Source organism: Mesocryomonas lacus (assembly GCF_055730105.2).
Genome location: NZ_JBUZWF020000003.1, coordinates 788,633 through 846,303, shown reverse-complemented (window position 1 = coordinate 846,303; position 57,671 = coordinate 788,633). Strand labels below are relative to the sequence as shown.

The following is a 57,671-nucleotide window of genomic DNA, read 5'->3' as shown; positions in this document are numbered from 1 at the left end:
CAACATCGAGGCCGCTTCGGCAGAATAGCAGCACCGGTCAGGCGCGTTCCAAGGGCACGGCGCCTGGCCGCGGATCAGCGCCGAGACGACAGCCTGCGGCAGCTTGTCGTCCTAGGACTGGCGCTCGGGAATGGTCAGCACCAGGCCGTCGAGTTCGTCGCGGATGCGGATCTGGCAGGAGAGCCGCGAGTTCGGCCGCATGTCGACGGCGAAATCCAGCATGTCCTCTTCCATCGATTCGGGCTCGCCGACGACCGCCGTCCATTCCGCGTCGACGTAGACGTGGCACGTCGCGCAGGCGCAGGCGCCGCCGCATTCGGCATCGATGCCCGGCACCGAATTGCGGATCGCCGCCTCCATCGCCGAGCTGCCGTTGGGCGCCTCGACCTCGTAGCGCTCGCCGCCATGGGTGACGAAAGTGATGTGCGTCATGGAGCCCTGCCGCTTGCGTTTCGTGAGATGGGTTAGCGGCTCGGTCGCGCGGAAGTCAACCGCAGGCTGGAACAGTTCCAGTTAGCGCCAGACCGATCCGGCCGGTGCGCCGCTCAGGCGGGGTTGAGGCCGGTGATGAAGGCGGACGTCCGGCGCATCTCGTCGCCCAGCGCCGCGCGGGCGGTGCCGTCGGCGGGCGCTTGCTCGAACACCTCCGCCGCATCGGCCAAAGCGAAGGCGCCGATGTTGCGCGCCGCGCCCTTCAAGGCGTGGGCGATGTGCCGCCGCTCCTCGTCGGTCGCAAGGTCGATCCGGCAGGCGAAGACCTCGATCTGGCGGCCCATCAGTCCCAGCACCTCCTGCTCCAGCGCGGTGTCACCCAGCGTCTGACGCGACAGGTGGACGAGATCGATCGGCCGTCCACGCGATGGGCACGCGGTCCTTTTGGGAGGCCCGGCGGTGAAGGATGGGTTGGGTTGGCGCATGGCCTCGTCTCCGTCGTCGGGCGTCCTGCGAAGCCCGCGTTTCGGGCTTGCTGCACACCGTCCGTGCGCGGCGCTGGATTCACAGGCGAATGCCGCCCCAGCATTCAATGCTGCCCGTAGATGGTGTAGAGTGGATTAACGTTGCCGGCTCACTTCCACAGGGCGGGCGGACGAAACATGGAACCGTCGACAAAAAACGATGGTTGGCTAAGGGCATAGCCGGGGCTGGACGGTCCGAGACGTCGGACGCCGCCGGCCGAGCCCCTGCCCACCAGCGTCTGCAGGCGAAAAATCTCGGATTTTAGCGTTGTCGTTAACCTTATGTTTAAACTTGTAAGGATCGTCGGGTTTTACGGTTTCTTTCGAAAACGCCCGTAACTACCATGCAAGATGACCAAAGCCGCGCGTGCTCCCTCGGGAGCGCACGCGGATCGTCCCCGAGACTTCAGCCGGATGCACCGGCTTCGGCTCGAGTATCGGGATGCGGCCCTCAGGCGGGTCGGCGTAACGAGTATGAGGCGCGACCGCACATGGCGAACATCAAGACTTCCGACACGCTGCCCGAAGGGGCGCTGGACGAACTCGAAGCCGCGCTGACGGCCGACTTCATGCCCGCGGACGCGACGGCGGAGGCCGAGACCATCGACATCGGTGGCGAGGCCGAGGGCCATGTCGAGGCGGCAACGCTGAGCGCCGACACGATCGACATCGACTTCGCGTTCACCGAATTCGACCGGCAAATCGAGGAGGCGACCGGCGCCTTCCAGTCCGTCGACGTCCCCTTGATGGAAGCGACCACCGGCGCCGCGGTTGGCGCTGCCGCCTTCGCGGCTGCCAACACCGCGACCGCCGCCGCTGCCGCGGGCGGCACCGCCGGGCGCGACGCCGCCGGGACCATCCGCCAGCGGCCACTGGCGCCGTCCTCTTCCGTCTCGGCCTCATCCCCGTCCACACCGGCGTCGCCTGTCGTCGACAGCGCTTCCGCTCCCTCTTCCGCCGGCGCCGGTACCGCTGGTCCGGCTCGACCGACCCCGGCGAGGGACGTCCCTGCAAGCTCGGTCCCGATGACTGCCGCCAATGCTCCCGCCAGCAACCGCAAGGTTCCGGCGAACGACGAGCTGCGCCGTTCCTCGGTGATCGCGCAGGCGATGCTGTCGCGCCGTCCATCGCGCACACCGCTGGTGATCGCCGCCATCGTCTCGGCGCTCTGGTTTGGCCTGGCCGTCTTCCTCGGCTACGGCGTTTATGGCGCCAATCTCTTCACCCTCCCCGGCAGCGCTGCGGAGCTGACCCGCTCGACCGGGCTGCTGGTCGTCACCGCCCTCGCGCTCGCACCGATCCTGCTGATCTTCGCCTTCGCCGTCATGGTCCGCCGCTCGTCCGAGCTGCGGCTGATGAGCCGCTCGATGGCCGAGGTGGCCCTGCGCCTCGCCGAGCCGGAGAGCGTCGCCACCGAGCGCGTCATGAGCGTCGGCCAGGCGGTTCGCCGTGAAGTCTCGGCGCTCGGCGAAGGCGTCGAGCGGGCGCTCGCCCGCACGTCGGAACTCGAGACCTTGGTGCATTCCGAGGTGACCGCGCTGGAACGGTCCTATGCCGACAACGAGGTGCGCATCCGCTCGCTCGTCAACGACCTCGCCGCCGAGCGCGAGGCGATGCTGAGCCATGCCGAGAAGCTGCGCTCGTCCGTCGTCGGTTCGCACCAGCGCCTGGTGGAGGACGTCGACACCGCCTCGCACGAGATCCTCCGCCGCATCGAGGATGCCTCGACCAAGTTCGAGAGCCTCCTCGAAAGCCGCGGCGACGAGCTGTCGCAGATCTACACAGCGCGCAGTGCCGACCTCGCCTCGCTGTTCGAAGACAAGAGCCGCATCGCCAGCGAGCGGCTCGATGCGTCGAGCGAGGGCTTCGTCGCCCGCATCAACCAGAGCGCCGAGGCCGCGACCGAGCGGCTGCAGGTCACCGGCGAGACCGTCACGGGCCTCCTCGAAGCCCGCTCCACGGAGCTTCAGGACCGCACCGAGGCGATGACGCGCACCATCGGCGAGATGAGCGAGACGCTCAGCCAGCGCCTGCAGGTGTCGGGCGATGCCGTCGCAGGCCTCCTGTCGACCCGCACCGAACGGCTGGAGAGCGACGGTAAGACCTTCATGGACGCTCTCGGCGAGACGCTCGATCAGCGCTCGCGCACCCTTACCGACGAGAGCACCCGCTTCCTTGATCTCCTGACCCTTGGCCTGCAGGAGCGCACCGAGCGCGCGGCCGAGATGCTGTCGGAGAAGAACAGCGAGACCATCGGCAACATCGACGAGCGCCTCGACCGGCTGGAGGCAACCCTTACCGACCGCGGCGGCGCCCTGGTCTCGGCCATCGAGACCCGCACCTCGACCATCGTCGAGTCCAGCGACCGCATCGCCAATGCCCTGCAGCAGCGTTCGGTCGAGTTCGCCCGCACGCTCGCCGAGCGCAGCCGCGAGATCTCCGAGGCGGTCGCCACCGCCCAGGGCGAGTTGGCCACCTCCACCGGCGCCGCCGTGGCGCTCGCCGGCTCGACGCTCGAAGGCCGCGCCGCCGAAATCCGCACGCTCCTCGACGAGCGCATTGCCGGCTTCCGGTCGATCATGGACGAGAACGCCGGTAGCTTCAGCCGCACCGTCGACGAGCGCATCGGCTCGCTCGAGTCGGCGCTGAAGAACGGCAACGAAGACCTCGAAACCACCCTCGCTTTCGCCCACCAGAGCCTCATCGGCAATCTCGAGGAGCGCGCCGGTTCGATCGGCGCCTCGATCGAGGGCAATGTCGACCGGCTGCAGACCATCCTCGAGCAGGCTGAGACCTCGCTCGGCGCCGGCACCGACCAGCGCACGAAGAGCATCGCCGACATGCTCGACCAGCGTCGCCTGGCCATCGAAACGCTGCTCGCCGAAAAGGCCGACATCTTCGTGGGTGCGATCGACGATCGCTCGACCCGGTTGTTCGATGGCTTCGACACGCGGGCCGCCAGCTTCGGCACTGATCTTGCCGACCGCATCACGGCCACCGAGAAGCTGCTGCGCGAGACCGAGACTGGCCTCGTGGAGACGCTCGACGCCCGCCATGCTGCCCTCAGCACGGCGCTGGGCGACCGCACAGAGACTTTGCGCAGTCTGGCACAGGAGACGCATGAGACGCTGGTTGGGGCGCTCGACGAGCGTGTCGGCGGTATCCGCACGGCCTTCGAGACGGCCGTCAACGGCATCACCGACGATCTCGTCAGCCGCGTCGAGACGCTGCGCGCCGTGGTCGAAGACTCGCGCAACCAGATCGTCGTCGGCCTCGACGACCGCACCATGACCCTTTCCGGCGATCTCGAAGCCCGCACCCGCCAGCTCAACGAGGGCCTCGACGCCCGTGCCGCCGGCTTGCGCGACATCGTGGAAGCGGCCCGTTCGCAGCTGCTGGATGGCCTCGACGAGCGCATGCAGTCGATCCACTCGCTGGTCGACGGCTCCGAGGGAACGCTGCTGGCCGGCCTCGACCAGCGCACCGTGCGCCTCACCTCCGACCTCGAGACCCGCGCCTCGGACCTCCGCGGCATCGTCGAAGCCGCCCGTACCGAGCTGCTCGGCGGTCTCGACGCGCGGATGCAGTCGATCAACACCCTCGTCGAGGGCTCCGAAGGCACGCTGCTGGCCGGCTTCGACCAGCGCACCGAGCGGCTGTCCGCCGACCTCGAGACCCGCGCATCGGATCTGCGCGACATCGTCGAAGCTGCCCGTGCGCAGCTGCTCGACGGCCTCGAGGAGCGGATGCAGTCGATCAACGCCCTGGTCGACGGTTCCGAGGGAACATTGCTGGCCGGCTTCGACCAGCGCACCGAACGCCTCTCTTCCGACCTCGAAAGCCGCGTGTCGGACCTCCGCAGCGTCGTCGAAGCCGCCCGTGCCCAGCTGCTCGACGGCCTCGACGCCCGCATGCAGTCGATCAACGCTCTGGTCGACGGTTCCGAAGGAGCCTTCCTGGCCGGCATCGATCAGCGGAGCGAACGCCTCTCCTCCGACCTTGAAATCCGTGCTTCGGATCTCCGCGGCATCGTCGAAGCCGCACGTGCGCAGCTGCTCGACGGCCTCGACGCCCGGATGCAGTCGATCAACGCCCTGGTCGACGGTTCCGAAGGCACGCTCCTGGCCGGCCTCGACCAGCGCACCGGACGCCTGTCCTCCGATCTCGAGATGCGCACTTCCGAGCTTCGCGACATGGTCGAAGCGGCCCGCGCCCAGATGGTCGACGGGCTCGACGAACGCATGCAGTCGATCCGCTCCCTGGTCGACGCGTCCGAAGGCACTCTGCTGGCCGGCCTCGACCAGCGCACCGATCGCCTTTCCGTCGAACTCGAGGCGCGCGCGCTGCGTCTTGCCGCCGAGCTCGACCGCGGCAGCGAGAGCCTGACCCAGCGTCTCGACGACCGCATGGGCGTCATCCATAAAATGGTCGACGGCTCGGAAGGCTCGCTCCTCGCCGGCCTCGACCAGCGTGCGGCCCGTCTGTCCTCCGGGCTCGACGACCGCGCGACCCGCCTCGCCACCCTCCTTGAGCGTGGCAGCGAGAGCCTCACCACCCGCCTCGACGAGCGTATGGAGACCATCCACAAGATGGTCGACGGCTCCGAGGGTACGCTGCTCGCCGGTCTCGACCAGCGCACGGAGCGTCTCGTCACTGAACTTGGTCGCGGCAGTGAGCACCTCACCGTGCGTCTCGACGAGAGCGTGCAGCGCTTCACCGCTGCGTTCAGCGATGTCGATGGGCGGCTGGTCGCCGTCCTCGAAGAAAAGCGGGATGGCATTTCCGGGCTTCTCGACGAGGTCACCCGATCGGCGGCGGCAACGCTTGGCGACCGTGCGGACGACGTCCGTCGCTCGATCGAGCAGAGCGTCGAAGAGGTCAGCCGGTCGCTGGAAGCGCGCCGTGCCGATCTCGTCACCGCCCTCGACAACGGCCAGACCGGCCTGACGTCGGCGATCGACCAGCGCACCGACGCCATCTCGACGGCGCTCGAGCGCGGCCTCGGCAATGTCGAGCGCACGCTGAACGCCCGCGCGGCCCTTGTCGCGGACGCCCTGCGCAGCGCCATCACCACCGCTACCGCTACGATGACTGAAGAAGCCGAGCGCGCCCGCGCCGGCCTAGAGGGCGAGACCGTGTCGCTGGCCAGCGCCGTTGCCGGCCTCGGCGGCATCGTCGCCGCCTCCACGGAGGAAGCGCGCCTGAAGATCGCCGACGAAGCCGAGCGGCTGTCCGCCCGCTTTGCCGGCATCGCCGACGACCTGAAAGAGAAGGCAGAGGCCGCGCACGGCGATCTGTCGGCCGAGGGTGGCCGCATCGCCCGCACCGTCGAAAGCGCGTCGGAAACACTGCGCACGCTCGCCGCCGAGGCCCGCGACCGGTTCACCGGCGAGGCCGAGGCCCTGGCACTCTCCGTTGCCGCCGTCTCGAAGGAGATGCGCAACGAGGCGACATCGGTGCGCGAGACGCTGATCGGCGAAGGCGCCGTCTTCGCCACGCAACTTGGCGGCGCATCGCTGGCCATGCGGGCCGAGGCCGAGGCCTCCCGCGAGCGGCTGGCCCTTCTTGCCACCGAGTTCGTCGGCGGCCTGTCGGAAGTCGCCGACAGGCTCCGGGCCGACGCGATCGAGAGCCGCGCCGAGTTCAGCGACCAGGCCGGTGCCCTCGTCGGCGAATTCGCGACGGCGGCAGACCTGCTGCGCGCCGCGGGCGACGAATCGCGCGACCGCTTCCGCCAAGATGCGGCCGTCATCGCCGAGGAAATCATCTCCGCCACCGCCTCGATCGGCGACCGCAGCGAACTCGCCCGGCGGATCATCGCCGAGCAGGCCGCCACGCTGTCGACCGAACTCGACCTCGCATCCGACCGGCTGCGCGATGCCGGCGACGAAAGCCGCGCACTGTTCCGCCGCGACGCTGAAGTCATCGCCGAGGAAATCACCACTGCCACGTCGTCTTTCGGCGCCCGCAGCGACGCGGCCCGGCAGATCATCGCCGAGCAGGCAGCGACCCTCGCGGCCGAGATGGACCGTGTGTCCGATCGTCTGCGCGATGCCGGCGACGAGACCCGAGACCTGTTCCGCCGCGATGCCGCGGTGATCGCCGAGGAGATTGCAGCAGCAGCGGTCGCCATCCGCGAGCGCGGCGAGGAAGCCCGCCACAACATCGGCGACGTCGTCCAGGCCATGGCCGGCCAGGTCACTGGCGCCGTCGACCTGCTGCGCGACGCCAGCGGCGACTCGCGTGACCGGTTCCGTGCCGACGCCGAGGCGATCGCCGCCGAGATCGTCGCCGCGGCCGAGGTCATCCGCCAGCGCAGCGACGAGGCTCGCCTCGTCATCGCAGACAACACCGAGGCCTTCGCCAGCCGCATCGGCGGCGTGTCGGAGCGGATCAGCAGCGAGGCGGATCGTGCGAGCGAGGCCCTCGACGCCCGCAGCGCCAGGTTCGCCAACGAACTCGCCGATCTCTCGCGGGAACTGTCGGAAACCATCGGTGGTTCGTCGACGGCCCTGCGCGGCGAGCTCGACCAGGTGGCGTCGACCATCCGCGGCGAGCTCGACGGTGCCTCGGCATCGATGAAGCGCGAGCTCACCGACATCTCGGGCCGCCTGCGCGATGACGTTGCCGGTGCCTCGGCCATCCTGCTGCGGGATGCCGACATGGCGCGCGACGCGATCATCGCCCAAAGCGCCGAGATCGCCGCGCAGTTCGCCGGCGTCGGCAACCAGATCCGGGTCGAGACCGACCAGGCCCGCGGCCAGCTCATCGAGAGTGCCGCGAGCTTCAGCGAGGAACTGATCGGCAAGATCGCCAGCTCCGAGCGGTCGCTCGCCTCGCGGGCCCGCCTGTTGACGGGCGACCTCGACGAGAAGACCAAGGCGCTGAACGAGCTGCTTGCCGAGCGCAGCGCCGAGATCGCCCGCCTGATCGAGGAAGAGGCCCGCCCGCTGGTCGAGCGCTTCACCGAGAGCGGCACGGCGGTCGCCGAGATGATCGACGTCTCCGCCCGCAACGCGTCGGACCGCCTGCGGTCCGAGAACGCGGCGCTCATCGCAGCCCTCGGCCGCCGCGCCGGGGAAACGGTCGAGACGCTCAGCAAGTCGTCCGGCGAGATCCTTGCCGGCTTCGATGCCCGCACCAATGATGCGGTCGGCCTCGTGACCGACATGCGCGAGGCGCTGTCGCAGGACATCGACGCGCTGATCGACCGCCTGTCGCAGACCAACGGCGCGCTGCGCAGCCTCGTCGAGGAGGCCAGCGGCAATCTCGGCGCGATCGACTCGACACTGCAGGAGACCAGCAGCCGCTTCACCAACGGCGCCGACCGCGCCGTGGAGCAGCTCTCGGCTTCCTCGAAGCTGCTCGACGGCAACCTCGCCCGCCTCGACCAGCTGTCGTCCTCGACCTACGGCAAGGTCGCCTCGATCGCCGAGCGCTTCGACGACCACGGCCACCTGCTGCAGGAGGCGGCTCAGCTGCTCGACTCCGCGCAGTCCAACCTGCAGACGACGCTGGAAGAGCGTCGCGACGGCCTGGAGACCCTCTCCGCCGGCCTCGTCTCGCGCTCGGAGGAGATCGGCGATCTCATGCGGTCGTTCGAGGAGGTCGTCGACGGCCTGTTCGAGCGCACCGAGCAGCGCTCGCGCATGCTCTCCGCCCGCCTGTCGTCGGAAGTCGGCGCCTCGCTCGGCGAGACCGATAAGCAGCTCGAGGCCGTCGAGACCCGCTCGCGGAACGCGGCCTCGGAAATCCGTACGGCGGTTCTGTCGGTGGTCGAGGATGCGACCAAGCGCTTCAGCGGCGCGACCGACGAGATGCGCAAGACCGCGACCGTGATCCGTGAGGAGCTCGGCCAGACCCGCGAGGAGATCAAGCGCGGCGTCTTCGAGCTGCCCGAGCAGGCCCGCGAGAGCACCGAGGCGATGCGCAGGGCGGTGTCCGACCAGATCCGCGCCTTGCGCGATCTCAGCGACATCGTCTCGCAGTCGGGCCGTGCCTTCGACGTCGGCAGCCGGCGTCCGGCAGCCCAGCCGCAGCCGCGCGCCGAACTGCGCCAGTCCGGCCCGTCGGCCGGCGGCCAGACGGCAGCGGTCGCCCAGCGTCCGGCCGAGCCGGAGCGTCGGATCGAGCAGGCAACGCCCGAGCAGCAGGTTGCCGAGGACCGCATGCTAGAGACGCGGATGACGGGGACGCATGGCGCCGAGTTCACCCGCGAACAGCGCGGCACGGCCGAGGTCGAGCGTCCTGCCGCCATGCTGACGCCGAGCGCCGCCCCGCTGCGCCAGGCAGAGGCGAGCGAAGGCAAGAGCGGCGGCTGGGTCTCCGACCTCTTGCGCCGCGCCTCCCGCGAGGAGGACGAGGAAGCCCACGCCGCACCGGAGACGGCGCCTGAACCCGCCAAGGCCGAGGGTCGGTCCGCCGCGCATGTGGTTGAATCGCTGAACTCGCTGTCGGTCGACATCGCCCGGGCGATCGACCACAACGCCTCGGTCGAGCTGTGGGACCGCTACCGCAAGGGCGAACGCAACGTGTTCACCCGCCGGCTCTACACCATGAAGGGCCAGCAGACCTTCGACGAGATCCGCCGCAAGTATCAACGCGACACGGATTTCCGCTCGGCTGTCGACCGCTACATCGCCGACTTCGAGAACCTCCTGACGGACGTCTCCCGCAAGGACACCGACAACACGCTGACGCGGACTTATCTCAGCTCCGACACTGGCAAGGTCTACACCATGCTGGCCCACGCCTCCGGCCGCTTCGACGGCTGACAGGACGGCAACAGCAGCACCTGACCTAGACAAAGGGGCGGTCTCGAAAGAGACCGCCCCTTTTCTCATGGAGGCCAGGGATAGCGCAGGTGCCGCGGGGCTACGGGCCCATCGCAGACGGGCAGCCATCAACTCCTCGGAGGGCGCGATACCCCTCGGAAGCGTCATGTCGGGGAAGGCTCAGAGTTTGTGCTGGGTCATTCGAGGCAACGCCGTCCGATCATTTTGGCCCTCTACTCCGAACCGGTGCGTCGAAGCAGAGCGGTTGGCTCTCTGCCAGAGGCCGTGGACGGTTAGTTTCGAAAGCCAAGGCCGCCGGACGCCCATGCGCTGGCCGCTTCTCACGACGGAGAGCGAACCAAAACTTATTCAATTCTCTTATGGACTTAGCCGGCCAAAGCGACTCTTCAGCGGAACATGAACCAGGCCGACTGGCACGTCTCGCGACGGCTGCTGCCAGGCCCGTGGTCACCATGCACTCCCGCTCCGCAACGGCAGGCCACGCACGAACGCAAAAGGGCCGGACTCCTTTCGAGGAGTCCGGCCCTTTGATGCTTCCGACAGCCGCGGGGTGATGGACTGAAGCCCACCTTCCCTTGAAAAGGCCGACGCTCAGACCAGCGACAGCGTCCAGGCGACGACGTCGGTGGTGGCTTTGGCGAAAGCGGCGTTGAGCGCCGCGACATAGGCGGCCTTGCCGGCGGTGGTGCTGGTGTCGACACCGCCAACGGCGGCGGTCGCGGTGAAGACGCGCGTTGCACGGACAGTTCCGTTGCGGTCGTTCAGCGCCTTGACGGAGAACTCGACGACCGCGGTATTGCCCTTGTCGACGTCGACCTCGAACTTCCGGATGGCGACGACGACCTGATAGTCGATGGCGAGGCCCTGCCCCGGCACGCCGACGGCCGCGAGCCGGCCGGTGTTCTCGAAGGCCTGGACGAAGCGCGCCTGCACCAGCGCCGGCAGGCGATCGCTCCACTGACTCTGGCCGAGATATTCGACCGTATAGGGCGTCGGCTTGATGACGATCTGGTTGCCGTCGAGCGTTTTGGTGGCCGTCGGCTCGGGGATCAGGATCTGCACCTTGGTCCGGGCACTCGTCCGGGCTTCCGTCCTCGGCGCGGAGAGCTCGTAGGTGTCCGGCGGCGTGGTGCCGCTGAGCGAGGCGCAGCCGGCTAGGGCGAGCGCCAGGGAAGCGACCAGGGTCGTCCGGATCGATGCATGCATGGTCTTTTCCTCAACGCCCGGCGGAAGCATCCGCCCACTCTGTCGCGGCCAGAGCACGATCTTCAAACGCGCCGGCCGGTGTCAATGCCTTAGCTCGGCCGCGGTGGTCTTCCCCGCGCGGCCGCTGGTTGCCTTTACCGCCGCTTGCGGCCGTCGAACTGCTTCACCTCGTCGCCGCCGAAGATGATGCGGCTCGGATTGGCCTGGAAGTCGGTGACCGCGCCCTCGATGCGGTTGACCGACCGGGTCACGTCCCGCACCAGCGTCCGCACCTCGTTGAGGCCGTTGCCGGAGAAGTTCTGGATGTTGTCGGCGATCGGCCCGATGCGCGCATTGATGCTGGCGGCCGTCTGGCGGATGGCGGCGAGAGTCTGGCTCGCTTCCTTGGCAAGGCCCTCGGTGCTGTCGGCATTGAGCAGCCGGTCGAGCGAGGCGAGCACGGTGTCGAGGCGTGTCGAGGCGGTGTTGACCTTGCTCGAGATCGCCACGGCGTTGTCGATCACCCGCTTGATGTCGTTGCGGCGGGCGCCGACGTCGTTGGCGACCCCGGCGATCGAGTCGGCAGCCCGGGCGACGTTGCGGGTGGCCGACGAGACGTCGGTCATGGTCCGATTGACGACGTCCGGATCGACGCCGGCGAGGATGGCGTCGACGCGGCCGCGGGTGCCGTTGAAGCCGGTCAGCGTCGTGTCGACGGTCCGCAGTGCCGTATCGAGGCCGTCGATCACGGACTGGATCTGCGGTGTCTTGGCCCGGACGCCTGCGACGAGGGCAGCGGCGTTGTCGACCACCTCGGAAATGCGGCGGCGATCGATGCCCGAGACCAGAGCACTGGCGTCGTCGAGCGTGCGGTTCAGCTTGATTGTCGCCGCACTGGCGTTTTCGCCGATCGGGCCGAGGTTGGCGAGGAAGCCGTTGATCGCCGGCCCGTTTGCCGCGACGCTGTCGGTGACGGTTTTCAGGTTGCGGGTGACACCCGACACGTTGGTGATGACTTCGCCGATCGCCTCACGCTGCGCGCCGATGAGGGTCGAGACCTCGGAGACGTTGCGGGCGGCGGCCGAGATGTTGTCGATGGTGGAGGTGACTTCCGTCGGATTGACGGCCGCCAGGATCCGGTCGGCAGATCCGAGCGCCGAGTCCAGCTTGGTTGCGACGCTCGTGGCAGTATCGGAGATCGGGCCGAGATTGGACAGGAAGCGGTCGATCCCCGGCGTGTTCTTCTGGATGGTGTCGCCGACGCGGCCGACACTGGTGGCGGCTGTCTTCACGGAGTCGACGACGCCGGCGATGTTGTCCGCCTGCGCGCGCAAGGTCGTCGACATAGCCGCGACGTTGTCGACGGTGGTGCGCACCGATTCCGGATTGACGGCTTCGATGACGTTCTGCGCCGAGCGGATGGCGTCGGGAAGCGCTTCGGCGACGGTGTTCGCCGTTCCCGCGAGGCGGCTGACGCTCTGCAGGAAGTCGTCGATCTGGTTGGAATTCTTCGCGAGGCTGTCGGTGAAGACCTTCACGTTCTCGGATGTCGCGGTGATGTTGCCCGCGGTCGTGCGCACGGCCGGGCCGACGTCCTTCACCATGCCCTCGAACTGCGAGAGGATGTTGTCGGCGCGCTGGGCGATGTCCTTGGCGGTGGCGAGGATGTCGGTCACATCGGACGGATCGGCCTTGATAACCGGCACGGCGCCTTGCTCGCGGGCATAGGCGATGATGTTGCGCTCGGTGTTGTCGCCGCCCTTCAGCTCGATGAAGGCCTGGCCGGTCAGGCCGGCAAAGCCGATGGTCGCGCGGGTCGAGGTGGTGATCGGCGTGGTCCCGTCGACCCGCGTGGTGGCGATGACGACGCGCGGATTGTTCGGATCGATCCGGAGATTGCGGACGTCACCGACCTTCAGGCCGTTGAACAGCACCTGGCTGCCGACGCTGAGGCCAGTGACCGAACCCTCGATCCGTACCAGCAGTGGCGTCTGGGTATCGTCGCCCGAGACATTGGCAGACCACCAGACGAAGCCGAAGCCGAGCACCAGCACGACCACCGAGAAGATGCCGACCAAAACATAATTGGCTCTGGTTTCCATCACTTCGTTCCCTTGCTGGCGCCGGCGGACTTGTCCTGGTGCACGATGGTGCGAGCACGCTTGCCGTGGAAATAGGATTTGACCCAAGGGTCATCGAAGGCGAGCATGGTCTCGAGCGGCCCCTCGACCATCACCTTCTTGTTGCCGAGAACGGCGATGCGGTCGCAGGCCTGGTACAGGCTGTCGAGATCGTGGGTCACCATGTACACGGTGAGACCCAGCGTATCGCGCAGCGTCATGATCAATTCATCGAAATCCGCCGCGCCGATCGGGTCGAGGCCGGAGGTCGGCTCGTCGAGGAAGACGATGTCGGGATCGAGCGCCAGCGCGCGCGCCAGACCGGCGCGCTTGATCATGCCGCCGGACAGCTCGGACGGAAATTTCTCCGCCGCATCCGGAGCAAGACCGACAAGATCGATCTTCAACCGCGCCAGCTCGTCCATCAGCGCCGGCGACAGGTCGAGATATTCGCGCATCGGCACCTGGATGTTCTCCAGCACCGAGAGCGAGGAGAACAGTGCGCCTTGCTGGAAGAGAACGCCCCAGCGCTGCTCGACCGCCAGCCGCTCGTCGTCATTAGCCTTGTCGTAGTCGATGCCGAAAACCTCGATCGTGCCCGACTGTTTCTGGTTCAGGCCGAGGATCGTGCGCAGCAGAACCGACTTGCCCTGACCGGAACCGCCGACGAAGCCGAGGATCTCGCCGCGACGCACGTCGAGCGACAGCCCATCCAGCACGGTCTTGGTGCCAAAGGTCACGGTGACGTCGCGGGCGCGGATGATGATGTCGTCGTCGTCTCCCCCTTTTTCGGGGGCCGGTGCGGGAGAAGGCGCACCGTTGCCGGTCGCCGTCACCGCGGCATCGTCTTGTGCGGCGGGCGGGCCGCGGCCAGACGGGTCAGAATCCGATGGATGCATAAAAGATCGCAAAGAAAGCATCCACGAGGATGACGAGGAAAATGGATTTGACGACGGAGGTGGTGACGTGGAGGCCGAGGCTCTCGGCGCTGCCGCCGACCTTCATGCCCTCGGCCGAGGCGACAACGCCGATGATGATCGCCATGAACGGCGCCTTGATCAGGCCGGCGAGGATGGTGCCGATGTCGATCGCCTCGCGCAGCCGCTGGACGAAGGCGGCCGGCGGAATGCCGGAATAGATCCAGGTGACGACGATAGCGCCGGCAAGGCCCATCAGGTCGGCGATGAAGGCCAGCAGCGGCAATACCAGCGTCAGCGCCACCAGGCGAGGGAAGACGAGGACGCCGATCGGGTTGAGGCCGATCACCTGAAGGGCGTCGACTTCCTCGCGCATCTTCATCGAACCGATTTCGGCGGTGATGGCGCTGCCGGAGCGGCCGGCGATCATGATGGCGGTCAGCAGCACGCCGATCTCGCGCAGCTGCAGAATTCCGACGAGATCGACGACGAAGATCTCGGCGCCGAAGTTCCGCAGCTGGAAGGCGCCCTGCTGGGCGATGACCGCACCGATCAGGAAGCTCATCAGCGCGATAATGGGCACCGCGCGAACGCCCATCCTGTCCATCTGGGTGATGATCGCCGGCAAGCGTAGCTGCGTCTTGCCGGTGACGCGGCGGCCGGCGCCGTAAATCGAGGAGCCGATGATGTTAAGGCCGACGACGACCTCGTCATAGAGCCCGTAGACGCTCCTCCCGATCCCGTCGAGCGCGGCTATCACGCGGTTGCGCTTGGCAACCTCAGGCTCCGGGCGCACCCGGTCGATCGCGGCACGTACCGCCTCGAACAGTGCCCCGTCCTTCTCCCGCACGCCCGACATCTCGACCGAGCGACCGCCGTCGGAAAGCTGGCGCGACATTTTTTCAACCAGCAGCGCGCCGGCGGTATCGACCCGCCCGACGCTGCCGAGGTCGATCGTTACGGACTTGCCGAGGTCGGACTTGCCCGTATCTGAAACCGTCTTCTCGATGCTGCCGATGGTCCGTGCCAGCCAGTCGCCGGAAAGAGTCAGCACGAGGCCGCCTTCACCCTTGTCAGCGACCAGGGCAGGCGCCGTTGTGCGGCGCCCATCCTTGTCGGCGCGTGTCTCGGCGGCTGGGTTGTCCGTCATGCCTGTGGTCGAAACCTTCTATCGCCCGATACTCGGACACCTTATGCCAAGAAGCGTCCGTGGCCTGACATGCCCGGCGGCGCCCGCCCGACGTTGCGGCGCTCCCTAGCGCGCGGCGTCGTTAACCGTCCATACACGGTTTGTCATCGCAATCCGCGATGCGCTCGAACAGGCCGAGGAATTTTCATGCCGCGTCGTCTTTCAGTCACAGTCGAGCGCTTTCAGCTCGCCACGGCCTTCACCATTTCCAGGGGGTCGAAAACCGAGGCGGTCGTCGTCGTCGCCACGCTTTCCGACGGCGATAAGCGCGGCCGCGGCGAATGCGTTCCCTATGCTCGCTACGGGGAGACGGTCGAGAGCGTGACGGCGGCGATCGAAGCCGTGCGTCCGCTGATCGAGAAAGGCCTGTCGCGCAAGGGCATGCAGGCTTCCATGCCGGCAGGCGCCGCCCGGAACGCTGTCGATTGCGCGCTCTGGGATCTCGAGGCGAAGCTGGACGGCACCTCCGTCGCGGCACTGGTCTGCCCGTCGCCGCCAAGAGCGCTGGAAACCGCCTATACGATATCGCTCGGAACCCCCGAGGCGATGGCCACGGCAACGCGGGCAGCGGGCGGCCGGGGTCTCCTCAAGATCAAGCTCGGCGCGCCGGAGGGCGACATCGCCCGCATCCGCGCCGTGCACGCGGCCGCTTCAGGAGCGCGGCTGATTCTCGACGCCAACGAAGGCTGGACGGCGGAAAACCTTGCCGAGAACATGCAGGCCGCAGCCTCTGCCGGCGCCGTTCTCATCGAGCAACCGCTGCCGGTCGGCCAGGACGACGCCCTTGCCACCCTCGCCCATCCGGTACCGGTCTGCGCCGACGAATCGCTGCACGAGACGCAGGATCTCGCCGCGCTGGTCGGCCGCTACGACTTCGTCAACGTCAAGCTCGACAAGACCGGCGGGCTGACTGAGGCGCTGCATCTCGTCACGGAAGCCCGCCGGCACGGCTTCGGGGTGATGGTCGGCTGCATGGTCTCGAGCTCGCTCGCGATGGCTCCGGCGGTCCTGCTCGGCCAGACCGCCGACCTGATCGACCTCGACGGCCCGCTGCTGCTGGCGTCGGACCGACCCGACGGACTGGTCTACGATGGCGAGACAGTCGCCCCGCCAACGTCGGCTCTATGGGGATAGACTCAGCCCTACCCCGCCATCGGCAGCGGTACGGCAACCGGTGGGCGGGCCGAGACGGTGTCGATGAAGATGTCGGCGCAGGTGGACCAGGTGAAGGCGCGCGAGCGCTCCAGCGCCTCCGCCCGGTCGAGACCTAGGGCGGCGAGGCAAGCGGTGCGCAGGTCGTCCGAGATGCAGCCGGCGCGGGTGCCGGCGATCACGTCGAGCGGGCCGGGCTCCGGGTAGGCGGCGACCGGTACGCCGCAGGCCAGCGCCTCGATCAGCACGATGCCGAAAGTATCGGTCTTCGACGGGAAAACGAAGACGTCGGCGCTGGAATAGTGGCTCGCCAGCATCTCGCCGGTCTGCGACCCCGCGAAATGCACTTTTGGATAGCGCTGCCGCAGTTCCGCCAAAGCCGGGCCGTCGCCGACGACGACCTTCGATCCCGGCAGGTCGAGCATCAGGAAGGCCTCAAGGTTCTTTTCCGGCGCGACGCGCGAGACGGTGAGGAAGATCGGGCCGGGCAGACCGAAATCGATCGGCTCGCGCGGCTTGAACACCGTGGTGTCGACGCCGCGCGTCCAGGTGACGAGGTTCTTAAAGCCGCGCTCGGCAAGGTCCCGCCGAACCGCCTCGGTCGGCACCAGGCACGCGCTAGCGGCGGCATGGAAACGGCGGAGGTAGGCATAACTGAAGCGTTCGGGGATCGGCACGCGCTGGCGCAGGTATTCCGGAAAACGAGTGTGGAAGCTCGTGGTGAAGCTCCGACCGGCGGCGATGGCGGCCCGGCGTGTCGCCATGCCGATCGGTCCTTCGGTGGCGATGTGGATGGCCTGCGGCCTGAACTCGGCGATGATCCGCCCCAGCCGGTAGGAACTCGCCAGTGCCAGACGGATCTCCGGATAGGTCGGCATCGGCACGGTGCGAAAATCCTGCGGCGAGACGACGAGCACGTCGTGGCCGCGGCCGCGCAGCTCGTCGGCAAGGCTCGACAGCGTGCGCACCACGCCGTTGATCTGCGGCGTCCAGGCGTCGGTGGCGATCAGGATCCGCATCAGGCTGCCTCCACCGCAGAAGTCTGGCGCTCGGCGGCCGGCATGGCGGCGATGCCGTCGGCCAGAGCCTCCGCCTGCGCGCGCGCCTTGCTGGCCGCCGCCGTCCAGTAGATCAGCTCGAACGAGCCGTCATGGCGCTCGCCGACCGCGGTGCAGCTTTCCACCCAGTCGCCGGTATTGATGTATTCGACGCCGCCGCGCCGGGCGATCTGCGCATGGTGGATGTGGCCGCAGATGATGCCGTCGCAGCCGTGCCGCACCGCCTCTTCGGCCAGCAACGTCTCGAAGGCGCCGATGAAGTTGACGGCGTTCTTGACCTTGAGCTTGGCCCAGGACGACAGCGACCAGTAGGGAAAGCCCAGCGCCCGGCGCAGCTTGTTGAAGACGACGTTGACGGCGATGGCGGTGTCGTAGGCCCAGTCGCCGAGATAGGCGATGAGCCGGGCATTGCGCACGACGACGTCGAACTCATCGCCATGCATCACAAGGAATCGCCTTCCGTCGGCGGTCACATGGACGTCGTTCTGCTTGACCTCGATGCCGCCGAAGTGCTGGCCGGGAAAGTCGCGCAAGAACTCGTCGTGATTGCCGGGGATATAGACGACGTCGCACCCCTTGCGCGCCTTGCGCAGCAGCTTCTGGACGACGTCGTTGTGCGACTGCGGCCAGTGCCAGGCCCGCTTCAGCCGCCAGCCGTCGACGATGTCGCCGACGAGATAGAGCTTCTCGCAGTCGTGCAGGCGGAGGAAGTCGATCAAGAGCTCGGCCTGGGCGGCCTTGGAGCCGAGATGCACGTCGGAGATGAACAGCGTGCGGAAGTGTCGCGCCGTGGTCAGCTGATGCATGGTCGCCATCCTGTTCGCTCCCCTCGCCCTCCTGCCAATGGCCGATTCTCATTGCATGCGTGTGACGGTGCAGGCTGACGACCATGGCTGGGCGCGGGGTGGCGGCCGATCGAACGGCACTTGGAGGGGCCCACGTCGACGGCAAAGCGAAACTCCCGACAAAATGCCCGGCGGCAATTTCCAGAACGGTTCGACTTCGTCTAAGACGGCCGCAGCAGCTGAAATGAACGGGGGACGCCATGTCCGAAAATAGCACCGACGCCAGGCCGAACACGGGCGATCTCGACGAGCAGGCGCTGTTCTACCACCGCTATCCGAAGCCCGGTAAGGTCGCGATCCAGCCGACCAAGCCGCTCGGCAACCAGCGCGACCTCGCGCTCGCCTACTCCCCCGGCGTCGCCGCCCCGTGCCTTGCCATCGCCGCCGATCCCTCGCTCGCGGCCGTCTACACCAGCCGCGCCAACCTCGTCGCGGTGCTGTCGAACGGCAGTGCCGTGCTCGGCCTCGGCAATATCGGCCCGCTCGCCTCCAAGCCGGTGATGGAGGGCAAGGGCGTCCTCTTCAAAAAGTTCGCCGACATCGACGTCTTCGACATCGAGATCGACGCCACCGAGATCGACCACATCGTCGAGGTGGTCGCGGCGCTCGAGCCGACCTTCGGCGGCATCAACCTCGAGGACATCAAGTCCCCGGAATGCTTCGAGGTCGAGGAGCAGCTGCGCAAGCGGATGAAGATCCCGGTCTTCCACGACGACCAGCACGGCACCGCCATCATCGTCGCCGCCGCCGTGCGCAACGCGCTGGAGCTCAACGGCAAGAAGATAGAGGACGTCAAGATCGTCTCCTCGGGCGCGGGCGCTGCCGCCATCGCCTGCCTCAACCTCCTCGTGGCATTGGGCGCGAAGCTCGAGAACATCACCGCCACCGACATCGACGGCGTCGTCTATATCGGCCGCGGCAAGCGCACCGACCGCTGGATGGAGGTTTACGCGCGCGATACCGAGATGCGCACGCTGAGCGAGGCGATCGAGGGTGCCGACATCTTCCTCGGCCTGTCGGCCGGCGGCGTCTTGAAGCCCGAGCTCCTCGAGAAAATGGCGGCGCGGCCGCTGATCATGGCGCTGGCCAATCCGACGCCCGAGATCATGCCGAGCCTCGCGCGTGCGGTCCGGCCGGATGCGATGATCTGCACCGGGCGCTCGGACTTCCCGAACCAGGTCAACAACGTCCTCTGCTTCCCCTACATCTTCCGCGGCGCGCTCGACTGCGGCGCGACGACGATCAACGAGGAGATGAAGATCGCCGCCGTCGACGCCATCGCGGCGCTCGCCCGCGAAGAGGTCTCGGAAGTCGCTGCAAAAGCCTATGGCTCGGAGACCCCGATCTTCGGCCCGGAATACATCATCCCCTCGCCCTTCGACCCCCGGCTGATCCTGAAGATCGCGCCGGCCGTGGCGAAGGCGGCGGCGGCGACCGGCGTCGCCTCGCGGCCGATCGAGGATTTCGGCGCCTACATGGACATCCTCAACCGGTTCGTCTTCCGCACCGGGCTGATCATGAAGCCGATCTTCCAGATCGCCAAGAACAGCGGCAAGCGGGTGATCTTCGCCGACGGCGAGGACGAGCGCGTGCTGCGCGCCGCGCAAGTGATGCTGGAGGACAAGATCGGCGTGCCGATCCTCGTCGGCCGCCCCGCCGTCATCGCCAGCCGGCTCGAGCGCTACGGCCTGCGCATCCGCCCCGGCACCGACTTCGAGGTGGTCAATCCCGAAGACGATCCGCGCTACCGCGACTATGTCGACCACTATTTCGAGAAGGTCGGCCGCAAGGGCGTCAACCCCGACACCGCCCGCACCGTGGTCCGCACCAACACCACGGTGATCGCCGCCGTCTCGGTCTCGCGCGGCGAGGCCGACGTGATGATCTGCGGCCTCGAGGGCCGCTATTCTCCGCATCTCGTCGACATCCGCCAGGTCATCGGCGTCGAGCCCGGCACCAACAAGTTCGCCGCGATGAGCCTCCTCATCTCGCAGCAAGGCGCGAAGTTCTTCCTCGACACCTATGTCCAGCGCGACCCGAGCGCCGAGGACCTCGCCGAGATGACGGTCCACGCCGCCGTCGAGATCCGCCGCTTCGGCATCGAGCCGAAAGGCGCCTTCGTCTCCCACTCGAACTTCGGCTCGGACGAAACGCCGCAGACGAAGAAGATGCGCCAGGCGCTCAAACTCGTTCGCGAGCGCATGCCGGACCTGGAACTCGACGGCGAGATGCACGGCGACGTCGCCCTCAACGAGGCGCTGCGCCGCAAAGTGATGCCGAACTCGACGCTCTCGGGCGAGGCGAACCTCCTGATCTTCCCGAACCTGGATGCCGCGAACATCACCCTCAACGTCGTCAAGGCGATGACCGATTCGCTGCATGTCGGCCCGATCCTCCTCGGCGCGGCCTCTCCTGCGCACGTGCTGACGCCGTCGGTAACGTCCCGCGGCGTGGTCAACATGGCGGCGATCGCGGTGGCGGAGGCGGTGCAGCGGGGGTGAGGAGCTGAGGCTGGGAGGCGCACCGCTGGCGCTGGCGCAAGGCGCCACACGTCATTCGGCGGAAACCTCTCAGGCTCGTCATCCCGGACTTGATCCGGGATCCATTCCTCTGCGCGAAGGCTTGCAGTCCGGTGCCGAATTTCCGAGGGAAGGTTGACCGGACCATCCATGTCTAAGGGTTTGGAATGGATCCCGATCAAGTCCGGGATGACGAAACGGAGGAGTTTACGATCCTCGCAAATGGCACTTGGCTCCTGGCTCTCGGCACCCAGCTCTTGGCTCTTGGCTCTTGGCTCTTAGCCCTTCGGCTACCTCGACGCTTCGTCACGATAGAATTCTCTGCTCTCCCGCAGAAAACCCCAAGCCTTCGTTCTCCTGCGGCAGACCATCAAGCCCCTTGCCCTGCCCGCGCCCCTTCTCTTTGCCTCTCGCCCTTCGGCTTTACGGCCGCCGCGCCAGCGCCCGTTCGCGCCCGATGAGCGGCAGCAAATCCGCCAGTTCCGGGCCATGGTCGAGACCCGTCAGCGCCTGGCGGAGCGGCATGAAGAGAGGCTTGCCCTTGCGGCCGGTGGCGGTCTTCACAGCGGCGGTCCACGTTTTCCAAGTGTCGTGCGACCAAGGCTCGGGCGGCAGAAGATCGAAGGCGGTGACGAGGAAGGCGCGGTCCTCTTCTGTCGAAGCGGGCTCGGCGACCGTCGCCAGCCCTGCCGGCAGATCGCCGAACACGATGTCGCGCCAGACGGCCGCATCCGACACCCGCGAGCAGTTGGCGCGCACGGCCAGCCAGAAGGCCTCCGTTCGATCCCCGGGCACACCTATGGCCGCCAGCCGCTCGGCGACGTCCGCGTCGTCGTAGCCGTGCACCAGCTCGGCGTTCAGCCGCTCGACCTCGGCCGGGTCGAACTTCGAGGCCGAGGAGGAGACGTCCGAGAGCTTTACCCGCTCCGCCAGCGCGGATAGGCTCGGCACCGCTTCGATCGAACCGGAGAGCCCGACAAGGGCGGCGAGCGAGGCAACGGCCATCGGCTCGATGCCATCCGCCCGCAGCGAGCGCAGCGACAGGGCGCCGGAGCGTTTCGACAGGCCCTCGCCGTCGAGCGTCGTCAGGAGGTTGTGGTGGCCGTATTGGGGCACTGTCAGCCCGAGCGCCTCGGAGAGCGCGATCTGGACGCCGGTATTGGTCACGTGATCATCGCCGCGAACGACGTGGGTGATGCCCATCGCGCCGTCGTCGACGACGGACGGCAGCGTGTAGAGATAGCTGCCGTCCTCGCGCACGAGCACCGGGTCCGAAAGCGAGGCGAGATCGACGCTCTGCGGCCCGCGGACGAGGTCGTTCCACGTCACGTCGGTGCGAACGGGCTGGGAGGGATCGCCGGTAAAGTTCGGCAGGAGAAACCGCCAGTGCGGCTGACGGCCTTCGGCTTCCAGTTCCTGCCGCTCCATCTCGTTCAGCCGCAGGGCATCGCGGCCGTAGACCGGCGGGAGGCCGCGCGCGGCGAGGCGCTTGCGCTTGCGGTCAAGTTCCTCGGCGGTCTCGTAGCAGGGATAGAGCAGGCCCTTCTGCTGCAGCAAGGTGACCGCCGCATCATAATGGCCGATGCGCTCGGACTGGCGGTAGACGGCGTCCGGCTGGAGGCCGAGCCAGACGAGGTCCTCGAGGATCGAGTCGGCGTATTCGACGCGCGACCGGGCGATGTCGGTATCGTCATAGCGCAGGATGAAGTGCCCGCCGGCGCCGTTCTCCTTGGCGAGCAGCCAGTTGAACAGAGCGGTTCTGAGGTTGCCGATGTGGATATGGCCGGTCGGCGACGGGGCGAAGCGGACGGTCGGGCTCATCGGGCGGTTTCCTGTGTGGTGAGGCGGGACGACGCGCGCGGCGCGCTCAAATCCCCTGGCCCAGCGTGATCGGCGTTCCCGTGACGAGAAGGTAGGCGAAGAGGCCGAGGCCGACGACGAGAAACACCGCGCCCTGGTGGAACTGGCGCGAGGCATAGCGCCGGTTCGGCTCCATGTCCTCGCCATAGGCGCCGCGCTGCGGCGCCTTGAAATAGCCGACGAGACCAAAACCCTCGGGCTTCGGCACCTCCTGGAAGATGCGGCGCATGGCGAGGAAGTAGCGCAGCGCGAACAGCACCGCGAGCACCAGCGAGGCGGCGGCGATCGAATCCAGCGAGATCTCGTCCATGGCTCAGGCCCCGTCGCGGTAGCGGTTGGTGATGGGGTAGCGGCGGTCGCGGCCGAAATTCTTGCGCGTCACCTTCACCCCCGGCGCCGACTGCCGGCGCTTGTACTCGGCGATGTAGAGCAGCCGCTCGATGTGCTTGACCGTGTCACGGTCGAAGCCGCGCTCGACCAGCGCGTCGACGCTGCCGTCATGCTCGACGAGGTGCTCGAGGATGGCGTCGAGGATCTCGTAGGGCGGCAGCGAATCCTCGTCCTTCTGGTCCTCGCGCAGCTCGGCCGAGGGCGGCTTGGTGATGATGCGCTCGGGAATGACGATGCCACCGCGGCCGAGCGAGCCGTTCGGCACGTTGGCGTTGCGCCAGTGCGCGAGGCGGAACACCTCGGTCTTGTAGAGGTCCTTGATCGGGTTGAAGCCGCCGTTCATGTCGCCGTAGAGCGTGGCGTAGCCGACCGACATCTCGCTCTTGTTGCCGGTGGTCGCGACCATCGCGCCGAACTTGTTCGAGATCGCCATCAGGATGACGCCGCGGGCGCGGCTCTGCAGGTTCTCCTCGGTGACATCCGCCGGGCGGCCCTCGAAGAGGCCTGCGAGCGCGGCGGTGAAGCCCTCCACCGGCGCGGCGATCTCGACCACGTCGTAGCGCACGCCGAGCGCCCGGGCGCAGGCTTCCGCATCCTCGAGGCTGGAGGCCGCCGTGTAGCGGTAAGGCATCATCACGCAATGGACGCGGTCCTTGCCGAGCGCATCGACCGCCATCGCCGCGACCACGGCCGAATCGATGCCGCCGGACATGCCGAGCACGACGCTCTTGAAGCCGTTCTTGTTGACGTAGTCCTGGAAGCCAAGGACGCAGGCGCGCCAGACGGATTCGTCGAGCGCGGGGATCGTCGCCACCGGGCCGTTCTCGCAGACCCAGCCTTCGTCGCCGCGCACCCAGTCGGTCACCGCCACAACGGCGTCGAAGGCCGGCAGTTGGAAGGCGAGCGAGCGGTCGGCCTGGAAGGCGAAGGAGCCGCCATCGAAGAGGAGGTCGTCCTGCCCGCCCAGCATGTTGGCGTAGACCATGGGCAGGTCGGTCTCGATCACTTGGCGCAGCACCACCTGATGACGGACGTCGAGCTTTTCTTTGTAGAAAGGCGAGCCGTTCGGCACGAGCAGGATCTCGGCGCCAGACTCGGCCAGCGTCTCACAGACGCCGAGCTGGCCCCAGATATCCTCGCAGACGGGAATGCCGAGCCGGATGCCGCGGAAGTTCACCGGGCCCGGCATGTCACCGGCCTGGAAGACGCGCTTCTCGTCGAACTCGCCGTAGTTCGGCAGGTCCACCTTCGAGCGCCAGGCCAGAACCTTGCCGCCGTCGAGGATTGCCACGGCGTTGTAGAGGCCGGCCTCGGTGCGCAGCGGGCAGCCGATAATCATGCCGGGACCGCCATCGGCGGTCTCCAGCGCCAGGGTCTCCACCGCCGCCATGCACTCGGCGACGAAGGCCGGCTTCAGCACGAGGTCCTCCGGCGGATAGCCGGAGATGAAAAGCTCCGTGAAGAGCACGAGGTCGGCATCCTTCGCCGCAGCCTGTACGCGCCCCTTCCGGGCGAGAGCCAGGTTGCCGGCGATGTCGCCGAGCACCGGGTTGAGCTGGGCCACGGCGAGCTTCAGTCGGTTTGGCGTCACGCGAGGCTCCTTGCCAAGATTTCATCCTGCTTCCCTTTCGAAGGGGATATGGCAGGTGCATGACCCGCCTCATATCAAGCGGGAACCGGCGGCGCGAGCCCGAACGGAAACCGCGGCAATGCCGCGGCCCGTTTTGCGGCGGCAGGCAAGGAGAATGCGATGCGCAAGGGTTTCACCGACGCCAAGGCGAGAGGCTGGATCGGGCGCTCGCTCGACCTCCTGAAGCCCAACGAACGCCGGGTGCTGGACAGCGCCCTCAGCGGCACGACGATCGCCCGCGACGTCAATGCAAGCTTCACTGCGCAGACCTCGCTCGGTGGACGGCTGGCGGACGGCATTGCCCGCGTCGGCGGGTCCTGGAGCTTCATCCTCTGCTTCCTCGGCTTCCTCGTCGCCTGGGTCATCCTGAACACCGTCATCCTATCGCAGGAGGCATTCGACCCCTACCCCTTCATCTTCCTCAACCTCGTGCTGTCGATGATCGCGGCGATCCAGGCGCCGATCATCATGATGTCGCAGAACCGCGCGGCCGACCGCGACCGGCTCGACGCCAGCCACGACTACGAGATCAACCTCAAGGCCGAGATCGAGATCCTCGCGCTGCACGACAAGCTCGACGAGATGCGCCGCGAAGACGCGCAGAAGGTGGCCGAGACGCTGCAGATCATCGCCGCGAGGCTGGCGTCGATCGAGGCGAGCCTTGGGGCCCGGACGACGCAAGTCGACGGCTGAAAGTTGGCATTCCGGCCGAGCGGGAGCATCCTGCTGCCCACGCACTAGGGACGGGCGAACCCGATCGCTGTTTGCAAATCCACAGAAAGCACCGACATAGGGCGCTCCGGCGCGGTCGCTGGCCGGCATCCACGCTTGCGGTTTGCCCAGCCGGACCGCAAGGAAAACGTGAGGGCAATGAGACTTTCGCCGCCTTCGCGAAGTAACGGCAGACGACCCGGGGGAACGCCGGGCGATCCAGCGGGGCGCACGTGTACGAAATTCTGAGCCTGATCAGCCAATATGGCCTCATCATCGTCTTCGTCGGGACGTTCTTCGAAGGCGAGGTCTTCGCCATCATCGGCGGGTTCCTCGCCTATCGCGGTTCCTATCCGCTGGAGACGATCGCCCTCTTGGCCTTCACCGGCTCGTTCCTTGGCGATCTCGCGGTCTTCCTGTTCTCGCGCTTCTGGTCCGGCCACCGCTGGGTCTCGCGCTGGAAGGCCAAGCCGAAGTTCGCGAAGGCGCTGAGGCTGGTCGACAAGTACCAGGCCTTCTTCGTCATCGTGAACCGCTATATCTACGGCCTGCGCATGCCGGGCCTGATCGCGCTCGGCCTGTCCTCGATCAGCATTCCACGCTTCCTGGTGCTGAACTTCATCGGCGCGGGCATCTGGGCCGGACTGTTCACCACCATCGGCTACGTCTTCGGCTACTCCATCGGCACGGTCTTCGCCCGGCTGGAACTGATGGAGCGCGGCGTCGGCATCACCCTCATCGTCATCGCCATCGCCCTGTCGGCCTGGTTCGCCTGGCGGCAGTGGGGGCCGATTTTCATGGCGCGGGTGCGCGGTAGCAGGACGGCGACGGGGGAAGCGGAACCTGTCCACGTCAGGTCGAAGACGCGGCCGAGAGGCGATGGCGAGGAATAGCGCGACTAAGGATACCGCGCGGAAGCAGAGTGTTTGGGTCGCTTTCCACTGCACTGTGTTCAAGTGGCCAAACGGATCCGTGCAGTCTCTTCCAGTCCGATTGAACAGACTGAGTCAACGCCTGAACGTTTTCCCGCAAGCACATCCAATAGCTTGGTAATTTGCTTTGCAAAAAGGGCCGCCTTTCGGCAGCCCTTCTGTCATTTCATCAAATGCATTTCGGCCGAAGCGTCAGCCCATCAGAGGTTGGCAACCTGCTTCGGGGCGTGCGCCTCGATGTCCTTCTTCAGCAGTTCGGCGACGAGGAAGGCGAGTTCCAGCGCCTGGGTGGCGTTGAGGCGCGGGTCGCAATGCGTGTGGTAGCGGTCCGACAGGTCCTCGGCGAGGACCGGGCGCGAGCCGCCGGTGCATTCGGTGACGTCCTTGCCCGTCATTTCGATGTGGATGCCGCCGGCGTGGGTGCCTTCCGCGCGGTGCACGTCGAAGAAGGTCTGCACCTCCGTCAGGATGCGGTCGAACGGCCGCGTCTTGTAGTTGTTCAGCGTGATGGTGTTGCCGTGCATCGGATCGCACGACCAGACGACCTTGCGGCCCTCCTTCTCCACCGCGCGGATCAGCCGCGGCAGGTTCGCCTCCACCTTGTCATGGCCGAAGCGGGTGATCAGCGTCAGCCGGCCCGATTTGTTCTCCGGGTTCAACACGTCGATCAGCTTCAGAAGGCCATCGGCATCCATCGACGGGCCGCATTTCAGGCCGATCGGGTTCTTGATGCCGCGGCAGTACTCGACATGCGCATTGTTCAACTGGCGCGTGCGGTCGCCGATCCAGATCATGTGGCCGGAGGTCGCGTACCAGTCACCCGAGGTCGAATCGACGCGGGTCATCGCCTGCTCGTAGCCGAGCAGCAGCGCCTCGTGGCTGGTGAAGAACTCGGTCTCGCGCAGCGCGGGGTGCGTGTCGGCGGTGATGCCGATCGCCCGCATGAAGTTCATCGTCTCCGAAATCTTGTCGGCGAGATGCCCGTAGCGCTCCGCCTGCGGGCTGCCGGACAGGAAGCCGAGCATCCACTGGTGAACGTTGTCGAGATTGGCATAGCCGCCCTGCGCGAAAGCGCGGAGCAGGTTCAGCGTCGCCGCCGACTGCCGGTACGCCTCGATCTGGCGCTCGGGGTTGGGGATGCGGGAAACCTCGTCGAACTCGATACCGTTGACGATGTCGCCGCGGTAGGAGGGCAGCGACACGCCGCCGACGGTCTCCATGCCGGATGAGCGCGGCTTGGCGAACTGTCCGGCGATGCGGCCGACCTTCACCACCGGCGAGGAGGCGCCGAAGGTCAGCACCACCGCCATCTGCAGGAAGGCGCGGAAGAAGTCGCGGATGTTGTCGGCGCCGTGCTCGGCGAAGCTCTCGGCGCAGTCACCGCCCTGCAGCAGGAAGGAGCGACCCTCGGCCACCTCACCCAATGCCCTCGTGAGCTTGCGGGCCTCACCCGCAAACACCAGCGGCGGGAAGCTGGCGAGGCGCTTCTCGGTCTCGGCCAGTGCCGCGGCATCGGGGAAGTCCGGCATCTGCTCGACGGGCTTCGAGCGCCAGCTTGCGGGAGTCCAGTCCTTGGCCATGCTGTTCTCTCTTTCAGACGTTTGGCACCGGTCTTGACGCCGGTCGTCGGTCGCCGTGGCGAGCCTGTCGTTGCGTAACTGGGGATCGGGCGCCGCGCGGAAAAGAGCGACACCCCCTCGCCGGCTTATAGACATGATTGGCGGGGATTGTCACCGTGCGCTGCACCCTTGCGCGAGGTCAGCCCATCGGCCGCAGCATCGCGCCGCGCGCCGTCACGAGACCGTCGAAGAGGTCCGCCTCCCCGTCGGCCAGCCGCACGGCGCGGGGATAGCGTGGCACATCGCGGTCGGCGAGGATTTCGGTCTCGAACCCCTCGGTCTCCGCGACGAACCGCTCGACGCCGTCGCGCCCGTAGAGCGACAAAAAACCCTGCAGCACCGCGTCGAGATAGGATTGGAGAATGGTGGCGCCGGTATCGGCGGCGTCGACCTCGGGGTGGATGGCCTCGTAGATATGCACGGTTGCCCCCACCCGCGGAGCCGCCTCGATCGCCGGGGCCGCGACATCGCGCCGGATGTAACCGGCCTCGCGCAAGTCGACCGCGGCGAGGTTGTCGGCATGATCGTAGACCACGACCCCTTGCGTCGCATGGCCCCGGTCGGGCCGGACGGAAAGGAGCGCAATACCGCCGGGTCGCGGCAGCCAGAACCGCCGCCAGCCCATCACCTCGGCCCGGCGGATCGCCAGGAAGCGCGTGCGCAGCGTCGCCCTGTTGACCAGCGAGCCGTAGCCGAAATAGGCGACGACCCGCCCGTCACCGGAGAGCGTCTCGAAGTCGGGATGGTCGTCGTGGATTAGCATGGCTGCTCTCGGCTTGGCCGCCCTTCGTGGCCCACCGCAGCGGCATGCGGCGAGCCCCGTGGGACGCCGGGATCTAGACCCGGACGCCGTCCTTCAGGCGGTAGGTCGGATCGTACATGGTGACGAGTTCCTCGGCCATGGTCGGGTGCACGGCCATGGTGCGGTCGAAATCGTCCTTGGTGACGCCCGCCTTGACAGCGATGCCGAGCAACTGGCTCATCTCACCGGCATCCGGGCCGAGGATATGCGCGCCGACGACCTTGCGCGAGGCGGCATCGACGACGAGCTTCATCAGCATCGGCTCGTCCCGCCCCGCGAGGACATGCCGCATCGGCCGGAACTGCGCCCGGTAAACCTCGACATCGGCAAAGGCCTTGCCGGCCTGCTCCTCGGTCAGCCCGACCGTGCCGATCTCCGGCTGCGAAAACACCGCGGTTGCGACGTTGTCGAGGTCCGGCTTTGTCGGGCGGTCGCGGAAAACCGTGTCGACGAAGCACATCGCCTCGTGGATCGCCACCGGGGTCAGTTGCAGACGCTGGGTGACGTCACCGAGCGCCCAGATGTTGTCGACGCTGGTGCGGGAATAGTCGTCGACAACGACCGCCCCGCGCTCGTCGAGATCGACCCCTGCCGCCGAGCACCCAAGGTTCTCTGTGTTCGCCTTGCGGCCGATGGCCAGCATCACCTCGTCGACGTCCAGCACCTCGCCGCCGCCGAGCCGGGCGTTGAGGCGGCCGTCGGCCTTCATCGAGACCTCCGCGATCATCTCTTCGCAACGGATTCGGATGCCCTTCTTCTCCATCGCCTGGTGCAGGCCGGTTCGCAAATCGTCGTCGAAGCCCTGGAGAATTTCCTTGCCGCGGTAGATCAGCGTCGTCTCGACGCCGAGCCCGTGGAAGATGTTGGCGAACTCGACCGCGATGTAGCCGCCGCCGAGGATCGCGATCGCCTTCGGCAAGCGTTTGAGGTGGAACGCCTCGTTCGAGGTGATGCAGTGCTCGGCGCCGGGCAGGCCGGGATGCGGATTGGCGCGGCCGCCGACGGCGATCAGGATCTTCTCCGCCGTTACGGTCTGGCCCGTCGCCGTCAGGCGAATGGTGTGACGGTCTTCCAGCACGGCGCGGCTGACCAGCACCTCCACACCGGCCTTCTCCAGATTGCCCCGATAGGCTTTCTCCAGCCGGTCAATCTCGCGGTCCTTGTTGGCGATGAGCGTCGGCCAGTCAAAGCGCGTCGGCCCGACGGACCAGCCAAAGCCCTCGGCGTCCTCGAAATCCTCGGAGAACTTCGAGGCGTAGACGAACAGCTTCTTCGGCACGCAGCCGCGGATGACGCAGGTGCCGCCGTAGCGGAACTCCTCGGCAATGGCGACGCGATGGCCGAGCGCCGCGGTTCGCCGCGCCGCGCGCACGCCACCGGAGCCGCCGCCGATGACGAAGAGGTCGTAGTCGTAATGTTCGCTCAAGGCGGATCCCTTTGCCGGCAGGATGATGCGGGGGCATGGCGCCGGCCTGAAAGGTCCGGACGCCCGCCTGAGATAGGGTGTTCGATGGCACGAAAAAGGCGGCCTTGCGGGGCCGCCTCGTTCACTTTCGGGCGCGCGACGCGCTGGTGACCGAGCCTATTGCGCCGACGAACCGGTGGCGGGCGTTGCAGGATCGGTCAGCGGCGCGGTGGCACCGGCCGGCTGCGGCAGCATCGCGGTCATGCCCTCGGCGGCGCTGGTGCGCAGGTCGCGGACGATGCCGTTCGACCAGACGTCGGCGGCGGCCATCATCTCGCGCGAGGCGACGGGGCCTTGCTTCAACAGCTTCTGGCCGGTGGGCGAGCCGTAAAACGCGGCGATTTCCTTGAGTTCCTGCTCGGTGAAGAGCTTGGCATAAGTGCGCGCCACCTCGTTCTCGAGATCGCCGCGGCGCGGAGCGAGCGCGATCGCCCGCTCGTCGACCATGTCGGAGATTTCCGACTGCATGTTGGGATTGCTGCCGATCAGGTCCGACTTGATCTGCGTGGCCGCGTTCATGAGGATGTTGTCGAACTGCTCGGTCGAGTCGATCGCATCGATGGCGGCGCGGGCGGCAGCCAGATGCGACGCCGTGGCTTCCTGGGCCAGGGCCGGCGCGCCCGCCATGAGGCCGACGGCTGCCAGTGCGAGCATTCCGCGACGCATCATATCGTTGAGAACCATGAAAGCCCTGTCTCCATCCGTTTGTCGTTCCGTCGAGGACGGATCCCTACCCAATCGTTCGGGCGTCTAGCAAGTCACATGGCCGGCGCCGCGCGCCGGGCGCGACGTGCAGCCGGAAGCATGCCCTTGCATGGCCCTGTTCGGCGCGGTCCGCAAGCCCCCGCGAGCGGTCCCCGCGCCAGCGTCAGGGCGCTTCGAGGATCTCGATCCCCGCCTCTCCCGCCAGGATCGCCGTCGTGGCCAATCCCAGGAACAGACCGTGTTCGACGACACCGGGAATGGCGTGAAGCGCGCGCGACAGCGCTTCTGGGTCCGGAATGCGGCCAAATGATGCGTCGAGGATGAGGTGCCCGCTGTCGGTGATGAACGGCGCGCCGTCCCGGTGGCGCAGCGTCATTTCCCCGCCAAGGCCGAGCCGCCCGGCCTCGCGCCGCACGGCGAGAAACGTCGCCATCAGGCCGAAACCATTGATTTCGATCGGCAGCGGGAAAGCGCCGAGCGTGTCGACCCGCTTCGAGGCGTCGGCGATGACGATCATCCGCGCGGAAGCGGCGGCCACGATCTTCTCGCGCAGCAGCGCGCCGCCGCCTCCCTTGATGAGACGCAAATCCGTGTCGAGCTCGTCCGCCCCGTCGATGGTGAGGTCGAGTTCCGGCATCTCCTCGAGCGTCACGATCGGGATGGAGAGGCTTTCGCACAGCGCCGCCGTGCGTACGGAGGTGGCGACACCCGTCACCTTCAGCCCGCCGGCAACGCGCTCGCCGAGCGCCCGGATGAAGGCCTCGGCGGTCGAGCCGGTGCCGATGCCGAGCCGCATGCCGTCCTCGACATGCGCGAGAGCCGCCCGCGCGGCACGATCCTTCAGGCTGGCGGCGTCGCTCATAGATGTCTCCCTGAAACCGGCCCTCCACCGGCCTTGCCCTCGGCTCTATCGCGAAACGCCGAGGCTGTCGAATGCCCCTCGTGTTACGGGTGCCGCGGGGCCGCGCTCGACCGTCCTGCCGCTCGATCGCGCCGCGGCTTGACGACCCCACGGCGATTGCGCATCAAGCCGGACGAAGCGCGCCCGCGTCCCGGACCGACAGAGCGACAGGAAACCAGAATGCCGCAGCCGATCGCCGTGTTCGACCTCGACGGCACCCTCGTCGACACCGCGCCGGACCTCGCCAACAGCCTGAACGCCTGCCTGATCGGCGCCGGGCTGCCCCCGACCACGCTGACGGAAGCGCGCCCGCACGCCGGACACGGCGCGCGGGTGATGCTGCAGCACGCCTATGACCGGCTCGGCCATCCGCTGGTGGAAACCGAGATGGAACGCCAGTTCACGGTCTTCCTTGCCGACTACGAGGCCCACATCGCCGACCTCTCGGCGCCCTTGCCCGGCGTCGTCGCCGCGATGGACCGGCTGGCAGCGGCCGGCTACCGCCTCGCCGTCTGCACCAACAAGACCGAGCGGCTGGCGGTGAAGCTGCTCGGCATGCTCGGCCTTGCCGACCGCTTCGCGGCGATCTGCGGCGCCGACACCTTCGCCGGCCGCAAGCCCGATCCGCGCCATCTCCTCGGCACGATCGAGCGGGCCGGAGGCGGCCCCGCCTTCCTCGTCGGCGATACCGCGACCGACACCGATGCCGCTCTCGCTGCCGGCGTGCCGTGCGTCCTCGTCGACTTCGGCTACGCCCCGGACGCGCGCGCCAGAGCCGATGCCACCATCATCCTCTCAGACTACGTCTTTCTCGACGCCCCCCTCGCCGACCGCCTGACCGGCCGCCACGGCTGATCCCGGCCCATCGCGTCCCGCCGATGAACAGGACGACATACGGGAGCGCCACCGAGGCCGATCCTCGCGTTGCCCACGGCGCGCAAAAACCGCTCGGCGGGCGGATTGACCTGACACCCCCCTTGCCCTTATATCCGCCCACCCTCACCAGCGCCTCGGCGCTGCGGATGGTCGCGTAGCTCAGTGGGAGAGCACCTCGTTCACACCGAGGGGGTCCACAGTTCGATCCTGTGCGCGACCACCATTTGCCCCCCAAGTTCTAACAGGGTTTTGACGTCGGTCTAAGGCTTGTGTCCAGCCGAACTGGCAGTTCATGCCGTGGCAGGCAGAGCGGTTGGCTCGAAAGATCATCGCCGACATATGACACCGACTATATCCTCAGAATGAGATGAGCCGCTGCCGGATCGCCTTGGTGACGGCGTGGGTTGTGCTCCCGACATCGAGCTTGTGATGGATGGCAGCGAGATGATTACGCACTGTTCCCTCGACAATATTCAGGATCGCTGCGACTTCCCATCTAGTTTTGCCGACCGCGCGAAGTCGGCATACAGACTGTAGAGCGTCCCGTGCTGGTCGCAGCGATCGAGGGAATCAAACGCCCCTTTTTTTGAAAGCCCATCGCGACACGCGGCTAATTTGATATCGCAATTTGCTCATGAGGCTTTTGACGCCGCTGGAATGAATAGTCAGCCACGACCAGTCCAGCCCCAGGCACCCCGATTCAAGCGTCGAGGTCTGATCGACACTCTTCGCCTCGAGCAGGGGTGGGTAGCGCTGCTTCGCTTAGGAACTGGAGGCAAAGCCAGCGACCCCTCGCGAACGGGGCGCGGAATCGTCTAGGTTCGGTGTGTAAGCGATCCGGCTCGAACCGCATCTATGGCCGCTATTGGCGGCCCATGCGCCGCTCGCGGCTCAGTCGCTCATCAGGGCGCGCATCCCTTCCTTGCCCACCTCGACGCGACAGCCGCCGGAAGGTCGATGTCGCAAGCAGGCTGGCCTCGCCCTTGATTCTGCCGAAGTCGGTCATGCGTGTTTAGTGATTAACTGCCCGGATGAGGACGAGCCTATCTCTGTTGGCTCAGAAGCTGTTTATCCAACCCAATCGGTGAGTCGTCGAATATTTACGGCAGGTTCACCCGCTTGCAGGAGGCCTCTCTTGAACCGATACAAAATCTCAGCCTTCGTGAAAGGCCTCTTAGTTACCGCCATGTGGCGGTCCCGCGGCATCAGAATTGCGGATCGTGTCGTATGCCTTGGTGCGGCGCCGAGCGCTGGCGGTGCCGGAACGATAACTATTGGTTCGCGGGTATCATTTCGGGGAATCAGGGCTAGAACCCGTCTTGGCGTCGGTTTCGGTGGCGTGATCTCAATCGGCGATCGCAGTTTCATCAACAGTGGCGTTATCTTGGAAAGCTCAGTTTCCATCACGGTCGGAAATAATTGTCTGATTGGCGATCGCGTTCAAATGCAAGACTCAAACTACCATGAGGTATCCGAAGGTGAGGGTGTGTTGCAGTCGGCTATCACCATTGGAAATAACGTATGGATAGGTAATAGCGCCATTGTTCTCCCCGGCGTAAAAATAGGCGATCACAGCGTCATTGGCGCCGGGTCAGTGGTAACCAAAGATGTTCCGCCTAGAACAGTATTTGCTGGAAATCCAGCCAGGTACATCAGAGATGTGGTAGCATCCCAAAGCTTCAAGCGCGCCTAACACTGGAGGCGTCTTCAGCTTCCGAAGGCCCACAACCCGTATCCGCAATCCCTCTTGGCTCAAAGCCGCGCAGAGGTTTTTGCGTCGAAGAGGTGCGCACGGCGCGGGTCGATGAGGAAGGAGACCTCGTCGCCCGGATCGATGTCGATCCGGTCCTTCACCACCGCGTCGATCGCATCGCCGCCGACCTTGGCGAAGATCTGGGTCTCCGAGCCGGTCGGCTCCAGCAGCGAGACGCGGGCCGGAATGCCGCCCGGGCCGATCGCGATGTGCTCGGGCCGGATGCCGTAGACAACCGCCTGCCCCCTCTCCGCCCGGATCTCGCCGACCGGGAAGCTCGCGCCTTTCTCGGAGACGAAGACAGGCTTGCCCTCGGCGGCATCGATCCGGCCCTTGATGAAGTTCATCGAGGGCGAGCCGATGAAGCCGGCGACGAAGATGTTGCGGGGATTGTCGTAGAGCTCCAGCGGCTTGCCGATCTGCTCGACATGGCCGTCCTTCATCACAACGATCTTGTCGGCCATGGTCATCGCCTCGATCTGGTCGTGCGTGACATAGACCGTCGTGGTCTTCAGCCGCTGGTGCAGTTCCTTGATCTCGACGCGCATGGCGACGCGCAGTTTCGCATCAAGATTGGACAGCGGCTCATCGAACAGGAAGACCTGGGGATCCCGGACGATGGCGCGGCCCATCGCAACGCGCTGGCGCTGGCCGCCGGACAGCTGCTTGGGATAGCGGTCGAGCAGTTTTTCCAGATCGAGGATTTCCGCGGCCTTTTTGACCTTCGCGGCGATCTCGGCTTTCGGGCTGCCCTTGATCATCAGCGAAAACGCCATGTTCTCGCGCACCGTCTTGTGCGGGTAGAGCGCGTAGGACTGGAACACCATGGCGATGTCGCGGTCCTTTGGCAGCTTGTCGTTGACCACCTTGCCGCCGATCGAGACGGTGCCGCCGGAGATCGCCTCGAGCCCGGCGATCATCCGCAGCAGCGTCGACTTTCCGCATCCGGACGGGCCGACCAGCACGACGAACTCGCCATCCTCGATGTCGACATCCACCCCATGGATGACTTCGACGCTGCCGTAGCGCTTGACGATACCCTTGACGCTGACCTCAGCCATTATGCAACTCCTCTCACTGGGGCAGCTCTATCTGCATCTTGACCTCGCCCGCCGGAGCAGAGGCCGCGGTCTCGAAGGCCTCGACGCTGTCATCGAAGGCGAAGGTGCGGGTGATCAGCGGTTTGACGTCGATGGCGCCCGACGACAGCATGGCGACGCAGCGCGGAAAGACATGGGCGTAGCGGAAGACGTGCTCGACCCGCGCCTCGCGCACCATCGCCTTGCCGACATTGTAGGCGACGTCGTGCATCTGCGAGCCGATGAACACCACGCGGCCGGCGGGGCACAGCGGATCGAACACCATCGCCGCCGCCTTGCCGTTGCCGGAACACTCGAGGACGATCTCGACGCCCCAGCCATCAGTGGCCTTCAGGATCACCGCGGTTGCGTCCTCGTCCGCAACGTTGATGGGGGTGATCGGCCCAAGGCTCGCGGCGAGCGCCAGCTTGACCGGGTCGACATCGCTGACGAAGACGCGGGCGCAGCCGGCGGCCAGCGCCGACAGCGCGGTGACGAGGCCGATCGGCCCGGCGCCGATGACGAGCGCGGTGTCGCCGGGTTTGACGTCGGCCTTGATCGCAGCGTGCACGCCGACCGCCAGCGGTTCCACCATCGCCGCCTCGGCGAAGGAAACGTTGTCCGGCAGTTTGAAGGTGAAGGCTTCCGGATGAACGACGCTCGGCCGCAGCACGCCGTGCACCGGGGGCGTTGCCCAGAAGCGGACGGCCGGGTCGACATTGTAGTGGCCGAGGCGCGTCGCGCGGCTGAGCGGATCGGGAATGCCCGGCTCCATGCAGACGCGATCGCCGACCTTCAGCGTCGCAACCGCGCTGCCGGTCTCGACGACGGTGCCGGAAGCCTCGTGGCCGAGGATCATCGGTGCCTTGACCTCGAAAATGCCGGCGCCGCCATGGGTGTAGTAGTGGACGTCCGAGCCGCAGATGCCGACCGTGTGGAGTTTGATGCGAACGTCGTGCGCGCCCATCGTCTCGTCGATTGGGAAGTCGCGCAGCGACAGTTTCATTCTTTCTTCGAGCACCAGCGCCTTCATCGGGCGTCTCCTCTCACGCGCATATTCCTCAGCCCTTCCAGATGATCAGCACGGTTAATGCGAGGGCGAGGATGTGGCAGAAGGTGAGCGGGATCAGCTTCTCGACGAAGCGCAGCCAGAACAGCTCGAGCGCAACGAAGAGGTAGATCCCCATGAACAGCCGGTCGAACCAGTTGGTGACGATCGGCAGGAAGCCGTGACGCTCCGGCGTTGCGGCGGCGATGGCGGCCTCTTCGTCGGCGGCATCGAGATCGACGAGTTGGTTCATCCGGCTACTCCTTGACCGCGCCGAAGGTCAGTCCCGCCACGATGTGCCGCTGGACGACCGAGAAGACGATGAGCGCCGGGATCAGCGTGATGATGGCGATCGCCGCCATGGTGCCCCACTCGGTACCGGTGGATGTCACGTATTCCGACAGGCCCGTGGTGATGGTGCGGGCGTTGAAGCTGGTCAGCGTCGCCGCGAGCAGGAACTCGTTCCAGGCGAAGACCCAGGTGAGGATCAGCGTCACCGCAAGGCCCGGCCGTGCCAGCGGGAAGATCACCTGTGTGATCACCTGGAAGGTCGAGCAGCCGTCGACCGTGGCGGCCTCGTCGAGCTCTTTTGGGATGCCGTCGATGGTCGGCCGAAGCGTCCAGATCGCGAACGGCAGGTTGAACGTGCAGTAGAGCAGGATCATGCCGATCTTGGTGTCGTAGAGCTTCCAGTCGCCGAAGGTGAAGACTTTGGTGAACAGGAGGAAGAACGGCAGCAGGAAAACCGCGGCCGGCGCCATGCGGTTGGTGATCGTCCAGAAGAAGATGTTTTCCTTGCCGCCCAAGTCGAAGCGCGACAGAGCGTAGCAGGCCATGAAGGCGAGCGTCGTCACCAGGAAGGCGTTGCAGGTGGAGATGATGATCGAGTTCATCATGTAGCGCTGCAGCGTCTCGTTGCCGAGCACGTTGACGTAGTTCTTCCAATAGATGGTATCGAGGAAGGCGCTGGGGGTGGTGAACAGATCCACCGCCGGCTTCACCGAGATCACGAACAGCCAGTAGATCGGAAACAGCGTCGCGAAGGAGATAATGACCCAGAGCAGGATCGAGAGGTAGGGCTTTTCGGTCGGCATCAGGATGCCCTCTTCTTGTCACGGGGGGCGACGAGCGCGACGTAGAGAATCCAGCACATCACCAGGGTCAGGTAGAGGACGATGATCGAGATCGCCGAGCCGTAGCCGTAATCGGTCTTCGGGAAGACCACCTTCCAGATGTGCAGGCCGACATAGCGGGTGGCGGCACCCGGTCCGCCGCCGGTCAGCATCCAGACTTCGTCGACGGTGCGCAGCGCGTCCATCAGGCGGATGAAGACGGTGGCGAGGATCGCCGGCCGGATCATCGGCAGCGTGATGTGCCAGAAGATCTGGCGCTTGCTCGCGCCATCGATCTGCGCCTGCTCGAACGGCTCCTTCGGCAGCGAGACGAGGGCGGCGAGCAAGGTCAGCGTCACCAGCGGCGTCCAGTGCCAGATGTCCATGATAACGGTCAGCACGAAGGCCGCATTGGCATCGCGGCCGATGTTGAGATCGTAGCCGAACCAGAGGTTGAGGTAATAGGGAATGATGCCGATGCTCGGCGTCGTCATCAGCCGCCAGACCGAGCCGACGACGATCGGCGCGACGATCAGCGGAAGGGTGTGGATCGTCCGAAAGAAAGCTTTTCCAGGGAATTCCCGGGTGAACAGCTGCGCCAGGAAATAGCCGAGAACGATCTCGCTGCCGACGGCGAAGAAAGCGAACTTCAGCGTCACCCAGAGCGAGAAAAGGAACTCCTTGTCGAACACCAGCCGGCGGAAGTTCTTGGCGCCGTTGTAGATCATGTCCGGACTGAAGCCGAACGGGTTCCACTGGTGGAAGGCAACGTAGAGAACGTAGATGAAGGGCAGGATCCCGAACAGGCCGAGGATCAGGAGCGTGGGGGCGAGCAGAAGCCATCCCACCGTGTTCGACCGCATGGAACCATCCTATCAGAGGCAACGCAGCAACATCTCGCGGCGCGCGCGAGGGCAAGCACGCCGCCGCAAAGAGATGCGGCGGCGCGATCGTCGGGGTGGCTACTTGCGGTAGCCGAGGTTGGTGAGTTCTTCCTCCGCCGCCGCAGCCATCTCGTCGAGGCCCTCGTCGGAGCCGACTTCGCCGGTCAGGATGCGGTAGAAAATCGGCGCGGTGGCTTCACGCACCTGGGCGTGGAACGGATACGGAGGCGCGCCGGCGAACAGTTTGCCGTCGTTCTTCAGCATCGTGTAGTAGCCGCCGAGCTTGGCATCCATGTCCTTGACGCCGGGATCCTCGTAAGTCGCGGTGTTGGTGATGCGCGGGGCCGCGACGGCCCAGCCGCCCTGGACTGAATCCTGGCCGATATACTGCAGGAAGAGCAGCGCGGCGTCCGAGTTCTTCGAGGTCACCGGCACGCCGAAGGCACCGCCATCGTAGTAGCCGATATAGCCCTTGCCGCCCTTCACCTCGTCGAGGATGCCAGGTTCGGTCGGCGGGAGTGCGACGCCGACCTTGCCGACGACCTTCGACTTCTCGGCGTCGGAAGCGATCCACGCAGCGTTCTCGCCATAGACCAGCCCTTGCGCCGCGCGGCCGGCGGCAAAGGTGGTGGCGACTTCCGTCCAGGTGCTGGCGGCCGATTCTGGCGGCGCGATGTCGCGCAGGTGCAGCCAGTATTTCAGCGCGGCCTTGGACTTGTCGCTGTTCATCTGGCCGCCATTGGCGACCGAGGCGGCATAGTTGTTGCCGGCGTCGATGCCCCAGTTGTAGACGCCGAAGGTCGGCGCGACGGATTCGAAGAACTCGTACCAGGAAGCCGGGTGGCCGGTATGGGCCTGGGCGGTGGTACCCCAGAGCTGCTCGCCCTTGTCCTTGCCGTACTTGGTGAAGAACTCCGCGATCTGCGTGTATTCTTCGTGGTTGGTCGCCGGCTTCAGGTCCTTGCCGGTCTCCTTCTTGAAGGCTTCCTGGATCGCCGGATCGCCGAACAGGTCGGTACGATAGAGGTAGATCTTGATGAAGGCTTCCATCGGCACGCCGAAAAGGTCGCCAGACTTGTCCTTGAAGTAATTGGCGAAGGTCGTGAAGTGGGTCTCGTCGAAGCCCTCGGCCTTCAACTCAGGCTTCTCCTTCAGCGTCTTGGTGACGTCGACGAGGAAGTTGCGGGCGAGGTAGGCATAGATGATGTCCTGCTCGATGTAGACCATGTCATAGATGCCGGTCTTGGCCTCCATGTCCTTGATCGCCTTGTCGTACATCTGGTCCCAGGAGGTCGTCTCGATCTCGACCTTGATGCCGGTCTTCTTCTCGAAATCCGGGGCCAGCACGTCCTTGATGTAGTTCGACGGCGGGGTGCTTTCGGTGACGCCGTGCAAGGTCACGCCCTTGAACTTGGCACCGGCGTCCGACCAGAAGTCGGCCTTGGCCGGGAGGCCTGCCATCAACCCCGCCGCGAGGGCAACCAGACTCACTGCAATTGCGCGTCTCATGCTCATTCCTCCCAAAGCCGTCGACCCCCCGGGACCGACTGTTGAACCCTGAAACGCCCCGCCTTTTCGGCGGTGGATTCTCCCTCCACTGAAGGGACATTCCGGGTGGCCGCAGCGTTCGACGCCGCAGATCCTGACCGAACGTTAATGTAAAAAAATCCGATGCACAACATTTGTTGCGAACGCATTCAAATTGAGCTTTAACATCAGAAGGGTCGACGGAGAGACATGAGTTCATCTCCGCCATTACACCTCACGCCAATGGCGTGTCGTCTGCACTCCTTCGTACGTCTTATCAAAATAAAACGACTGCAGAGGCTGAATTTATACGGTGCAGATGCGAACGTATACTGCAGTGCAATGTGGATGGCATTGCCCACATCGACATGACGATATCAGCCGGTTGGCGATGCGTTGCTCCGCAATGGCCAGTCGCGCGTCCGCCGGAGGGATGATACGCCAGGCTTGACATCCCAACCGAATGAAATTTTGTTGCAGGAATAAACAATTAAAAGACGTCAGGGAGGAGTATTCATGCGTCGTCTCGGGATCCATTCGTTCTGCTGGACCGGCGGTTCGACCCAGGCTGAGATCGAGAAGGCGATGGAGTCGTCGGCGGATTGCGGCTTCAAGCTGATTGAACTCGCCTATCTCCGTCCGGAAAAGTTCGACCTCGACAGGCTCGCCAAGCGCGCCCAGTCGCTCGACCTCGACATCGCCGTCACCATGGGCCTGCCGGCGACCGCCGATGTCTCCAGTGAGGATCTGGACACTGTGAAACGCGGCGAGGAATTGCTGGCGAGCGCCGTCAAGGCGGTGCGCGATGTCGGCGGCTCGAAGCTCGGCGGCATCCTCTATTCCGCCCACATGAAATACGCGGCGATGCCGACCGAGCGGGGCCGCCGGAACAGCGTGGCGGCGATCGCCAAGACCGCCGACGTCGCCATGGCGGCCGGCGTCGATCTGGTGCTGGAAGTGGTCAACCGCTTCGAGACCAACCTCCTCAACACCACGGCGCAAGGCCTTGACTTCGTCGCCGCCACCGGCTCGGATCACGTCCGGCTGCATCTCGACACGTTCCACATGAACATCGAGGAAGCCAACCCGGCCGCCGCGATCCGCCTCGCCGGCGACAAGCTCGGCTATTTCCACATCGGCGAAAGCAATCGCGGCTATCTCGGCGACGGCGTCATCAACTTCGACCTGATCTTCGACGCCTTGCTCGACATCGACTACGCCCGGGACATCACCTTCGAATCCTTCTCCAGTGCCGTGGTGGACGAAGGCCTGTCGATCGCCTGCGCGATCTGGCGCGACACCTGGACGGAGAACCTCCCGCTGGCCCGGCACGCCAAGGCTTATATAGACATCCGGCAGGAGGAGGCGGCACGGCGCCGTACGACGGTGGCGCGCGCCTGATGCCAAGCGCATGGGCAAGCTGCGCAGGTCTCCTGTCGTCGATGTGCGGGACCGGATGCCAATCGCATCGCCAACGCTGAGGAGAGACCCTCGCTCAGCAGACCTTGCTGTACGATTGCCTTTTCGCTCAAAGCCCTTGGCCGGAATTAGACGGCTACCACCGCAATATGTTGCGTTACAAAACAATAATGCCGAAAACTAATGGCATTGCCTAGTTACACTAGTCGTGCGGTGGCTTTAGTCATCAGGAATGGAATGCCGTCTGGGGCGGCCGCGCGCCTGTGATCCGCTGAGGCAGCATCGGAGGCGAGGCCGATTGCGGACAGGTCCCTGCCCGCCTGCCGCTGCCGACGTCGCCAACCCGGTTTTTATCCGGCGGCGACGACACCGCGCATCGACGTCACTTTGAGCGGCCGACGCCGTCGACCACATCCGAATTTCTGGGAGGAAATCATGAGCAATATCCTGTCCGGCAAGGTGGTCGCCATTACCGGTGCCGCATCCGGCATCGGCCTCGCCTGTGCGCGGCTCTCCGCCGCCGAGGGCGCCACCGTCTTCCTCGTCGACCGTGCAGCGGACCAGTTGGCAAGGCTCTGCGCCGAGATCGGACCATCGGCGCATCCGGTGATCGTCGACCTCACCGATCCGGAGAGCGTCGCGGGCATGCTGCCCCAGATCCTCGCCAAGGCCGGCCAACTCGACATCTTCCACGCCAATGCCGGCTCCTATGTCGCCGGTGACGTGTCCGACGGCGATCCGGATGCCTGGGACCGCATGCTCGACCTCAACATCAACGGCGTGTTCCGCACCGTGCAGGCGGTGCTGCCGCACATGATCGGCCGCAAGACCGGCGACATCATCGTCACCACCTCGGTCGCCGGGCACGAACCGATCCAGTGGGAGCCGATCTATTCGGCCTCCAAGCATGCGGTACAGGTCTTCGTGCACACGCTGCGCCGCCAGGTGATCAAGCATGGCCTGCGCGTCGGCGCCGTCGCGCCGGGCCCGGTGCTGACCGCGCTGCTCGACGACTGGCCGAAGGACCGGCTCGAGCGGGCGATCGCCTCGGGCAGCGTGATCGAGCCGCGGGAGGTCGCGGAGGCCGTGCTGTTCATGGTGTCGCGGCCGCGCAATGTCACCATCCGCGACCTCGTTATCCTGCCGCAGGCGCAGGACGTCTGAAGCGAGGGCCTGCTTCAGCAGGATGCTAGAACGCTATCTCGGGATCGGCCGGCGCGAACTCTTCGAGAGTTAGCGCCGGCTTTGTGTTGAGTGTTGCCGGCAGGCTCCTGTCGGACCTTGCCGATTGACCCGGTCGCGCGAGGCGACAGGTCGATGCCTCGCTTAGAAGTCGAAGTTGTTGATGTCGGCCTTGGTGAAGACCTTTGGCGCGCCGAGCAGAATCTGGCTCTGGTTGACGATCTGCAGCTCACCGAGGCGGCCGGCCTTGAACGAGGTATCGCCCGGCTTCAACGTGCCGTCGGCGACGGCCCGCATCGCAAGGCCCGCGGCATAGCCGAGGTCGACCGTCGACCAGAGGATGGTGGTCTTGATGCAGTCGCCATTGACGTAGGGCTTCATGGCGTTCGGCAGGGCGAGGCCGACGACCGCGACCTTGCCGCAGAGCTTGTTCTGCTGCACCGCCTCGGCGGCGGCAGGCGTTGCGACCGAGGTCATACCGAGGATGCCATTCAGGTCATCACCGTGCTTGTTGATCAGGGTCTGCGCCTGGTTGAAGGACAGGATGTTGTCCTCCTGCGCCTCGACGGTCTCGAGGAACTTGATCTTCGGGTGGCACTTCTCGGCATAGCCGGCCATCTCGGTGATCCAGCGCGCCTGGTTCGGCGTGGTGAAGGTCGAGGTGACGATGGCGAAGGCGCCCTCCTCGCCGATCTCGGAGACCAGCTGGTCGATCATCGACTTGGCGACGCCGTTCGGCTCGGCCTGATTGACGAACCACTGGCGGGCATCCGGCTCCGCCTCGGCGTCGTAGCCGACGACGTTGATGCCGGCCTCGAGCGCCCGCTTCAGCACCGGGGCGATCGCCACAGGATCGTTGGCGGCGAAGAGGATGCCGTCGACGCCGGAGGTGATGTAGTTGTCGATGAAGGTGATCTGCTCGTCGATGTTCGCCTTGGTCGGGCCGTCGGTGGTGACGGTCATCGTGCCGGTTTCCGTGGCCGCTTCCTGCACGCCCTGGGCCGTCGAGTTGAAGTAGCCGACGCCGACGAGCTTCGGGATGTCGACGACCTTCAGCGGCTTGCCCTTCCGATCGGGCGCCGAGGTCGGCGCGCCGCCGTTGTATTCGCCGGGCGGCGTGGCGGTGACGGTGGCGTCACAGGCGAGCGGGTTGGCCGGCTGGTCGTCGCCGCCGGTCCAGGCGCTCTGCGCGTGGGCGGGCATGGCAGTGAGCAGGCTGGTGCCCAGCATCAGTGTCAGAAGCGTGCGCATGATCGAAATCCTCCACGGGTTGTTGTTAAAGCCGCCCCCTCCCAGGCACGGCCCATTTCCTCAGTCGTCGGTGTAGCGGCTCAGGAAATTAGAGATCAGGACCGCTGCGATCAGCACGACCCCGATGATGACGATGGTACCGTCGCCCTTGACGCCGGACAACGCGAGCCCGTTCTTCAGCACCTGGACGAGGCAGAGTCCGAGCAGCGTGCCGACCACCATGCCGCGGCCACCGAAGATCGAGGTGCCGCCCAGCACCACGGCGGTGATGACGTCGAGCTCGATGCCGTTGCCCATGTCCGAGCGGGTGGTCGAGACGCGGCTGACGAAGACGACGGCGGCAAGTCCCGAGACGAAGCCCGAGGCGGCGTAGATCATCAGCTTAGTCCGGACGACGTCGAGGCCAGAAAAGGCGGCGCCCGCCTCGTTGTTGCCGATGGCGTAGGTGGTGCGGCCGAAAGCGGTGAATCGCAGGACGAAGAAGCCGACGAGCGCGACGATGGCGAGCAGCCAAAGCTGGGTCGGGATGCCCAGGAGATTGCCCTGGCCGAGTTCGAAGAACCATTTCGGGTAGCCGCGGATCGACTGCGCCTGGCTGATGCCTTCGGCGAGGCCCCGGTAGAGCGCGAGCGTTGCCAGCGTCGCGATCAGCGGCGGCACGCGGAAGCGGGTGATGATCAGCCCGTTGACGAAGCCGGCAAGCGTGCCGACGGCAATCGACAGCGCCATCGCGGCCGGCAGCGGTAGGCCGAGCGTCTTCCAGAAGACCCCGACGAGAATGGCGCAGAGGCCGAGGATCGAACCGACCGACAGGTCGATGCCGCCGGTGATGATGACGAAGGTCATCACGACAGCGATCAGCCCGACCTCGGTCATCAGCCGCGCCTGGTTGAGGAGGTTGGCGGCGGTGAAGAAGCGCTCGTTCTCACTGGCGAGGACGGCCAGCGCGATCGCCAGGATCAGAGCGAGGATGGCCTCGTGGCGGAGAAGGGTCCGGAACGTCATGTGTCTCTCCCTCAACCGGCCCGGCCGCGCCGCGCCATGTCGGCGAGCACGGTGACGAGGATGAGGATGCCCTGCACCGCCTTCAGCCAGTAGGCCGAGACGTTGAGGAAGATCAGCGAGGAGCCGATGGCCGCGAACAGGATCGCGGCCAGCGTCGATCCGGTGACGGTGCCGATGCCGCCGAGGATGGAGACGCCGCCGACCACGGAGGCCGTGATGATGATCAGCTCGAGGCCGTTCGGCACGGTGGACTGGATGACCTGCAACTGCGTGGCGAAGAGCACGGCGGCACAACCGGTGATCAGGCCGTGCAAGGCGAAGACCTTGACGATGGTCGGCTTGTAGCGAATGCCGGAGGCTTCCGCGGCTTCCGGATTGCCGCCGACGGCGTAGATCGAGCGGCCGAAGGCGGTGGAGCGCAGCAGGAAGGCCGCGGCGATCGTCATCCCCACCATGAACCAGACCGGCGATGGGACATCCAGGAGCCGGAACTGCGCCAGCTGGTATCCCGCCGGCAGGCCCGAGATCCAGGCGCCGCCGGTGAGCGTGATCAGCCCGCCGCGCAGGATCGACAGCATGGCCAGCGTCGCGATGATCGAGGGAACGCGGGCATAGGCGATCAGGGCGCCGAGACCGGCATTGATCACGCCGCCGATCAGCACCGGGCCGAGCCAGGCGAGCCAGATCGGGTAGCCGTTGGTCACCAAGAGGCCGGAGATCGTCGCGAGCACGCCAATCAGCGCCCCGACGGAGACGTCGATGTGACCGGACATGATGACCATCGACATGCCGATCGCGGCGATGGCGATGTAGGCGTTGCCGACGAAGATCGACGTCAAATTGTTGCCCGAGACGAAGCGCGGGTTGAGCCAGCCGACGACGAGGAACAGTGCGACGATCGCGAGGAACAGCAGCACCTCCTGCCCGGACGAGGAGAGCCGGCGGGAGAGTGTCGGGGCCTTCATGCCGCGTGTCCCGTCATCATCGCCGCGCCGACCGCGTCGGGCGTCGCCTCCGCGCGCGACAGCATGGCCGACATCCGGCCGCCGTTCATCACCAGCACTCGGTCGCTCATTCCCAGCACTTCCGGCAACTCGCTCGAGATCATCACGATGGCGATGCCGCTGGCGGCGAGCGTGTTCATCAGCTTGTGGATTTCCGTCTTGGCGCCGACATCGACGCCGCGCGTCGGCTCGTCGAGAATAAGAATTCGCGGATCCGTGGCGAGCCATTTGGCGATCACCACCTTCTGCTGGTTGCCGCCAGACAGCTGGGCGACGATCTGGCCGGGGCCGCGGGCGCGGATCTGGAAGCGCTGGATCGCCTCCTCTGCCAGCTTCCATTCCCTCGCCGTGTCGACCACGGACTTCCGGGTCAGCCGGTCGAGGATGGCCATCGCGACGTTCTCCCGGATCGACTGCGGCCGAACGAGGCCGTGTTGGGCGCGGTCCTCCGGCACATAGGCGATGCGGTGGCCGATGGCCTCGCGGATGCTGCCGACGGTGACCGCTTTGCCGTCGATGCGGATTTCGCCGGAAGTGGCAGGCGTCACACCGAAGATCGTCTGCGCGAGCTCGGTCCGGCCGGAACCGACAAGTCCGGCAATGCCAAGGATTTCGCCGGCACGGACCGAGAAGGAGATGTCGGCGACCTTGCCGGTGTGCGTGAGGTTGCGGACCTCCAGCACGGTCTCGCCGAGCGGAATGTCTTCCTTCGGAAAGAGCTGGTCGATGTCGCGGCCGACCATCATCGAGACCAGCGCCGCTTCGGTGACGTCGGCGGTGGGGCGGGTGTCGATCGTCTTGCCGTCGCGCAGCACGGTCACGCGGTCGGAGATCTCGAAGATCTCGTTCATCCGGTGGCTGACATAGACGATGCCGACGGCCTCAGTCCGCAGCGAGCGCACGACGTCGAGCAGGCGCTTGACGTCGGCCTCGGCGAGCGCGGCGGTCGGCTCGTCCATGATCAGCACGCGGGCATCGCGCGACAGGGCGCGGGCGATCTCGACGCGCTGGCGGTTGGCGACCGACAGGTGCTCGACCTTCTCGTCGACATCGAGGTCCGGGCAGTCCAGCCGGTCGAGAATGGCGCGCGCCCGGTCGCGCATCGCAGGCCAGTCGAGCAAGCCGACACCGTTGCGCGGGGCATGGCCAAGGAAGATGTTCTCGGCCACCGTCAGCGCCGGAAAGAGCAGGAGTTCCTGGTGCACGACGGCGATGCCGGCCGCTTGCGCCGAGGCGGGACCGGAAAACCGGGTCACCGTGCCGTCAATCTCCAGCGTGCCGGCATTGGCTTGGTGGGCGCCGGACATGATGCGGATCATCGTCGACTTGCCGGCGCCGTTCTCGCCCATCAGCGCATGGACCTCACCGGCACGGATGTCGAAATCGACGCCGCGCAGCACCTTCACCGGACCAAAAGCCTTCTCGACCGCCCTCAGCGCGATGATCGGGGCAGCCGTCGCCGGGGGTTCAATTGACAAGGAAGCCCCCTTCGATCGGCAGTGCCAAGCCGTTCAACATGACCGCCTGGTCGGACAGGAGGAACAGGATCACCTCGGCAACATCGCCGGTCTCGGCAAAACGTCCGACCGGCGTACGGGCGAGCATCGGTCCACCCTTGGCCGGGTCGTCCCAGGCGGCGCGGGCGAGATCGGTCAAGGTGATGCCAGGATTGACCGAGTTGACCCGGATGCCATGGCGGGCGAGCTCGTTCGCCATGACCCGGCCGAGGCCATCGAGCGCCCCCTTGGAGGCACAATAGGCGGCATGGTCGGCGAAGCCGACGAAGGCCGAGAGCGAGGAGACGTTGACGATGGCCCCCGGGGCGCCGCGGCGGACGAGGTCGCGGGCGAAGACCTGGGAAACGATCGCGGCGGCGCGCACGTTCAGTGCCTGGATCTGGTCGAAGGACTCGTCCTTCATCTCCAGAAACGGCTCGAGGATGTTGGTGCCGGCGCAGTTGACCAGGAGATCGGCCGGCAGCGCTCGTTCGGCGGCTCGCCGGGCGGCCTTAGCATCGGCAAGATCGACCGCGATGCTTGTGCCGCCGGTCTCGGCGGCGAGGCTGTCGAGATCGGCCTGAGACCGCGCCATGCCGATGACCTTTGCCCCGCGCGCGGCGAGCAGCGTCGCCGTATGGCGGCCGATGCCCTTCCCCGCGCCGGTGACGATGACCGTCTTGCCCGTGAAATCCATGCTGCGCCCCTCCCAAAGCATTTTGACCCGAAGGGGCCCTCGCCCGCCCCCGGCATTCTCACGCAAATCACCTAGCCAGCGGACGCCACTCCGGCATTCTCCCGCCACCACGCCGCATAGGCCTGAAGTCCTGGTATACCGGTCGCCGCAACCCCATCGAGATTGGCTGCCCTGGTGGCTTTCGGGGCGCTCGGACGACCAAGCGCCAGCAAGGCGGCCCCGCCGCTGGTGCCCGTGCTGGACAGCGAAGCGTCCGCCCTGCGGCCCGTGAGTTCCGACAGCGCCCGAACGTACAAGGCGTTACGTGCGAACGGCCCCTCGACCACGCTCGGGCCGTCTGCGCCGATCAACCGCAGGACGGTGTCAGTCATCAGTGCGGCGTACAGACTGGCGGCGGCGGTGCGCCTCGCCGGCGGCAATTCTTCCGGTGACGCCATGCCCGGAATGATCCAAGTCCCCGGCCTGTCGGGTACCGGCCCGGAGCCTGCGACGAAGCTCGGCAGCGCCATGATGCCGGCGTCTATCACGGCGGCAATATCGCCTTCGTCAGGTTCTGCCGACGTCCCGCCGGTCAGAAGATCGAACTCGCGCCCGCCCATGAACATCGCCGTCGGAACCGGCCGGCCGAAGGCGTCGACATAGGCGGCGGTGCCGTTCGAAGCATAGAGTTGCGCCGGGCGTCCGCCGATGGCGAAACTGACGAGCCAGGTCCCCGTCGAGACCACGGTGAACGGGGCCGGGCGGGCGAGAAGGTGCGGCAGCAGCGAGGCGTTGGAGTCATGGATGCCGGAGATCACCGGGACGGGACCGAGGCCCGCGGCTTTCGCGATTTCCGGCTTCAGCGGCCCGAGGACTTCGAAAGGCGTGCCGCGCGGTGGAAACAGCGACCGCCATCCGAGGGCGTCGACGAGGCCGGAAAAGTCGTCGCGGTCCGGCGCCCAGAGATCGGTGTGGCTGCCGAGCCCGGTCGGCTCGAAGCGCGGGACACCGGAAAGGCGCCAGGCCCAGTACTGCGCATAGGTAAAGATCGACCGCACCGTGGCGAAGGCCTCGGGAAAGCGCTGCTGCTGCCAGAAGATCTGGTTGCCGAGGTTGAGGCCATTCGGCATGCGCGGCGACAGCGTTTCGGCGAAGGCGGGGCGGATGGCCTCGTAGGCATCGGTTTCCGGGCCCAAAAGATCGAACTCGTAATCCAGCACCGGCATCGCCAGCCCGTCCTCCGTTGCCAGAACCGCGCAGGCCCCGTGCGCGGTGATCGCGACGGCGTCGATGGAATGGTCGGTCGCGATCTCCCGCAATGCCTCGATGATGAAGCCGAACAGCCGGTCGACGTCGTAATGCGGATAGGGACCGTCGGTGGAAACCTTGTTCGGCGCCGACCGCAAAGCGATGTCGCGGCGCTCGTCGAGATCGTGCAGCACGACCTTCGCATTGGTCTTGCCGATATCGACGACGGCGACGAACCGCGGCGCCATGGCTCAGCCCATCCCGAAGAAAGGACTGGCGCACATTTCGGGCGGTTCAGCCGTCAGCGCATCAGTCATGGGCGGCACTCCCGTCGAGCCGCGCGACGACGAGGCGGGGGCCGGCCGCCTCGACCATTTGCGCGGCGGCATCGCTGATGCCCTCGTCGGTGATGAGGACCGAGCAACGCTCCAGCGGCGCGATCACCAGGCTGGAGCGGCGGTCGAATTTCGAGGAATCGACGAGCACGACCAGTTCGTCCGCCTGGCGCATCAGGCGCTGTTCCGACTGGATGATCAGCGGATCGGCTTCGGCGATGCCGACACGCGAAATGCTCTGCGCGCCCATGAACATCCGCCGGGCGCGGAAATGCGCAATGCCGTCGGCCTCGAACGGCGACAGGATCAGCCCCTGCTCACGGTAGACGGCGCCGGCCGGCAGCAGCACGGCGCAGGCGGAATGCTTCAGAAAATGGTCGGCGATCGGAAAGGAATTGGTCAGCACCTGCAGCTTCAGGCCGGTGAGATGGTGCACCATCTGGAAGGTCGTGGTTCCCCCGTTGATGATGGTGGCATCGCCTTCCTCGCAGAGCCTTGCCGCCTCTCGGGCGATGGCGCGCTTCTCGGCGACGTGCCGTGTCTGCGCGCCTGCGAAGCTTTCCCCCGCGATCACGCCCGGCGTCGGTGCCGACAGCGCCTCCGCCCCGCCGCGGACCTTGCGCAGCTTGCGCAGGCCCGAGAGGGTGGAGATGTCCCGGCGGATCGTCGCCTCGGAAGCTCCGGTCAGTTCCGCAAACTCCGCAACGGTTGCGACGGAGCGGCCCTGGACGGCACTCAAGATCATCCGATGGCGCTCGCGTTCGTGCATTCGGCATTTCCTCCAGAACCGAAGCTCCAACGAAAACGCCCGAGCGTCAATCATTTTCAGTCACAATCTATCATAGTGCGATGCAACATGACTGATTCTGCTCATCTTGGTTGACAGGCGGGACCATCGCCGGGATGCTTTGCGGCATCACCGACGCCGTCACGCAAGAGTCATGGCGTCGGGCCAGACGCCTGGGGAACGAACACCATGTCCGCCACCACCTCCGCTTTGCTCGACAACCGCTGGGACGAGGCGAGAGCGATCGGCTTGAGCGAGCAGGAGTTGCTGCTCTATCGCTCGAACCTTCTCGGCAGCGACAAGCGGATCACCAATTACGGCGGCGGCAACACCTCGGCCAAGGTCGAAATGAAGGACCCGCTCTCCGGCGAGCCGGCCACCGTGCTGTGGGTGAAGGGTTCGGGCGGCGACGTTGGCACGATGAAGCTCGACGGCTTCGCGACGCTTTACCAGGCCAAGCTGAACCAGTTGCGCGGCCTCTATCGCGGCCCGGATTTCGAGGACGAGATGGTGGGGCTGCTCAGCCACTGCACCTTCAACCTCAACCCGCGCGCCGCCTCGATCGATACGCCGCTGCATGCCTACGTGCCCTACAGACACGTCGATCACATGCACCCCGACGCGGTGATCGCCATCGCCGCGACGACGAACTCGCGCGCGCTGACGGCCGAGATCTACGGTGACGAGATCGGCTGGCTGCCATGGCGCCGTCCGGGCTTCCAGCTCGGCCTCGACCTTTCGCGCTTTGCGGCCGAGAACCCGGAGGCGAAAGGCGTGGTGCTCGAGAGCCACGGCCTGTTCACCTGGGGCCACACCGCCCGGGAGAGCTACGAGACCACGCTGCGGATCATCAACCAGGCGATCGCCTGGTTCGACGGCCAGCTTGCCGGCAAGGCGGCTTTCGGCGGCCGGAAGCATCAGGCGCTCGATGCAGCGGCAAGGCGCAGCATCGCGGCAAGACTGATGCCGGAGATCCGCGCCCGGATCGGCCAGGACGAGAAGAAGATCGGCCATTTCGACGACAGCCTTGCCGTGCTGGACTTCGTCGGCTCGGCCGATCTCGCGCCGCTGGCAGCCCTCGGCACCTCCTGCCCCGACCATTTCCTGCGCACCAAGATCCGCCCGCTGGTGCTCGACTTCGACCCGTCCGCCGACGACGTCGACGGCCTGCTGGCCGGCCTCGATGCCGCGATCGCGACATACCGCGAGGGCTACGCCGCCTATTACGACCGCTGCAGGCACGACGACAGCCCCGCCATGCGCGACCCCAACGCGGTGATCTACCTCGTGCCCGGCGTCGGCATGCTGTCGTTCGCCAAGGACAAGGCGACGGCGCGCATCGCGGCCGAGTTCTACGTCAACGCCATCAACGTCATGCGCGGTGCGTCCGGCGTCAGCACCTACCAGGGCCTCGCCGAACAGGAGGCCTTCGACATCGAATACTGGTTGCTAGAGGAGGCAAAGCTCCAGCGGATGCCGAAGCAGAAGGCGCTCGCCGGACGCATCGCCTTCGTCACCGGCGGTGCCGGCGGCATCGGCAGGGCAACCGCGGCCCGGCTGCTGAGCGAGGGCGCCTGCGTGGTGCTCGCCGACATCGACCAGGCCGCGCTCGACGGGGCGAAGGCCGAATTCGCCACGCGCTTCGGCGCCGACCAGATCCGCGGCGTCCTGCTCGACGTGACGAACGAAGCCGCCGTCGCGGCGGGCTTTCTCGACACCGTTGCTGAGTATGGCGGCCTCGACATCCTCGTCTCGAACGCCGGAATCGCCTCCGCCGCGCCGATCGAGGACACCACGCTCGAGGTCTGGAACCGCAATATCGACATCCTCGCCACCGGCTATTTCCTCGTCTCGCGCGAGGCGTTCCGGCTGTTCCGACGGCAGAAGCTCGGCGGCGCCGTCATCTTCATCGCCTCGAAGAACGGCCTTGCGGCTTCCGCCGGCGCCTCCGCCTACTGCACCGCGAAGGCTGCCGAGATCCACCTCGCCCGCTGCCTGGCGCTGGAAGGGGCGGACGCCGGAATTCGCGTCAACACGGTCAATCCCGATGCGGTCCTCCGCGGCTCGAAGATCTGGAGCGGCGAATGGCGCGAGCAGCGCGCGGCTTCGTCAAAGCTCGAGACCGACCAGCTGGAGGAGCACTACCGCAACCGCTCGCTGCTGAAGCGCTCGGTCTTTCCCGAGGACATCGCCGAAGCGGTGTATTTCCTCGCCAGCGACCAGTCGGCGAAGTCGACGGGCAACATCATCAATGTCGACGCTGGCAACCAGATCGCGTTCACGCGCTGAGCGATGCCGCCATGGCCCGATGCGCCGGCCGGCGCTTCGGGCAGAGCTCAAGTTTGAGGAGAGAGCCCGTGCGGATCGAGACGTCGCTGATCGAAAGCCAGAATGCCCTGCGCCGGGCCGACCTCGAGAAGGACTACGCCGCGCTCGGCGAGCGTCTGGGCCGGCGCGGCGTCGACATCGACGCAGTGGCGCGCGACGTGGCCGGCTTCACCGTGGCGGTGCCGTCCTGGGGCGTCGGGACCGGCGGCACGCGGTTCGCGCGCTTCCCGAGCCCCGGCGAGCCGCGCGGCATTTTCGAGAAGCTCGACGACTGCGCGGTAATCAACGACCTCTGCCGGGCGACGCCGGCGGTCTCTCTGCATATCCCCTGGGACAAGGCGGACCCGGCCGATCTCGTCGCCAAGGCCGCGGCGCTTGGCCTGTCCTTCGACGCGATGAACTCCAACACCTTCCAGGACCATCCGGACGACCAACGCCAGCCGCTGTCCTACAAGTTCGGCTCGCTCAGCCACACGGATGCGGCAGTGCGGGCGCAGGCCGTGGCGCACAACCTTGAAACGGTGGAGATCGGCGCAGCGATCGGCTCCAAGGCGCTGACGGTGTGGATCGGCGACGGATCGAACTTTGCCGGCCAGGCCGATCTCGGCAGCGCCTTCGACCGCTATCTCGGGGCGATGAAGGACATCGTCGCGGGGCTGCCAACGGACTGGCGGATCTATTCCGAGCACAAGATGTACGAGCCGGCCTTCTATTCGACCGTCGTGCAGGACTGGGGCACCAGCTACCTCACCGCCATGGAGCTTGGCCCCAAGGCCTTCTGCCTCGTCGACCTCGGTCATCACGCCCCCAACGTCAACATCGAGCAGATCGTCTGCCGGCTGATCCGGACCGGCAAGCTCGGCGGTTTCCACTTCAACGATTCCCGCTATGGCGACGACGATCTCGACGCCGGCTCGATCGACCCGTTCCGTCTGTTCCTGGTCTTCAACGAGCTGGTCGAGGCCGGCGGGAAACTCGATGCGCTGCAACCGTCCTACATGATCGACCAGTCGCACAACGTCACCGATCCCATCGAGAGCCTGATCCGTTCCGCCAACGAGATCCGCCGCGCCTATGCGCAGGCGCTGCTGGTCGACCGCGCCGCGCTGCACGGGTTCCAGCAGGAGAATGATGCCATGATGGCGTCGGAAACGCTGAAGGACGGTTTTCGCATCGACGTCGAGCCGATCCTCGCGAAAGTCAGACTCGACGCGAGCGGCGCCATCGACCCGGTAGCGGCCTATCGCGCCAGCTCCTACCGCGCCAAGGTGTCGGCCGAAAGGCCGGCGGTCAAAGGCTCAGGCGGCGGCATCGTCTGACGCCGCGGTCGCAGGCCGAGAGCCTCGACCGCCGCTATACCGGCACCGGGCGCAAGCGCGCATCCACGACGCTCACCCGGCATTTCTGGAGGAAAGCCATGACCAATCTTTACCGCACCGCGCTCGATGAACTCGGCGTCGCCATGGACCGCATCGATGACAGCCAGGTGGACGAAGCCTGCAGGCTGGTGGCGGACGCGCGCCATGTCAGCGTCTATGCCGGCGGTCGCGAGGGCCTGCAGGTCAAGGGTTTTGCCATGCGGCTGTTCCACCTCGGCCGATCGGTCTCGGTGATCGGCGACATGACGACGCCGGCGCTCGGCGAAGGCGACCTGTTCTTCGTCGTCTGCGGCCCGGGTGAGATCTCGACCGCCGTGGCGCTGGTCGGCGTCGCCAAGGCGGCCGGCGCGAAGGTGCTGGTCGTCACCGCGCAGCCGTCGGGCAAGGTGCCGGGCATGGCCGACTTCGTCCTCACCATCCCGGCGCAGACCATGGCCGACGATCAGGGCGCTGCGGCCACGTCGGTGCTGCCGATGGGTTCGCTCTTCGAGGGTGCGCTGTTCGTGCTGTTCGAGGTGATGGTTCTGAAGTTGAAGACCTTGCTCGGCGTCACGCCCGAGGCGATGCGGGCGAACCATACCAACATGGAATAGCCGACAGCGGAACGTCCGGCGGACGGTCTGCCGGAATGGCCCAGCCAGTCTGACACAGGCCGGCTGAGCCTCCTGATCGCACCAGGGCCTTCCGTGCTCGCACTTTCACTCTGGTGCTCTACAGATCGGCGGCGCGTTTCAGGGAAGCCGGCTCCGGCTGGCTTGTTTCGCCGCCTCCTCGGCCGATTTCAGCTGGACGCGGGTATAGGCAAGGGCATGCGACGCCAGATCGCCGCTGTCCTCCCAAAGATTGCGCCAGATGCCGAGGATGCCCTCAAGCGGCTGGCCGACCACGCGCGAGGAAAACGATTCAAAGGTGATCGGGCCTTGGTAGTCCAACCGCACCAGAGCCCGGAAAACGCCGGCGAGGTCGATGGTGCCCGACCCCATGTAGCCGCGGTGGGAATCGCCCGTGTGGAAGTAGCCCAGGTATTTCCCGGTCTCGGCGATCGCGGTCGGCACGTCCGACTCCTCGATGTTCATGTGGTAGACGTCGAGATGCACCTTGACGTTGTCGGCGCCAGTGCGCTTGCACATCTCCACTGCTTGCGCCGCCGTGTTCAGCACGTTGGATTCGTAGCGATTGACCACCTCAAGCCCGAGCGTCACGCCGCTTTTCGCCGCGACCTCGGCGACTTCCGCCAGCACCTCTACGGACTGCGCGACGCCTGCGGCGGTCGTCGGGACGGCGTATTTCTGAAACGCCGAATGCAGGATGCCGCAGAGGTGGGTGGCGTTGAGGTCGCGGGCGATCGACACCGCCTCCAGGAGCCGCGCCTTGCCGCGCGCTACCTTGCCAGCATCGCCGCTGGAAATGTCGGTGTCCGCGTCGAGGCCCATCGAGAAGTTGATGCCGATGCCGGCGGCCTCCAACTGGCGGCGGGTGAAGTCGACATCGATCGAACTCGGATCGAGCGAGGGCGCCTCGATGAAATCGTAGCCGACCTCGGCGGTGCGTTGGATAGCGCGCGCGCATTCGGCGTGGCTCCAGCCGGCCTCCCAGACGAGTGCATGGACCCCTAGCTTGTTCATGTTCCCTCCCGCTTCCCTTTTGCCCGGCATTTCGATGTTCCGGCATTTCGATGTTTATGTATGCTCGGTTTTTTTGGTACTGATCTCTCACAGGTGCGAGCCGGCTTATCGCGTGGCCCTATCAGCATGCGTAGATATTCCGCCGATTGGGAATGGGGAATGACCACGTCCATGCTGCCAAGGCTCGGCTGCCCCATACAGCGATTGACCGTGCGAGACACAAACCGGTACGAAATGCACGCCCCGAGCGCATGAGGTTTCCGGCCAGCGACATGGCCCGGCGGCACAGGCTCGGACCGCTGGGGAGAGCACGAGAGACCACCCGACCGGTCGCAACGAATGGTGCGACGAGGATTGCGGCCTGCCGGTGTGCGGCACCTCAGCGATCCACAGCTTAGATCGCTGCAACGCGGCGTCTGCGGTGCCGCAGCCCACTTCCGGCCTGTCGAAACAGACATTCGAAAGCGCGCGTCCATGGCCCTCATCACCTATCTCACCCGCATGGAGTTCGACGAAGGCGCGGTCGCCAAGCTGCCGGCGATCCTCGAGGGTCTCGGGGTAAAGCGGCCGCTGCTCGTCACCGACCGCGGCCTCCTGGCAAGCGGAATGGTCGAGCGAGTCGCCGGCCTTTTCGCCGAGCGGCCGACGGTCTTCTCGGAAACGCCGGCCAACCCGACCGAGGCGGCCGTCGATGCCGCCTATGCCCTCTATGGCGCCGAAGGCTGCGACGGGATCGTCGGCTTCGGTGGCGGCTCGTCGCTCGATCTGGCCAAGGCGGTGCGGCTGTTGACCGGCCATGCGGGTCCGCTCGCCCAGTACACGCTGGTCGAGGGCGGCCTCGGCAGGATCCACGGCCGGATCTGCCCTTTCGTCGCGGTGCCCACCACATCGGGCACCGGCTCGGAAGTCGGCCGCGCCGCGGTGATCATCACCGCCGACGGGCGCAAGCTCGGCATTATCAGCCCGCATATGCTGCCCTCGGTCGCGCTGTGCGATCCGGAACTGACCTACGGCCTGCCGCCCTTCCTCACCGCGGCAACTGGCATGGACGCGCTCTCTCACTGCCTCGAAACCTATATGGCGCCGGCAATTAACCCGCCCGCGGACGCGATCGCCATCGACGGGCTCAAGCGCGGCATCAAGGCCATCCGCCAGGCGGTCAAGGACGGCAGCGACCGCAAGGCGCGCTGGGAGATGATGATGTCGGCTCTGGAAGGCGCGATGGCCTTCCAGAAGGGCCTCGGCGCGGTACACGCGCTGACCCATCCGCTCGGCGCGATCCGCAAACTGAACCTCCACCACGGCACGCTGAACGCGGTGCTGACGCCCGCCGTGCTCCGATTCAACCGCCCCGCGATCGGCGACAAATGGGACGTGCTGACCGAGATCCTTGGCGGCGAGCCGGACCAGATGATGGCCGGGCTGTCGCGCGACATCGGCTTGCCGTCGGGCCTCGACGCGCTCGGCGTCACCGAGGCGATGCGCGAGCGCGTCTCCGGCGAGGCGCTGAAGGACCATTGCCACGGGACCAATCCGCGCATCCCGACGCAGGCGGAATACCGCGAGCTTCTCGACCAGTCGCGCTAGAACATCCGGCCCGTCACGCGGCTTTTCCGCTTCTGGCCACGGCGCTTCGCCGGCCAGTGGCGCCATCCTCCTTAACCACGGGCCCAACGAATGCCTACAGCGCGAGGGCGCTGATCTCCTCGTACAGGCGGGAGACGCCTGGGGCGAGCGGCAGGAGCGTCGCCTGGACGGAGTGGTAGATGTCCGGCTTGCCGATGAACTGGCGCCCGACGGGCTCTCCGGCATCGTCGATCTCGGGATACCAGCCGCCACGGTCGTGGTCGATGAAGTGGCGGTCCGCGAAGCGCCAGGCCTTGCGGTAGCGCGCCTCGTTATCCGG

General features: G+C 66.3%; 46 protein-coding genes and 1 tRNA gene (2 of these 47 running past the window's edge). 15 read left to right on the top strand and 32 right to left on the bottom strand.

Going from position 1 to position 57,671, the window contains the following annotated elements:
* A protein-coding gene (locus ACZLZQ_RS13635; RefSeq protein WP_472935018.1) for a DUF922 domain-containing Zn-dependent protease crosses the window boundary here: on the top strand, positions 1–28 show its 3' end. 575 nt of this gene lie to the left of the window's left edge; 28 of the gene's 603 nt are visible here — the last part of the coding sequence; its start codon lies beyond the left edge, outside the window; the stop codon is at positions 26–28.
* 83 nt (positions 29–111) lie between these two features.
* Here ACZLZQ_RS13635 and ACZLZQ_RS13630 read toward each other — a convergent pair whose 3' ends face one another.
* Positions 112–432 (bottom strand): 2Fe-2S iron-sulfur cluster-binding protein, encoded by a 321-nt coding sequence (locus tag ACZLZQ_RS13630; protein ID WP_472935017.1) that lies wholly within the window; start codon positions 430–432, stop codon positions 112–114.
* Between the two features lie 113 nt (positions 433–545).
* Entirely contained in the window at positions 546–917 is a 372-nt protein-coding gene (locus ACZLZQ_RS13625) for an Hpt domain-containing protein (RefSeq protein WP_472949805.1), read from the bottom strand.
* A gap of 530 nt (positions 918–1,447) precedes the next feature.
* Between ACZLZQ_RS13625 and ACZLZQ_RS13620 the strand changes: the two genes are divergently transcribed.
* Positions 1,448–9,730 (top strand): apolipoprotein A-IV repeat region-like domain-containing protein, encoded by an 8,283-nt coding sequence (locus tag ACZLZQ_RS13620; RefSeq protein ID WP_472949804.1) that lies wholly within the window; start codon positions 1,448–1,450, stop codon positions 9,728–9,730.
* Between the two features lie 612 nt (positions 9,731–10,342).
* On the opposite strand, the gene ACZLZQ_RS13615 is transcribed toward ACZLZQ_RS13620, so the two are convergent.
* The 4 genes from ACZLZQ_RS13615 to ACZLZQ_RS13600 form a co-directional block, all read right to left on the bottom strand.
* Positions 10,343–10,957 carry an ABC-type transport auxiliary lipoprotein family protein gene (locus ACZLZQ_RS13615; protein ID WP_472949803.1) on the bottom strand — a complete coding sequence of 205 codons (615 nt, stop codon included), beginning with the start codon at positions 10,955–10,957 and terminating at the stop codon, positions 10,343–10,345.
* A 134-nt stretch (positions 10,958–11,091) separates the two neighbouring features.
* Entirely contained in the window at positions 11,092–13,038 is a 1,947-nt protein-coding gene (locus ACZLZQ_RS13610; RefSeq protein WP_472949802.1) for an MlaD family protein, read from the bottom strand.
* Positions 13,038–13,820, bottom strand: coding sequence for an ABC transporter ATP-binding protein (locus ACZLZQ_RS13605; RefSeq protein ID WP_472935178.1), 783 nt, complete (start codon positions 13,818–13,820; stop codon positions 13,038–13,040). Before ACZLZQ_RS13605 ends, ACZLZQ_RS13610 begins: the two co-directional genes overlap by 1 nt.
* Before the next feature lie 115 nt (positions 13,821–13,935).
* Positions 13,936–15,123: an ABC transporter permease gene (locus tag ACZLZQ_RS13600; RefSeq protein WP_472949801.1), complete on the bottom strand. Its 1,188-nt coding sequence runs from the start codon at positions 15,121–15,123 to the stop codon at positions 13,936–13,938.
* A 186-nt stretch (positions 15,124–15,309) separates the two neighbouring features.
* Between ACZLZQ_RS13600 and dgcA the strand changes: the two genes are divergently transcribed.
* Positions 15,310–16,296, top strand: a complete 987-nt coding sequence (gene dgcA, locus ACZLZQ_RS13595) for an N-acetyl-D-Glu racemase DgcA (protein WP_472949800.1) — start codon at positions 15,310–15,312, stop codon at positions 16,294–16,296.
* 8 nt (positions 16,297–16,304) lie between these two features.
* Here the strand turns inward: dgcA and ACZLZQ_RS13590 are convergent, their stop codons facing one another.
* Both ACZLZQ_RS13590 and ACZLZQ_RS13585 read right to left on the bottom strand, forming a co-directional pair.
* On the bottom strand, positions 16,305–17,333 hold the full coding sequence (locus tag ACZLZQ_RS13590) for a glycosyltransferase family 4 protein (protein ID WP_472949799.1): 1,029 nt from the start codon (positions 17,331–17,333) through the stop codon (positions 16,305–16,307).
* Entirely contained in the window at positions 17,333–18,187 is an 855-nt protein-coding gene (locus ACZLZQ_RS13585; protein WP_472949798.1) for a UDP-2,3-diacylglucosamine diphosphatase, read from the bottom strand. Before ACZLZQ_RS13585 ends, ACZLZQ_RS13590 begins: the two co-directional genes overlap by 1 nt.
* A 230-nt stretch (positions 18,188–18,417) precedes the next feature.
* On the opposite strand from ACZLZQ_RS13585, the gene ACZLZQ_RS13580 reads away from it, so the two are divergent.
* Positions 18,418–20,718, top strand: a complete 2,301-nt coding sequence (locus ACZLZQ_RS13580) for an NADP-dependent malic enzyme (RefSeq protein ID WP_472949796.1) — start codon at positions 18,418–18,420, stop codon at positions 20,716–20,718.
* A gap of 441 nt (positions 20,719–21,159) precedes the next feature.
* Here the strand turns inward: ACZLZQ_RS13580 and gltX are convergent, their stop codons facing one another.
* From gltX to ACZLZQ_RS13565, 3 genes are read right to left on the bottom strand one after another with little or no spacing between them, the layout of a single operon-like run.
* Entirely contained in the window at positions 21,160–22,557 is a 1,398-nt protein-coding gene (gltX, locus tag ACZLZQ_RS13575) for a glutamate--tRNA ligase (protein ID WP_472949795.1), read from the bottom strand.
* Positions 22,558–22,603: 46 nt separating this feature from the next.
* A complete protein-coding gene (locus ACZLZQ_RS13570; protein ID WP_472935006.1) occupies positions 22,604–22,906 on the bottom strand; it encodes a hypothetical protein in 303 nt (100 codons plus the stop codon).
* 3 nt (positions 22,907–22,909) lie between these two features.
* Entirely contained in the window at positions 22,910–24,577 is a 1,668-nt protein-coding gene (locus tag ACZLZQ_RS13565) for an NAD+ synthase (RefSeq protein WP_472949794.1), read from the bottom strand.
* A 159-nt stretch (positions 24,578–24,736) separates the two neighbouring features.
* Between ACZLZQ_RS13565 and ACZLZQ_RS13560 the strand changes: the two genes are divergently transcribed.
* Positions 24,737–25,309 (top strand): DUF1003 domain-containing protein, encoded by a 573-nt coding sequence (locus tag ACZLZQ_RS13560; RefSeq protein ID WP_472949793.1) that lies wholly within the window; start codon positions 24,737–24,739, stop codon positions 25,307–25,309.
* 251 nt (positions 25,310–25,560) lie between these two features.
* Entirely contained in the window at positions 25,561–26,220 is a 660-nt protein-coding gene (locus ACZLZQ_RS13555; RefSeq protein WP_472935003.1) for a DedA family protein, read from the top strand.
* Positions 26,221–26,459: 239 nt separating this feature from the next.
* Here the strand turns inward: ACZLZQ_RS13555 and ACZLZQ_RS13550 are convergent, their stop codons facing one another.
* The 5 genes from ACZLZQ_RS13550 to rpiA all read right to left on the bottom strand — a co-directional run bounded on the left by ACZLZQ_RS13550 (position 26,460) and on the right by rpiA (position 31,712).
* Positions 26,460–27,839, bottom strand: a complete 1,380-nt coding sequence (locus tag ACZLZQ_RS13550; RefSeq protein ID WP_472949792.1) for a class II 3-deoxy-7-phosphoheptulonate synthase — start codon at positions 27,837–27,839, stop codon at positions 26,460–26,462.
* Positions 27,840–28,017: 178 nt separating this feature from the next.
* The gene (locus ACZLZQ_RS13545) at positions 28,018–28,641 is read right to left on the bottom strand and encodes a gamma-glutamylcyclotransferase family protein (RefSeq protein ID WP_472949791.1); all 624 of its coding nucleotides are present in this window, start codon (positions 28,639–28,641) and stop codon (positions 28,018–28,020) included.
* 73 nt (positions 28,642–28,714) lie between these two features.
* On the bottom strand, positions 28,715–30,106 hold the full coding sequence (gene gor / locus ACZLZQ_RS13540; protein WP_472949789.1) for a glutathione-disulfide reductase: 1,392 nt from the start codon (positions 30,104–30,106) through the stop codon (positions 28,715–28,717).
* Positions 30,107–30,262: 156 nt separating this feature from the next.
* Positions 30,263–30,829: a DUF2059 domain-containing protein gene (locus tag ACZLZQ_RS13535; RefSeq protein ID WP_472949788.1), complete on the bottom strand. Its 567-nt coding sequence runs from the start codon at positions 30,827–30,829 to the stop codon at positions 30,263–30,265.
* A 184-nt stretch (positions 30,830–31,013) separates the two neighbouring features.
* The gene (gene rpiA, locus ACZLZQ_RS13530) at positions 31,014–31,712 is read right to left on the bottom strand and encodes a ribose-5-phosphate isomerase RpiA (protein ID WP_472949787.1); all 699 of its coding nucleotides are present in this window, start codon (positions 31,710–31,712) and stop codon (positions 31,014–31,016) included.
* Positions 31,713–31,931: 219 nt separating this feature from the next.
* On the opposite strand from rpiA, the gene ACZLZQ_RS13525 reads away from it, so the two are divergent.
* Positions 31,932–32,606: an HAD-IA family hydrolase gene (locus ACZLZQ_RS13525; protein WP_472949785.1), complete on the top strand. Its 675-nt coding sequence runs from the start codon at positions 31,932–31,934 to the stop codon at positions 32,604–32,606.
* 169 nt (positions 32,607–32,775) lie between these two features.
* A tRNA-Val gene (locus tag ACZLZQ_RS13520) sits at positions 32,776–32,850 on the top strand.
* A gap of 134 nt (positions 32,851–32,984) precedes the next feature.
* On the opposite strand, the gene ACZLZQ_RS13515 is transcribed toward ACZLZQ_RS13520, so the two are convergent.
* Entirely contained in the window at positions 32,985–33,185 is a 201-nt protein-coding gene (locus ACZLZQ_RS13515; protein WP_472949931.1) for a response regulator transcription factor, read from the bottom strand.
* Positions 33,186–33,762: 577 nt separating this feature from the next.
* Between ACZLZQ_RS13515 and ACZLZQ_RS13510 the strand changes: the two genes are divergently transcribed.
* Positions 33,763–34,320 carry an acyltransferase gene (locus tag ACZLZQ_RS13510; RefSeq protein ID WP_472949784.1) on the top strand — a complete coding sequence of 186 codons (558 nt, stop codon included), beginning with the start codon at positions 33,763–33,765 and terminating at the stop codon, positions 34,318–34,320.
* A gap of 59 nt (positions 34,321–34,379) precedes the next feature.
* On the opposite strand, the gene ACZLZQ_RS13505 is transcribed toward ACZLZQ_RS13510, so the two are convergent.
* From ACZLZQ_RS13505 to ACZLZQ_RS13480, 6 genes are all read right to left on the bottom strand, one after another.
* On the bottom strand, positions 34,380–35,441 hold the full coding sequence (locus ACZLZQ_RS13505) for an ABC transporter ATP-binding protein (protein ID WP_472949783.1): 1,062 nt from the start codon (positions 35,439–35,441) through the stop codon (positions 34,380–34,382).
* A 13-nt stretch (positions 35,442–35,454) separates the two neighbouring features.
* Positions 35,455–36,492, bottom strand: coding sequence for an NAD(P)-dependent alcohol dehydrogenase (locus tag ACZLZQ_RS13500; RefSeq protein ID WP_472949782.1), 1,038 nt, complete (start codon positions 36,490–36,492; stop codon positions 35,455–35,457).
* Between the two features lie 28 nt (positions 36,493–36,520).
* Positions 36,521–36,760: a DUF2160 family membrane protein gene (locus tag ACZLZQ_RS13495; RefSeq protein ID WP_472949781.1), complete on the bottom strand. Its 240-nt coding sequence runs from the start codon at positions 36,758–36,760 to the stop codon at positions 36,521–36,523.
* Positions 36,761–36,764: 4 nt separating this feature from the next.
* A complete protein-coding gene (locus tag ACZLZQ_RS13490) occupies positions 36,765–37,601 on the bottom strand; it encodes a carbohydrate ABC transporter permease (RefSeq protein WP_472933979.1) in 837 nt (278 codons plus the stop codon).
* The gene (locus ACZLZQ_RS13485) at positions 37,601–38,482 is read right to left on the bottom strand and encodes a carbohydrate ABC transporter permease (protein ID WP_472933980.1); all 882 of its coding nucleotides are present in this window, start codon (positions 38,480–38,482) and stop codon (positions 37,601–37,603) included. Before ACZLZQ_RS13485 ends, ACZLZQ_RS13490 begins: the two co-directional genes overlap by 1 nt.
* 99 nt (positions 38,483–38,581) lie before the next feature.
* A complete protein-coding gene (locus tag ACZLZQ_RS13480) occupies positions 38,582–40,012 on the bottom strand; it encodes an ABC transporter substrate-binding protein (RefSeq protein WP_472949780.1) in 1,431 nt (476 codons plus the stop codon).
* Positions 40,013–40,546: 534 nt separating this feature from the next.
* Between ACZLZQ_RS13480 and ACZLZQ_RS13475 the strand changes: the two genes are divergently transcribed.
* Together ACZLZQ_RS13475 and ACZLZQ_RS13470 are read left to right on the top strand one after the other, a co-directional pair.
* On the top strand, positions 40,547–41,431 hold the full coding sequence (locus ACZLZQ_RS13475; protein ID WP_472949779.1) for a sugar phosphate isomerase/epimerase family protein: 885 nt from the start codon (positions 40,547–40,549) through the stop codon (positions 41,429–41,431).
* A gap of 453 nt (positions 41,432–41,884) precedes the next feature.
* Entirely contained in the window at positions 41,885–42,613 is a 729-nt protein-coding gene (locus ACZLZQ_RS13470) for an SDR family oxidoreductase (protein ID WP_472949778.1), read from the top strand.
* A gap of 162 nt (positions 42,614–42,775) precedes the next feature.
* Here the strand turns inward: ACZLZQ_RS13470 and ACZLZQ_RS13465 are convergent, their stop codons facing one another.
* The 7 genes from ACZLZQ_RS13465 to ACZLZQ_RS13435 form a co-directional block, all read right to left on the bottom strand.
* On the bottom strand, positions 42,776–43,882 hold the full coding sequence (locus ACZLZQ_RS13465; RefSeq protein WP_472949777.1) for a substrate-binding domain-containing protein: 1,107 nt from the start codon (positions 43,880–43,882) through the stop codon (positions 42,776–42,778).
* A 60-nt stretch (positions 43,883–43,942) separates the two neighbouring features.
* Positions 43,943–44,887, bottom strand: a complete 945-nt coding sequence (locus ACZLZQ_RS13460; RefSeq protein ID WP_472949776.1) for an ABC transporter permease — start codon at positions 44,885–44,887, stop codon at positions 43,943–43,945.
* 11 nt (positions 44,888–44,898) lie between these two features.
* Positions 44,899–45,852, bottom strand: a complete 954-nt coding sequence (locus tag ACZLZQ_RS13455; protein ID WP_472949775.1) for an ABC transporter permease — start codon at positions 45,850–45,852, stop codon at positions 44,899–44,901.
* The gene (locus tag ACZLZQ_RS13450; protein ID WP_472949774.1) at positions 45,849–47,369 is read right to left on the bottom strand and encodes a sugar ABC transporter ATP-binding protein; all 1,521 of its coding nucleotides are present in this window, start codon (positions 47,367–47,369) and stop codon (positions 45,849–45,851) included. The genes ACZLZQ_RS13455 and ACZLZQ_RS13450 overlap by 4 nt, the downstream gene beginning before the upstream one ends.
* On the bottom strand, positions 47,359–48,084 hold the full coding sequence (locus tag ACZLZQ_RS13445; protein WP_472949773.1) for an SDR family oxidoreductase: 726 nt from the start codon (positions 48,082–48,084) through the stop codon (positions 47,359–47,361). Before ACZLZQ_RS13445 ends, ACZLZQ_RS13450 begins: the two co-directional genes overlap by 11 nt.
* A gap of 71 nt (positions 48,085–48,155) precedes the next feature.
* Entirely contained in the window at positions 48,156–49,559 is a 1,404-nt protein-coding gene (locus ACZLZQ_RS13440; RefSeq protein ID WP_472949772.1) for an FGGY-family carbohydrate kinase, read from the bottom strand.
* Positions 49,560–49,620: 61 nt separating this feature from the next.
* On the bottom strand, positions 49,621–50,415 hold the full coding sequence (locus tag ACZLZQ_RS13435; RefSeq protein ID WP_472949771.1) for a DeoR/GlpR family DNA-binding transcription regulator: 795 nt from the start codon (positions 50,413–50,415) through the stop codon (positions 49,621–49,623).
* 207 nt (positions 50,416–50,622) lie between these two features.
* Here ACZLZQ_RS13435 and ACZLZQ_RS13430 point away from each other — a divergent pair, with 207 nt between their 5' ends.
* The 3 genes from ACZLZQ_RS13430 (at position 50,623) to ACZLZQ_RS13420 (ending at position 54,733) form a co-directional block, all read left to right on the top strand.
* Positions 50,623–52,722 (top strand): bifunctional rhamnulose-1-phosphate aldolase/short-chain dehydrogenase, encoded by a 2,100-nt coding sequence (locus tag ACZLZQ_RS13430; protein ID WP_472949770.1) that lies wholly within the window; start codon positions 50,623–50,625, stop codon positions 52,720–52,722.
* Positions 52,723–52,790: 68 nt separating this feature from the next.
* A complete protein-coding gene (gene rhaI / locus ACZLZQ_RS13425; RefSeq protein WP_472949769.1) occupies positions 52,791–54,080 on the top strand; it encodes an L-rhamnose catabolism isomerase in 1,290 nt (429 codons plus the stop codon).
* Between the two features lie 98 nt (positions 54,081–54,178).
* The gene (locus ACZLZQ_RS13420; RefSeq protein WP_472949768.1) at positions 54,179–54,733 is read left to right on the top strand and encodes an SIS domain-containing protein; all 555 of its coding nucleotides are present in this window, start codon (positions 54,179–54,181) and stop codon (positions 54,731–54,733) included.
* 138 nt (positions 54,734–54,871) lie between these two features.
* Here ACZLZQ_RS13420 and ACZLZQ_RS13415 read toward each other — a convergent pair whose 3' ends face one another.
* Positions 54,872–55,765, bottom strand: coding sequence for a sugar phosphate isomerase/epimerase family protein (locus ACZLZQ_RS13415; protein ID WP_472949767.1), 894 nt, complete (start codon positions 55,763–55,765; stop codon positions 54,872–54,874).
* Positions 55,766–56,239: 474 nt separating this feature from the next.
* On the opposite strand from ACZLZQ_RS13415, the gene gbd reads away from it, so the two are divergent.
* Positions 56,240–57,352, top strand: a complete 1,113-nt coding sequence (gbd, locus tag ACZLZQ_RS13410; RefSeq protein WP_472949766.1) for a 4-hydroxybutyrate dehydrogenase — start codon at positions 56,240–56,242, stop codon at positions 57,350–57,352.
* A gap of 94 nt (positions 57,353–57,446) precedes the next feature.
* Here the strand turns inward: gbd and ACZLZQ_RS13405 are convergent, their stop codons facing one another.
* On the bottom strand, positions 57,447–57,671 hold the 3' end of the coding sequence (locus tag ACZLZQ_RS13405) for an AGE family epimerase/isomerase (protein WP_472949765.1). 1,041 nt of this gene lie beyond the right edge of the window; the window shows 225 of its 1,266 coding nt (coding positions 1,042–1,266); the start codon falls outside the window, past its right edge — the gene reads right to left on this strand; it ends in the stop codon at positions 57,447–57,449.

Excerpts from the sequence above, each read along its gene's own strand:
- ACZLZQ_RS13585 (WP_472949798.1), bottom strand. The coding sequence starts at position 18,187 with ATGGCGACCATGCATCAGCTGACCACGGCGCGACACTTCCGCACGCTG.
- ACZLZQ_RS13570 (WP_472935006.1), bottom strand. The coding sequence starts at position 22,906 with ATGGACGAGATCTCGCTGGATTCGATCGCCGCCGCCTCGCTGGTGCTC.
- ACZLZQ_RS13545 (WP_472949791.1), bottom strand. The coding sequence starts at position 28,641 with ATGCTAATCCACGACGACCATCCCGACTTCGAGACGCTCTCCGGTGAC.
- ACZLZQ_RS13630 (WP_472935017.1), bottom strand. The coding sequence starts at position 432 with ATGACGCACATCACTTTCGTCACCCATGGCGGCGAGCGCTACGAGGTC.
- rpiA (WP_472949787.1), bottom strand. The coding sequence starts at position 31,712 with ATGAGCGACGCCGCCAGCCTGAAGGATCGTGCCGCGCGGGCGGCTCTC.
- gbd (WP_472949766.1), top strand. The coding sequence starts at position 56,240 with ATGGCCCTCATCACCTATCTCACCCGCATGGAGTTCGACGAAGGCGCG.
- ACZLZQ_RS13580 (WP_472949796.1), top strand. The coding sequence starts at position 18,418 with ATGTCCGAAAATAGCACCGACGCCAGGCCGAACACGGGCGATCTCGAC.
- ACZLZQ_RS13445 (WP_472949773.1), bottom strand. The coding sequence starts at position 48,084 with ATGGATTTCACGGGCAAGACGGTCATCGTCACCGGCGCGGGGAAGGGC.
- ACZLZQ_RS13430 (WP_472949770.1), top strand. The coding sequence starts at position 50,623 with ATGTCCGCCACCACCTCCGCTTTGCTCGACAACCGCTGGGACGAGGCG.
- ACZLZQ_RS13475 (WP_472949779.1), top strand. The coding sequence starts at position 40,547 with ATGCGTCGTCTCGGGATCCATTCGTTCTGCTGGACCGGCGGTTCGACC.
- ACZLZQ_RS13525 (WP_472949785.1), top strand. The coding sequence starts at position 31,932 with ATGCCGCAGCCGATCGCCGTGTTCGACCTCGACGGCACCCTCGTCGAC.
- ACZLZQ_RS13470 (WP_472949778.1), top strand. The coding sequence starts at position 41,885 with ATGAGCAATATCCTGTCCGGCAAGGTGGTCGCCATTACCGGTGCCGCA.
- ACZLZQ_RS13625 (WP_472949805.1), bottom strand. The coding sequence starts at position 917 with ATGCGCCAACCCAACCCATCCTTCACCGCCGGGCCTCCCAAAAGGACC.
- ACZLZQ_RS13535 (WP_472949788.1), bottom strand. The coding sequence starts at position 30,829 with ATGGTTCTCAACGATATGATGCGTCGCGGAATGCTCGCACTGGCAGCC.
- ACZLZQ_RS13455 (WP_472949775.1), bottom strand. The coding sequence starts at position 45,852 with ATGAAGGCCCCGACACTCTCCCGCCGGCTCTCCTCGTCCGGGCAGGAG.
- ACZLZQ_RS13415 (WP_472949767.1), bottom strand. The coding sequence starts at position 55,765 with ATGAACAAGCTAGGGGTCCATGCACTCGTCTGGGAGGCCGGCTGGAGC.
- ACZLZQ_RS13610 (WP_472949802.1), bottom strand. The coding sequence starts at position 13,038 with ATGGAAACCAGAGCCAATTATGTTTTGGTCGGCATCTTCTCGGTGGTC.
- ACZLZQ_RS13500 (WP_472949782.1), bottom strand. The coding sequence starts at position 36,492 with ATGAAGGCGCTGGTGCTCGAAGAAAGAATGAAACTGTCGCTGCGCGAC.
- ACZLZQ_RS13465 (WP_472949777.1), bottom strand. The coding sequence starts at position 43,882 with ATGCGCACGCTTCTGACACTGATGCTGGGCACCAGCCTGCTCACTGCC.
- ACZLZQ_RS13480 (WP_472949780.1), bottom strand. The coding sequence starts at position 40,012 with ATGAGACGCGCAATTGCAGTGAGTCTGGTTGCCCTCGCGGCGGGGTTG.
- ACZLZQ_RS13560 (WP_472949793.1), top strand. The coding sequence starts at position 24,737 with ATGCGCAAGGGTTTCACCGACGCCAAGGCGAGAGGCTGGATCGGGCGC.
- dgcA (WP_472949800.1), top strand. The coding sequence starts at position 15,310 with ATGCCGCGTCGTCTTTCAGTCACAGTCGAGCGCTTTCAGCTCGCCACG.
- ACZLZQ_RS13620 (WP_472949804.1), top strand. The coding sequence starts at position 1,448 with ATGGCGAACATCAAGACTTCCGACACGCTGCCCGAAGGGGCGCTGGAC.
- ACZLZQ_RS13550 (WP_472949792.1), bottom strand. The coding sequence starts at position 27,839 with ATGGCCAAGGACTGGACTCCCGCAAGCTGGCGCTCGAAGCCCGTCGAG.
- ACZLZQ_RS13505 (WP_472949783.1), bottom strand. The coding sequence starts at position 35,441 with ATGGCTGAGGTCAGCGTCAAGGGTATCGTCAAGCGCTACGGCAGCGTC.
- ACZLZQ_RS13460 (WP_472949776.1), bottom strand. The coding sequence starts at position 44,887 with ATGACGTTCCGGACCCTTCTCCGCCACGAGGCCATCCTCGCTCTGATC.
- ACZLZQ_RS13440 (WP_472949772.1), bottom strand. The coding sequence starts at position 49,559 with ATGGCGCCGCGGTTCGTCGCCGTCGTCGATATCGGCAAGACCAATGCG.
- ACZLZQ_RS13435 (WP_472949771.1), bottom strand. The coding sequence starts at position 50,415 with ATGCACGAACGCGAGCGCCATCGGATGATCTTGAGTGCCGTCCAGGGC.
- gltX (WP_472949795.1), bottom strand. The coding sequence starts at position 22,557 with ATGAGCCCGACCGTCCGCTTCGCCCCGTCGCCGACCGGCCATATCCAC.
- ACZLZQ_RS13420 (WP_472949768.1), top strand. The coding sequence starts at position 54,179 with ATGACCAATCTTTACCGCACCGCGCTCGATGAACTCGGCGTCGCCATG.
- ACZLZQ_RS13485 (WP_472933980.1), bottom strand. The coding sequence starts at position 38,482 with ATGCGGTCGAACACGGTGGGATGGCTTCTGCTCGCCCCCACGCTCCTG.
- ACZLZQ_RS13600 (WP_472949801.1), bottom strand. The coding sequence starts at position 15,123 with ATGACGGACAACCCAGCCGCCGAGACACGCGCCGACAAGGATGGGCGC.
- ACZLZQ_RS13590 (WP_472949799.1), bottom strand. The coding sequence starts at position 17,333 with ATGCGGATCCTGATCGCCACCGACGCCTGGACGCCGCAGATCAACGGC.
- ACZLZQ_RS13615 (WP_472949803.1), bottom strand. The coding sequence starts at position 10,957 with ATGCATGCATCGATCCGGACGACCCTGGTCGCTTCCCTGGCGCTCGCC.
- ACZLZQ_RS13495 (WP_472949781.1), bottom strand. The coding sequence starts at position 36,760 with ATGAACCAACTCGTCGATCTCGATGCCGCCGACGAAGAGGCCGCCATC.
- ACZLZQ_RS13490 (WP_472933979.1), bottom strand. The coding sequence starts at position 37,601 with ATGCCGACCGAAAAGCCCTACCTCTCGATCCTGCTCTGGGTCATTATC.